Here is a 54,914-nt window from a genome sequence, read left to right as displayed (position 1 = left end):
GAGAGCCGTCACGCCATGTGACGCACCGAAGGAGCAACTGCCGCAAGCCTCTCTTGCAGCACGAATCTCTCAGGTACCAAGGACAGGGGGAGCGGCCATTGAAATACTTTCAAAAGGTCTCCCCATGCGCGTGATCGTTCTCGGCGCCGGCTTGCTCGGCGTCACCTCTGCGTACTACCTCCAACAGCTCGGCCACGAAGTGACCGTGATCGACCGGCAAGCCACACCGGCCGCCGAAACCAGCTTCGCCAACGGCGGCCAGATCTCGGTCAGCCATGCCGAACCCTGGGCCAACCCGAGCGCACCGCTCAAGGTGCTGCAGTGGCTAGGCAAGGAAGATGCGCCACTGCTCTTTCGCATTCGCGCCGACATGCGCCAATGGCTATGGGGACTGGAGTTCCTGCGTGAATGCACGCCGGCGCGCACCCGGCACAACATCGAGCAGATCGTTCGGCTCGGAACCTACAGCCGCAGCATGCTGCAGGCGCTGCGGCGCGACGCCGGCATCGCCTACGACGAGCGCACACAGGGCATCCTGCATTTCTACACCGACGAAAAAGAGTTCGACGGCGCGTTGAAGCCGAGCGAACAGATGCGCGCCCTCGGTTGCGAGCGTCTGGTGATCTCGGCCGACGAGGCCATCAGGATCGAGCCTGCGCTGGCGCATGTGCGGTCACGCCTGGCCGGCGCCACGTACACGGCCGAAGACGAATCGGGCGATGCCAACCGCTTCGCACGCGAACTGGTCAAGCTCTGCGAAGTGGCGGGAGTCAAGTTTCTGATGAGCCACACGGTAACCGCGATCCGCCAAGCCGGCGGCAAGATCGAACATGTCGAAGCGACCGACATCGAAGGCCGGTTCCAGAAGTTGCAGGCCGATTCGTATGTGCTGGCGATGGGCTCGCTCAGCCCAATCTACGCCAAACCGCTCGGCATCCGACTGCCTATCTATCCGGCCAAAGGCTACTCGGTGACGATGCCGGTGAAAGACGCATCGAAGGCGCATCAGGTCTCGTTGACCGACGACGAATTCAAGCTCGTGTTCTCGCGCTACACCGCCGAAGACGGCCGCGGCGACCGCCTTCGCATCGCCGGCACCGCCGAACTCAACGGCTACGACCGCGACCTGAACCGCGTGCGTTGCGAAGCTATCGTGAAGCGCGTCGAAGACCTGTTCCCTGGCGCCGGCGATGCGACGCAAGCGCAGTTCTGGACCGGCTTGCGCCCGGCTACGCCGAGCAACGTGCCGCTGATCGGCAAGACCAAGCTGCCGAACTTTTTCCTGAATACCGGACACGGCACCCTTGGCTGGACGCATGCCTGCGGCTCCGGCAAATCGATCGCTCGCATCGTCAGCGGCCTGACGCCCGAAGTGGACTTCGCCTTTACGAAGGCTTGATGAGCTCCACCACACGGCCGTCGCCGATGAACGACTGACCGACCAGCATCCGGAAGCGCGTGTCTGCGGTGAACAGTGGCAGTGCCACGGATGGCGCCAGGAACTCGACCTGCACTGCGCGCGACTGCCCGCGTCGCAGCACCGCCGCTCCTTGCGGTAGCAGCCAGCGCGCCGAGAAAGCCTGGTTGTCGACGACGAATGCGCAGTGATGCTCGCCCTCGGCGATGGCCTTGTCTTCCGCCGGCACGCTGGCCGGACGCAAGGTAATGTCGACCAGCGCCTGCGGCTTGAACGCACTGCCGGCAACGAAAGTCGGCGGCAGCGTACCGGCAACCGTGGTCTGCGGCTTGCGCTTGATCCTGCCGATGAGCCAGCCGACGATGTTGCCGACGATCGGCACCCAGATCAACATCATCAGAGTGCCGACGTTGCGCAGCGCACCCGGCTCGGCGTAATGTCGGATGAAGGCACCGACGACCGCGGCACCGAGCAGGATGGCGACGATGAGCTGGCGGCGGAACTGGATGGAGGTGGTCATGCGTGCGGCATTTTGTGCCTCGACCGATGGGGACCATCGAGGCTAGAGCGGCGGCAATGGTCGCGACGGCTTGCGCTCGCGACGGGGTCGCTTCCGTGCGCCCTGGCCGTCGGCACTTTCGCCGCCGCTGTCGTTGCCGATCCCGCTGCCTTTGACCCTGGCCGGACGACGCTCGCTGCCGAACGCCAGCGTGCTCCTGACGCCCTCCACGCCGCCCACCGGCACCGCGCCACCCGCTGCCTTCTCCAGTTGCTCGACCATGCGCGCGATGCGGTCGGCCACGCTTTCGTTCGTGAGCTTTTCGCGGAAGCGCTCGATCATCAAAGGGAATGCGAACGGCGTCGGGCGCGCCAGCGTTTGCACGACCAGCTGCTGCGTATTCAAGCGCGCGAGGCTCACGCGCAAGCGGCCGATCTCCAGTTCCTGCGCGAGCAGTTCCTGCTCGGCCTGCAGCAGCAGCCGGTTCTGCGGATCGTATTTACGGAACACCTCCCAGAACAACGACGACGATGCCTGTAGTTGCTTGTTGCTGCGCTTCTCGCCCGGATAGCCCTGGAAGATCAGTCCGGACACGCGCGCGATTTCGCGAAATCGACGCTGTGCCAGCTCGCCCGCATTCAGGCTTTCGAGCACCTCGTGCAACAGCGTCGCCTCGTCCACCGGCGCAAGCACCTGTGGCAGCAGCGCCGGCCAGTCGACATCGGTGGCGCTGAGCAGCTCGAAGCCATAGTCGTTGACCGCGATCGAGAAGGTCCGCGGTGCCTGTTGCGCGACGCGCCAGGCGATCAGGTTCGCGAGCCCGAGATGCACATGCCGCCCCGCGAACGGGTAGAGAAAAAGGTGCGAGCCTTCGCGCGTCTTCAGCACTTCGGCCAGCAGGGTTTGCGGCGTCGGCAGTGCCGACCACTGCTGCTGGATTTCTAGCAGCGGGCGCACGCATTGCAGTTCGGGCGAGTCGTACTTTCCCTCGCCGGCCAGCGCGAGTTGCTGCACGACCGCATCGGCCAGCGTGGTCGACAGCGGCATGCGGCCCCCGTTCCAGCGCGGCACCGCCGGGCGCTTGCCCGAGGCGCGACGCACCCATGCGGTCATTTCGTGGATGCGCACGAGTTCGAGCATGCGACCGCCGAAAAGAAAGCAGTCGCCCGGCTTCATGCGCGCCGCAAAACTCTCCTCGACACTGCCGAGCTTGGCACCGCCGACGAACTGCACCGTCATGCTGGCGTCGCTCACGATGGTGCCGATGTTCATGCGATGGCGGCGCGCCAGCCGCGCATCGGGCACGCGCCACACGCCTTCGGCATCGGGCACGGCGCGCTGGTAGTCCGGGTAAGCAGCGAGCGACGGGCCACCCTGCCGCACGAACGCCAGGCACCAGTCCCAGCTCTCGCGCGACAGCTGGGCGTAGGCAGCGGTGCTGCGCACTTCGTCGTACAGGTCGTCGGGCATGAAGCCACCGCCCAACGCGACGGTGACCAGGTGCTGCACCAGCACGTCGAGCGGTTGCTCCGGCGTGCTGCGCGCCTCGATGTGCCCGGCCGCAATCGCATCGCGCGCCGCAGCGCCCTCCACCATCTCGATGCTGTGCGTCGGCACCAGGGTGATGCGCGACGGCCGCCCGGGCGCATGGCCCGAGCGCCCGGCGCGCTGCAGCAAGCGCGCGACGCCCTTGGGCGAGCCGATCTGCAGCACACGCTCGACCGGCAAAAAATCGACGCCGAGGTCGAGACTTGAGGTGCACACCACTGCGCGCAGCTCGCCGCTCTTGAGCCCCGCCTCGACCCACTCGCGCACCGCGCGGTCGAGCGAGCCGTGGTGCAGCGCGATCAAACCCGCCCACTCCGGCTTGGCTTCGAGCATCGCCTGGTACCAGATTTCCGACTGCGAGCGGGTGTTGGTGAACACCAGCGTCGTCTTGCTCGACGCGATCTCCTCGATCACCTGCGGCAGCATCGTGAGCCCCAGATGCCCGCCCCACGGAAAGCGCTCGGCGCGGCCCGGCAACAGCGAATCGATGACCAGCTTCTTCGGGACCTCTCCTTGCACCATCGTGCCTTGCGCGGCGCCGCTGCCGAGCAGCGTGCGCATCGCCTCGTCCAGATTGCCCAAGGTCGCCGACATGCCCCACACGATGAGTGCCGGATTCCAGCGCTTGAGCCGCGCCAGCGCAAGCTGTACCTGCACCCCGCGCTTGTTGCCGAGAAGCTCGTGCCACTCGTCGACCACCACCATCTTCACGCTGCCCAGCACCTCGCTCGCGTCCGCGCGGGAGAGCAGCACCGACAGGCTCTCGGGCGTGGTGACGAGCACCGTGGGCAAGCGGGCGTTCTGCGCTGCGCGCTCGGCCGAGGCCGTGTCGCCACTGCGTGCGCCGGCGGACCAGTCGGGCGCGAGTGCCTCGAGCGGCTGCTGAAGCGCGCGCAGCGTGTCGGCCGCGAGTGCTCGCATCGGGGTGATCCAGAGCACGGTGAGGGGGGGCGCTGTCTTTCGCTTCGATGCCCGTTCGGGCGAGTCAGGCGTCACGGACTTCTTCGGCTTGGCGGCCTTCGGCGGAACTGCGAACGCGAGCAGTGCGCCGAGCCAGACCGCATACGTCTTGCCCGCGCCCGTGGTCGCGTGAAGCAGGCCGGATTCGCCGGCGGCGATGGCCTTCCAGACTTCGCGCTGGAACTTGAAGGGTTTCCAGCCGCGGGCCTGGAACCATTCGCTCAGCATGCGCGGGCTCAGCACGGGCAGCTTACGGCTTGCGAGCCCTGTACCCTCGACGTTGGCCAAAACCATTCGGCTAGGCAGGGTTCGACCGGAACGTGAGTTCGCAGTTCGGCGGTTGGATACCAAGGGGCGCGTAAAACCCAATGATCAAGAGGACGGGTACGCCGCGAAACGCGATCTCAAGATGTCGAGCCTCTGCGCTGTGAGGCGTGAAGGCGCTGGTCATATGAGCCAAACCTTTATTTGCAGATTGAAAGATCAGGCACAACGCAGCCTCCGCTTCCGTCTCTGGGCCAGGGTAGGCGGCCAAAGCCTGCTCCCTGGTCAGCATTGATAACGCCGAAAACTGCTCCACGCCCAGATCGCCATTCCTACGATTGGGACGGTTCGAGATTCCGGGGCTTGACGAGTTCGTCCCCTGCAAGCCGAGGAACTCCAAGATGGCGCGACAGTGGATGACTGCCGCTTCTATCGCCGCATTCGTAAACCCGGTAGCCTTGCCGTCAACGACCTGCCTCCCATCGAAAAAAATCTCCATGGAAGGGACTTCTTCCCAAGACATGTGATGACGCAAGGCTAGACGGCCGATCGCAATCGCCTCCATGCGGTATGCCAACGATGCCAAAACCTTGGAATCCGGAGCGGTCATTCGAATTGCCTTACCCGTTCGTTACTGATACAAAAAAACAGCGCTGAATCGCGATGCCAGCCACGGGTACTCGTGCGCTCGGCCATCAGGCCGACCCCGGCAGCAACGCCCCCAACGTCTCCAACGTATCTGCCTCCTCCACCGGCTTGTCCTCCCGCCACCGCAGCATCCGCGGGAAGCGCACGGCGATGCCGCTCTTGTGCCGCGTGCTCTTCGCGATGCCCTCGAAGCCGAGCTCGAAGACCAGCGTGGGCTTCACGCTGCGCACCGGGCCGAAGCTTTCGATGGTGGTCTTGCGGATGACGGCGTCGACGCGATTCATCTCCGCATCGGTAAGGCCTGAATAGGCCTTGGCGAAGGGCACGAGCTTGCGGTCTTCCTGCTCCGGCGGACCATCCCACACGGCGAAGGTGTAGTCGCTGTACAGGCTGGCGCGTCGCCCGTGGCCGCGCTGCGCGTAGATCAGCACGGCATCGATGCTGAGCGGGTCGATCTTCCACTTCCACCAAGTGCCGACGTCCTTGGTGCGGCCCACGCCATACGCGGCGTGGCGCTGCTTGAGCATCATCCCTTCCACGCCCATCGACCTGGCGGCTTCGCGCTGGCGCGACAGGTCGGCCCAGCCGTCGCCGGTGAGCGTCGGGCTCGCGATGAGTTGCGGGTGCTGTACCTCGGTCAGGAGCGCGTCCATCGCCATGCGGCGCTGTTCCTGCGGCAGCGCGCGCAGGTCCTTGCCTTGCCATTCGAGCAGGTCGTAGGCGAGCAGCACGACCGGGATTTCGCGCAGCAGCTTGGGGCCGAGCGTCTTGCGGCCGATGCGGCGTTGCAGTTCGGCGAAGGGCTGCACTTTGTCGTCTCGCCACACCACGATCTCGCCATCGAGCAAGGTGCCATCGGGCAGCGCCTCGCCCATGGTCGCGAGCTCGGGGAAGCGGTCGGTCACGAGTTCTTCGCCGCGGGACCACAGCCAGACTTGGCCGGCGCGCTTGACCAGCTGCGCACGGATGCCGTCCCACTTCCACTCGACCAGCCAGTTCGCGGGCGCGCCGAGCAGCGCGTCGAAGCGCTCGACCGGTTCGTTGAAGGGATGCGCGAGAAAGAACGGGTACGGCTGGCCGCTGGTCTGCTGGTTCTGCTCGCCATCGCTTTCGGGCGCGATGAGCGTGGCGTAGTCGCGCGCCGTGGGTTGTCCTGTGATGTGGGTGTAGCCCATCAGCCGCTGTGCCACGCGCTTGGCATCGATGGCGCCGACCGCCGCCAGCGCCTGCGTGACCTGCAGCCTCGACACCCCGACGCGGAAGCTGCCGGTCATGAGCTTGAAGTAGACAAGGCGCTCGTCCGTCGCGAGCTGCCGCCACTGCGCGCGCAGCGCGTCCGCGAGTTCGTCGGCCGCCGTTTTGCGCAGCGGCAGCAAGTGCTGTTCGATCCATACGGAGAGCCCGAGATCGTGCTGCTCGGTCGGCGGCGGCAACAGCAGCGCGATGGTTTCCGCAAGGTCGCCGACTGCTTCATAGCTTTCGTCGAAGAGCCATTCGGGCAAGCCTGCGGCCTCTTGCGCGAGCAGCCGAAGCAGCTTGGTCGGCACCAGTTGGCGTGGCTTGCCGCCCGCGAGAAAGTAGACCGCCCACGCGGCGTCTGCTGGTGCAGCGGCTTGCAGATAACGCTGCAGAGCGGCCTGCTTGGCGAGGCTCGAGGTGGTCGCATCGAGCTCGCGATAGAGCGCAGCGAATGCCTTCACTGCGTTTCTCCTTCCCCCGCTGGGGTAAGGCTGGGATGGGGGCTCTCCGCCTTGTCCGCCACATCCTCATCCCCGTATTCCGTCTTGAACCCCTGCGCTTCCAGCCCGTTGTCGGTGAGCCAGCGCACCAGCACCGCGACACTGCCGTGCGTCACGAACACGCGCTCGGCGCCGGTGCCGGCAATGGCCTTCTGCAATCCCGGCCAGTCGGCGTGATCGCTCATGACGAAGCCGCGGTCGACACCGCGACGGCGGCGCGTGCCGCGCAACTGCATCCAGCCGCTCGCGAACGCATCCGAATAATTGCCGAAGCGGCGCATCCACGGCGTGCCCTGCGCCGACGGCGGCGCCAGCACCAGCGCGCGCTTGAGCATCTGCGGGTTCACTTCGGGGTCGCTCACGCGCAGCGTCGGCGGCAGCGCGACGCCGGCGGCGCGATACACCGCATTCAGCGGCTCGACCGCGCCATGCACCACGATCGGCCCGATTGACGGGTCCGCACCGTGCAGGATGCGCTGCGCCTTGCCGAAGGCATAGCAGAGCAGCACCGAGGCGCGGCCGTCGTCGGCATTGCGACGCCACCAGTCGTTGATGTCGGCACTCAGTTGCGCCTGCGTCGGCCAGCGGTAGATCGGCAGGCCGAAGGTCGACTCGGTGATGAAGGTGTCGCACGGCACCGGCTCGAAGGGCGCACAGGTGCCGTCGGGCTCTGTCTTGTAGTCCCCCGACGCGACCCACACGCGCCCGCCATGTTCGAGGCGGACCTGCGCGGAGCCGAGCACGTGGCCGGCAGGGTGGAGCGAGATGCGCACGCCGTTGTGCTCTATCGCTGCGCCGTAAGGCAGGGTCTGCAAGTTGATGTCGGCACCCAGCCGAGTTCGCAACGTGCCCTCGCTGTCGGTCTGCGCAAGGTAGTGGCCGTGGCCGATGCGCGCGTGGTCGGAGTGCGCATGCGTGATGACGGCACGATCGACCGCGCGCCACGGGTCGATGTAGAAATCGCCCGCCGGGCAGTAGAGGCCCTCAGGACGGGCCACCACCAGATCGTCGGGGCGCGAGGCGAAGCTCATCGGGGTAGCGGGCACGTGCATGTATGCGCAATCGTAGAGGCAGCCCGGCGCTCGCGGGCCGATGCGCGGCCGCGAAGCGCTGTGGGCACCGGACTACGTTCATCGCGCATTCACTACGTCGTCGGTTGAACTTCAGCCGGGTGGTGCAGCAAACGCTGCGCGTGATGAACGTACTGCCCGACCTCGCGGTGGCGTCGCAGGCGCACGGAGCGCCAGTGGCTCAAGACGTCTCAGTCAAGCTTGATATTGGCAGTCTCGACCACTTTGCTCCATTTCGGAATTTCCTTTTGCAACAGCGCAGCGAAGGCCTCAGGCGTGCTGGCGACCACTTCGACGCCCTGGTCTCGGAACAGCTTGACCACCTCGGGGTCACGCAGGATGCGGACGATGTCCTGGTTAGCCCGCGCTACCGATGCCCTGGGCGTCCCGGCCGGCATCTGCATTCCGAACCACACATTGACCTCGTAGCCCGGCACGCCGGCTTCAGCGACGGTCGGCACGTCGGGCAACAACGCAGCGTGCTCGGCACCGGTGACGGCGATCGCCTTCAGCTTGCCGGCCTTGATCTGCTGCATCAGGTTGGGCACGTTGTCGAACAGCACGTCGATCTCGCTGCCGAGCATGCCCATGACCGCGGGCGCGCTGCCCTTGTACGGCACATGCGTCATGCGCGTGCCGGTCATGCTCATGAAAAGCTCCATCGACAGGTGGTTCGACGAGCCCGAACCCGTCGAGCCAAAGTTGAGTTTGCCGGGGTTCTTCTTGGCGTAGTCGATGAGCTCGCGCACGTTGTTCACGCCTAGGTCGTTGCGGACCACCAGCGCGTTCTGCGTGCTGCCGGCCCACACGAGCGGCGTGAAATCCTTGACCGCGTCGTAAGGCAGCTTGCCGCCGTAGAGTGCCGGCAATGCCGAATAGGGCAGCGGCGTGATGAGCATGGTGTAGCCATCGGCCGGCGCCTTGGCCGCCAGGTTGTTACCGAGCACCGTGTTGCCGCCAGGCCGGTTGTCGACGATGACCGACTGCTTCCAGACCTTCGACAGACGATCGCCGACGGTGCGCGCCAGTGTGTCGTTGAAGCCGCCGGGCGTGTACGGCACGATGATGCGCACCGGCTTGCTGGGGTAGTCGTCGGCCGCGGCAGTCGCACCGCCCATCAGCGCAGCCATGACGCCGAGGCACAACGGCGCGAGCACCTTCGATAAGTTTTTAAGCATGGTGTTGTCTCTCGTTTTGTCTTGCGGTTCTTGTTTTTCAGAACTTGACGACGTAGCCCGGCCCGTCCTGCATGGGGTACTTCTCGAAGATCGACTCGTCCACTTCGATGCCGATGCCCGGCGCGCTAGGCGGTTCGACGCAGCCGTCGGCACCGATCGTGAAGGTCGTGCCGAACATGTCGCGAAATGGATTGAACTTGGACACGCAAGCTTCGAAGTAGCCGGCGTTTTCAGTGGCCGCCAAAAAGTGCAGCGTGGCTGCGTGATTGAGGCCGGTCGCCGAGCTGTGCGCATGCACCGGAATGCGAAAGGCCGAGGCCATCGCCGCGATGCGCACGCCTTCGGTGATGCCGCCGCTCTTCGACAGATCGGGCTGCCACACCTGTACCGCGCCCGCGTCGAGCATCTGCCCGAACTCGAAGCGCGTGAAGTGGTTTTCACCGGCCGCGAGCGGCACCAACGGCGTGATCTTGGCGGCCTCGCGGTAGGAAGCGAAGTCGTTGCAGGCGAAGGGCTCTTCGAGCCAGCCCGCATGGATGTCGGCCAGGGCTGGCAGCACGCGGCGCACATCGGCGATGGTGTAGGCCGTGTTGGCGTCGGTCAGGATGTCGATGTCGTCGCCCAGCACCTCGCGCACCTTGCGCACGCGAGCGATGTCGTTCTTGACGTTGTCACCGACGCGCAGCTTGACCGCCTTGTAGCCTTGCTCGACATAGGACTGCGCTTCTTCGGCCATCGACTCGGCCGGCTGATAGCCGAGCGCGATGCCGCCCGCGTACGCCGGTATGCGCCGCTTGCTGCCTCCCAGCAGTTCGTACAGCGGCATGTTGGCGGCCTTCCCGCGAATGTCCCACAGCGCCATGTCGATGCCCGACAGCGCCAGGCAGGTGCCGGCACCGAGACCGTGGCTCGACAGCTGCATGCGGTGCACGCGCTGCCAGGCGCCGACGCAATCGGTCGCCTGCATGCCGAGCAGCAGGGGCTGCAATGTGTTGTGCACCAGGCTGACGATGGCGCCCGGGCTTCGGCCCGGATGGGCCTCGCCGTAGCCTGTGATGCCTTCGGATGTTTCGACGCGGATGATGATGGTGTCGCGCTTGAGCGTGCTGCCGATGCCCATCGTGACCGTCTTGCCTTCGGGCAGGCGATATGACAGCGGAATGGCCGTGATGCGGGTGATCTTCAACATGCTTGTCTCCTGAAATTTGGCCTCTGTGAGCCTTCCAAATTCTGGGACACGCCCGCTGCGAATTACAGCGGGTAACTATCGAAGCGGACTACTTTTTCTTGCCCACCATCTCCAGCACATTCATCTTCATCCCGTTCGACATGATCATGTCGCCAGGCTTCTGGTCGGCCTTGCATGGGCCGACCCACTTGGCATCCATCGCCGCCTTTCCCTCGGTTTTTCCCATGAAGGGCGGCTGGTACGTCGACGTGCTTTCCATGCGGTAGCCGGTGCTCAGGTCGCCCGTGACAACGGCGTGCGTGGTTGCAATGCTCGTACCGACCTTGCACACCGAATCGATGACCGTCGTGCTGCCCGCTTTGCGCATGTCCTGCTTCGAGCAAGCGTCCTTGCCCGTGCCCATGCCTTGCGCCATGTCGCGCATCGCCTGGTCGCTGCTCGCGTCGATGCACTGCTGGATGGTCTGGTCCGCGGCAGCGGCAGTGCCGTCGCCGATCTTCATTTCCCAAAGGCCGGGCTTGCGCGCGGGGTAGTCGATGGCAAACGCAGCTGTCGCGGTGATGCACGACAACAGGCACAGTGCCGCGACGGGCAAACGAATCTTCATGGAGGACTCCGAACGATGGAAGCAATCAGAACTTGTACCGCGCTGCTCGATGCCGCGAAATAGTGCGATCGGCCTAGCTCGGCGCGACAGCCATTGTCACCAAGCCGTCCACTTGGCGTCGCTGGCGGCCGATGCAACAGTGCGCTCGATGAAACGCACGCCGCGTGCGCCGTCTTCCACGCGCGGATAGTCGGCCGTCATCGCGTCGGCGGTCGTGCCCGCGAGTCTGGCGCGTATGTCTGCTGAGATGCCCGCATAGACATTGGCGAAGGCTTCGATGAACCCTTCCGGATGGCCACTCGGCAGCCGGCTCGCGCGCCGTGCCGATTCGCACAACCACGGCGAGCCGCGCGTCAGGATCTGCCTGGGTCCCTCGTGCGGCAGATGCACGAGCTGGCTCGGCTGCTCTTGCCGCCACTCGATCGTGCCGAGCGTCCCCGACACGCGCAGCCGCAAGTCGTTTTCGACGCCCGTATTGACCTGCGACGCGATCAGCACGCCGCGCGCGCCACCGGCAAACCGCAGCAGCAGGCTGCCGTCGTCGTCGAGTGCACGGCCCGGCACCAGTGCCGAGAGATCGGCACAAAGGGCTTCGATTTCGAGACCGGTGACCGTCGCGATCAGGTTCTCCGCATGGGAGCCGATGTCGCCGATGGCGCCCGCTGCGCCGCTCCGCGCCGGGTCAGTGCGCCAGTCGGCCTGTTTGTTGGTTCCGCCGGCTTCGAGCTGCGTCGCGAGCCAGCCTTGGTTGTATTCGACGACCACCTTGCGCACCGTGCCGAGCTGACCCGCGCGCACCATCTCGCGTGCCTGGCGGACCATCGGGTAGCCGGTGTAGTTGTAAGTCACGCCGAACACCGTGCCCTGCCGCTGCACCGCTGCAATCAACGCGTCGGCCTGCGCCCGTGTGTGCACCAGCGGCTTGTCGCACACCACGTGAAAGCCGGCGTCGACGAAGGCCTGCGCCACCGGAAAGTGCACGTGATTGGGCGTGACGATCGAGACGAAATCGATGCGCTCATCGATCGGTCGCGTGAGTTCGTCGGCGAGCAGGCTTTGCCAGTCGCCATGATTGCGATCGTCGGCCAGGAACAGGTCGCGACCCGATGCGTGGGCCTTCTCGGGGCTGGACGACAACGCACCCCCCACGAGGTCCACTTGCCCATCGAGCGCGATGGCCTTGCGGTGCACCGCGCCGATGAAGGCATCGCGGCCACCGCCGACCATCGCGTAGCGCAGCTTGCGAAAATTTTCAGAGATCATGTTCGCGAAGTGCGCAAAGTCTGCATCGGACCAAGATCAGAACGGCGAATCAGGATGGTAGAAATCCTTGGCGTTGTCCTTGGTGATGAGCACCGAAGGAATGATCGTCGTCGCCGGCAGCTTCTCGCCCTTGAGCCGCGCTTCGGCCGTGAGCTTGATCGCGTCATAGATGAACTTGGGCGAGTAGCTCACGTCGGCCTTGATGCGCGGGTCGCTGCCGTCCATGATGGTCTTGACTGCGCCCTTGGCGCCGGCGCCACCGAAGATGATCTTGATATCCGTGCGCTTGGCCTGCGCAATGGCTTTTTCGACGCCCACCGCCATGTCGTCGTCGGCAGCCCAAATGGCGTCGATTTCCTTGAAACGCGTGAGGTAGTCCTGCGTCACCTTGAAGGCATCGTCGCGGTTCCAGTTAGCGTACTTGGCGTCGAGCAGCTTCACGTCCGGACTGCCCTTGAGCACCGCGTTGAAGGCGTCCATGCGTTCGTTGTCGAGCGTGGTCGCGATGCCGCGCAGTGCGACCACGTTGCCCTTGCCGCCGAGCGTCTTCACGATGTACTCAGCCGGGATCTTGCCGAAGGCCGTGTTGTCGCCCGCCACGTAGGCGTCTTGCGCGCTGGTGTCGGTCAGGCCGCGGTCGACCACGGTCACGTAGGCGCCCTTGGCCTTGACCTGCGCGACCGGCTTGGTGAGGGCCGCAGACTCGAATGGGAACACGACCAGCGCGTTGATCTTGGTGACCGTCGACAAGTCCTGCAACTGGTTGGCCTGCTCCGGCGCGTTGGCCGCCGTCTTGATCGTGATCTTCAAGTCCTTGTGTGCCTTTTCCAGATCCTTCTTCGCCTGGTTGGCCCAGTAGTTGATGCCGCCCATGAAGCTGTGCGTCGCTGCCGGAATGGACACGCCGAGGTTGACCTTTTCGTCGGCGAACGCGGGTGTGCTGGCCAGCCCGATGGCGGCTGCGGCCACGGCCGTGAGCGCAATGCGTCGACTGAAATTTTGGCTCATGTGTTGGGTGATGTTTGTCATGCTGGATGTCTCCTTTTGGTTGATGAAACGGGAACGGAAAACGGAAGCGAAATCGAAAATCGAACTAGCGACGACCGCGCTGCAGGAACGCGACGCTGATGATCACGAAACCCTGCACCGCCGCGTTGAGATACACGCTGATGACGCTGGTGAGGTTCAGGATGTTGCTGATGACCGAGAGCAGGATGGCGCCGATGACCGTACCGGTGATGCTGCCCGCGCCGCCTTTCAACGCCGTGCCGCCGACGATCACGGCTGCGATGGCTTCGAGCTCCCACAGCAGGCCGGTGGTCGGCGAAGCGGAGCCGAGACGAGGCACGTACAACAGCGTCGCGATGCCGACGCACACGCCGAGCAGCACGTAAGTCAGGATCTTCACGCGGTCGACATCGACAGCGGCGTAGCGCGCCACTTGTTCGTTCGATCCGATCGCCTGCACGTAGCGGCCATACGCCGTGCGGTTGAGGATGATGCCGCCGATGATGGCGACGATCACGAAGACCCACACCGGGATCGGAATGCTGAAAAGACTGGCGTAGTACACCGGTGCATAGAGGTCCGACAGGTTGTTGTCGAGCGTGAGTGCACCGCCGTCGGCGAAGTAGGTGAGATAGGCGCGAAAGATGCCAAGGGTGCCGAGCGTCACGATGAAAGGTTCGATGCGCCCCTTGGTGATGAGCAGGCCGTGCGCCAGCCCGAACACGGCGCCCAGCACGACCGCCAGCACCGCGCCCATGACCACCGCGAGCAGGGGCGAGCCGAATGCCGGTCCGGCCCAGTTGATGAACATGATCACGCTGCCCGCGATCAGCGCCGCCATCGAACCGACCGACAAGTCGATGCCGCCCGAGATGATGACGAAGCACATGCCCACCGCGATGATGCCGATGAAGGCAGTGCGCGTGAGCACGTTCATCGCGTTGTCGACGGTCGCGAAATCGCTGTTGAGCGCCGTACCCACGATGCAAAGGAGCACGAGTCCGAGCACCGGACCGACGGCGCGCAGTCGCTCCGTCCAGCGCGGCCGGGCCTCGGCGCGATGGGTCGACTCGGTCGATTCAGTCAGCTTGGGCGGTGGCATTTGCGGTTCCGGTGGCATGAGCGATCAGCTCCTCTTCTGTCAGCTGCTCTGCGTCCAGCGTGGCGACGATACGGCCTGCGCGCATCACCGCCACGCGGTGGCACAGGCCGATCAGTTCCATCAGTTCGGACGAGATGACGATCACCGCGAGCCCTTCACGGGCGAGTCGCTGGATCAGGAAATAGATGTCGCGCTTGGCGCCCACGTCGACGCCGCGCGTCGGCTCGTCGAGCACCACGACCTTCGGGTGCGGCTGCAGCACTTTGGCGAGTGCCAGCTTCTGCTGGTTGCCCCCCGACAGCGAGGACGCCTTGACGTCGGGTGAGCCGGTGCGAATGCCAAAGTCCTTTATCGCCTCGGCCAGCGCCGCGCGCTCCACATCAGGCTTTAGCCACGGCTGGGCGTAGCGCTCGAGCGCCATCAGCGTGAGGTTCTGGCGCAGTCCGAAATCGACGTGGAGGCCCTTCCCCTTGCGGTCTTCGCTGAGGTAGGTCAGCCCATGCTTGGCAGCATCGCGCGGGTTGCGCCATCCGGCGGCGCCGGGCACCGGCTTGCCGAGCATCTCCACGCTGCCGCTCGCGGGCCGCAAGCCGAGTAGACCTTCGAAGAGTTCGGTTCGACCAGCGCCGACAAGGCCGGCGAAGCCGAGGATTTCGCCGGGGCGCACTTCGAAGCTCGCGCCCTGCGCCCAACCGGGCACGCTGAAATTGCGCACCGTCATCGCGGGCGCATCGGCCGTCACGACCACGTCGCGCGGAGGGTATAGGTCCGACAGTTCGCGGCCGACCATGAGGTTCGCCATTTGATGGCGTGTGATGTCGGCCGTCAGCGAGCGCGCGACGAATCGGCCGTCGCGCATCACGATCACTTCGTCGGTCACGCGCTCGACTTCATCGAGCTTGTGCGAGATGTAGACGATGGTCACGCCATCGGCGCGGAGCTGCGCGATGAGCTTGAAGAGGCGCTCGGTTTCGCCGGGCGTGAGCGTGGCGGTTGGCTCGTCCATGATGAGCAGGCGGGCGCGACGCGCGACGGCCTTGGCGATCTCGACCAGTTGCTTCTCGGCGACGATGAGGCGGCGCACCTTGGTCGTCGGGTCGACCCGCAGTCCGACCTGCGCGAGTGCAGCGGCAGCGTCTCGCTCCATCGAGGCGTCGTCGAGCAGCCAGCCTCTTTTTTTCTCGTGCCCCAGGAAGATGTTTTGCGCGACGCTCAAATCTTCAGCGAGGTTGAACTCCTGGTGGATCAGCACGATGCCGAGCGCCTCGGCGTCTCTCGAGCTTGCGAATACCTGCTGCGTGCCGTTGACGCGCAATGCGCCGCCGGTCAACGGCTCGTAGCCGGCCAGGATCTTCATCAACGTCGACTTGCCGGCGCCGTTTTCGCCGAGCAAGCCGTAGACGCGACCAGGTGCCAGGGCGAAGCTCACGCCGTGCAGCACCTGCACCGCGCCGAACGCCTTGACAACGTTGTCGAACTCGACGGACACGCCAGAACCACTGATCATGGCGCCACTCCACGCACCCTGAGCGTCTCTTGCATGGCCAGCACGCCCGCGCCGATCAAACCGCCCTGGGTGCCCAGCGGCGTGTACTGAATTTCGAGGTGGCGCGTCGAGAGCGCCAGCGACCGCTGGTAAACGCTCTGACGGACCGACGCCAGAAAGAGCGGGCCGATGCGCGTGATGCCGCCGCCGATGAACACGTGCGATGGATTGAAGAAGTTGACGACCGACGCCAGCATCTGGCCTATCAAACTTCCGGCGCGCTGGATGATGGCGTTGGCCGCAGCGTCGCCTTCGCGGCTGGCGTGGCCGACGTCGAGCGCTTCGATCGTTCCGTGGGCACGCAGGCATTCGGCCAGCGCGGTGCTCTGGCCCGCTTCCGCCGCCGCCACGGCCATGCGCGTGATCGCCGGGCCCGCCGCCATCACTTCGACACACCCGAGGTTGCCGCAATGACAGCGCGGCCCTTCCTGGTCGACGCAGATGTGGCCGACGTCGCCCGCTGCACCGGCAGCACCGCGGTACACCTCGCCGTGGCACACGATGCCGCAGCCGATGCCGGTGCCGACCTTGATTACGAGAAAGTTGGAGAGCGAGCGTTGCAGGCGCCAGAGTTCGCCGAGCGCCATCAGGTTGACGTCGTTGTCGACGAAGACGGGTGCGGCATAGTCTTCGCGCAGGTAGTCGCGGATCGAGAAGCTGTCCCATGCCGGCATCAACGGCGGGTTGACCAGTTGACCGTTCTCGAAGTTGACCGGACCAGGCACACCGATGCCGATGCCAATCACCTCTTTGGCGCTGCTGCCGCAACGCGTGAGCAGCTCGCGCATCAAGGTGCGCACGCGGGCCAGTAAGACGCCGGGGCCGTCGCGCACATCGGCCGGCTCAGAGTGGTGCGCCAGCACAGCGAGGTCGGGTCCCAGCACGGCGACGTCGATGCTGGTCGCGCCGATGTCGATGCCGATGAGCACGCCGAGCGCGACGTTCAGTTGAAGGTTCTCTGCGCGGCGGCCGCCGGAGGATTTTTGCAGTCCCGACTCGGCGAGCAGCCCTTGATCGACCAGCCCGGCGATCAGCGCATTGGCTTTGCTTTTGGAAAAACCAAGGCGCTCCGCCATGCCATGACGCGAACCGCCGGTCGACCAAAAGGTCGTCTCCAGCAGTTGCATCTCGTCGGCGGTGAGTGCGCTCCAACGTGCCAAGCGTTGTGTCTCCATGTCTCGTTGCGCCGGTCTTGATGCCGGGCGAACGCGAATATTAGAGGCGTGGCTTCAGCCAGACAAGGCTGAACTTCGGATATGTTTAGTTCGAAGTGTTGCGGTAGGACCCGATTTGGGGCGGCCACGAAAAAGCCGCCCGCAGGCGGCCTGATCTCAAGTATGCGTGACGATCACTTCTTGTCGCGGTATTTGCGCAGTGCCGCGAGTTGTGCCGCCATGACCGCAAGCTCCGACTGCGCCATCGCGATGTCGATGTCAGTCTTGGCGTTCTTGAGCGCTTCTTCGGCAGCTGCCTTGGCGACGTTGGCCTTCTCGTCATCCAGGTCCTTGCCGCGGATGGCGGTGTCGGAAAGCACGGTAACCGAGTGCGGCTGCACTTCGAGAATGCCCCCCGCCACGAAGACGAACTCTTCGCCGCCGTCGGCCATCTCGATTCGCACGGCCCCAGGGCGGATGCGCGTGATCAGCGGCGTGTGGCGCGGAAAGATGCCGAGCTCGCCGGCTTCACCGGGCAGCGCGACGAACTTGGCTTCGCCCGAGAAGATCGATTCTTCCGCGCTGACCACGTCCACATGAATAGTGCCTGCCATGGTGATTCCTTGTTAAGCGACCTTCTTGGCCTTTTCGAACGCCTCGTCGATACCGCCCACCATGTAGAACGCTTGTTCCGGCAGGTGGTCGGCTTCGCCGTTGACGATCATCTTGAAACCACGGATGGTCTCGGCCAGTGGCACGTATTTGCCCGGTGTTCCGGTGAACACTTCTGCCACGTGGAACGGTTGCGAGAAAAAGCGCTGGATCTTGCGGGCGCGGGCCACGGCGAGCTTGTCGTCCGGTGCGAGTTCGTCCATGCCCAGAATCGCGATGATGTCGCGCAGTTCCTTGTAACGCTGCAGCATGCCCTGCACGGCGCGGGCCGTGTTGTAGTGCTCTTCGCCGACCACGTTGGGGTCGAGCTGGCGTGAGGTCGAATCGAGCGGGTCCACAGCGGGGTAGATGCCGAGCGAAGCGATGTCACGCGACAGCGCGACGGTCGAATCCAGGTGGGCGAAGGTGGTGGCAGGCGACGGATCGGTGTAATCGTCGGCTGGCACGTAGACGGCCTGGATCGAAGTGATCGAGCCGACCTTGGTCGACGTGATCCGCTCTTGCAGGCGGCCCATTTCTTCAGCCAGCGTGGGCTGGTAGCCCACGGCGGAAGGCATACGGCCCAGCAGTGCCGACACTTCGGTACCGGCCAGCGTGTAGCGGTAGATGTTGTCGACGAAGAAGAGCACGTCACGGCCTTCGTCGCGGAACGATTCTGCGATGGTCAGACCGGTCAGCGCCACGCGCAGACGGTTGCCCGGAGGCTCGTTCATCTGGCCGTAGACCATGGCCACTTTCGACTCCTCGAGGTTCTCGAGGTTCACGACGCCGGAGTCGGCCATCTCATGATAGAAGTCGTTGCCCTCACGGGTCCGCTCGCCCACACCTGCGAACACAGACACGCCCGAGTGGGCCTTGGCGATGTTGTTGATGAGTTCCATCATGTTCACGGTCTTGCCCACACCGGCGCCACCGAACAGGCCCACCTTGCCGCCCTTGGCGAAAGGGCAGATCAGGTCGATCACCTTGATGCCGGTTTCCAGCAGGTCCTGCGACGGCGAAAGCTCGTCGTAGGCAGGCGCCTTGCGGTGGATCGATGCGGTAAGTTCCTGGCTGACCGGGCCGCGTTCGTCGATGGGCGCGCCGAGCACGTCCATGATGCGACCGAGCGTGGCCTTGCCGACCGGCACCGTGATGGGCGCGTTCGTGTTGGTCACGATCAGGCCGCGGCGCAGGCCGTCGGACGAACCGAGCGCAATGGTGCGCACGATGCCGTCGCCGAGCTGCTGCTGGACTTCGAGCGTCAGCGCGCTGCCGGCGAACTTGAGCGCGTCGTAAATCTTCGGCATCTGGTCACGCGGGAATTCCACGTCGACCACGGCGCCGATGCATTGAACGATCTTGCCTTCTGCGATTGCTTGAGCCATGTGTGCTCCGATAAAAGTTGTTTGTTTGAGAACGTCGACTGAAGCGCTGAGACTTAAACGCCGGCGGCGGCTGCCGCACCTGCGACGATCTCGGACAGTTCTTTGGTAATGCCGGCCTGACGCGTCTTGTTGTAGATCAGCTTCAGCTCGCCGATCACATTGCCCGCGTTGTCGGTTGCTGCCTTCATCGCGACCATGCGCGCCGAATGCTCCGACGCCATGTTCTCGGCAACCGCCTGATAGACCAGCGATTCGACATAGCGAACCAGCAACTCGTCGATGACGCTCTGCGCATCGGGCTCGTAGATGTAGTCCCACGAATGTGCGCCCGGCTCGGTTTGAAGCGAATCGACGGCCAACGGCAGCAACTGTTCCACCAGCGGTTCTTGCTTGATGGTGTTGATGAACTTCGTGTAGCAGAGGTACACCGCCGAGATCTTGCCTTCGGCGTAAGCGTCGAGCAGCGTCTTGACCGGGCCGATCAGCTTGTCGAGGTGCGGCACGTCACCCAGATGGGTCACATGCGCCACGACGCGCGCGCCGATGCGATTCAAGAAGCCGAGCCCCTTGCTGCCGATCGCGACTGATTCGATGGCGATGCCGGCGTTTTGCGCCTCGCGCAGCTTCACGGTCACTGCACGCAGCAGGTTGGTGTTCAACCCGCCACACAGGCCCTTGTCGCTCGTCACGATGATGAAACCGACCGCCTTGGCCTCGTTCGTCTTCATGAACGCATGCGTGTATTCCGGGTTCGCCTTGCCGAGATTGGCCGCGATGTTGCGGATTTTTTCGCTGTAGGGGCGAGCGGCACGCATGCGTTCCTGCGCCTTGCGCATCTTGGAAACCGAGACCATTTCCATGGCCTTGGTGATCTTCTTGGTGTTCTCCACCGATTTGATCTTGCCGCGGATTTCCTTACCTGCTGCCATGTCAGTTCCTTGTCGTCAGGTCGATCGGGGCGATCAGGCGAACGACTTCTTGAAAGCGGTGACGGCGGCCGTCAATTCGGCTTCCGCATCCTTGTCGAGCGCCTTGGCTTTTTCGATCTTGTCGAGGAGCGGTGCGTAACTCGACTTCAGGAATTGATGCAGACCATGTTCGAACGGCAGCACCTTCTTGATCTCGAGATCGTCCATGAAGCCCTTGTTCACCGCGAACAGCGTCGCACCCATCAGCGAGACGGGCAGCGGGCTGTATTGCGCCTGCTTGAGCAGTTCGGTCACACGGGCACCACGGTCGAGTTGCTTGCGGGTGGCTTCGTCGAGGTCGGACGCGAACTGCGCGAACGCGGCCAGTTCACGGTACTGCGCCAAGTCTGTACGAATACCGCCTGACAGACTTTTGATGATCTTTGTCTGCGCAGCCGAACCGACGCGCGACACCGAGATGCCCGCATTGATGGCAGGACGGATACCGGCGTTGAAAAGATTGGTCTCCAGAAAAATCTGGCCATCGGTAATCGAGATCACGTTGGTCGGCACGAACGCGGACACGTCGCCGGCTTGTGTCTCGATGATTGGCAGCGCCGTCAGTGAACCGGTCTTGCCCTTGACTGCACCCTTGGTGAAGTCTTCGACGTATTTTTCGTTCACGCGGGCGGCGCGCTCGAGCAGGCGGCTGTGGAGATAGAACACGTCGCCTGGGTAGGCTTCGCGACCTGGTGGCCGACGCAGCAGCAGCGACACCTGGCGGTAGGCCACGGCCTGCTTGGAAAGGTCGTCGTACACGATCAGCGCGTCTTCTCCGCGGTCGCGGAAATACTCGCCCATGGTGCAGCCCGAGTAGGCCGACACGTACTGCATGGCGGCCGATTCCGATGCGGAAGCAGCGACCACGATGGTGTAGTCCATAGCGCCCGCTTGCTCGAGCGCACGCACCACGTTCTTGATCGAGGAAGCCTTCTGGCCAATCGCGACGTAGACGCAAGTGACGTTCTGACCCTTCTGGTTGATGATCGCGTCGATCGCGACGGCGGTCTTACCGGTCTGGCGGTCACCGATGATCAGCTCGCGCTGACCGCGGCCGATCGGCACCATCGAATCGATCGACTTGAGACCGGTTTGCAGCGGCTGGTCGACAGACTTGCGGGCGATCACGCCCGGAGCGACCTTTTCGATCACGTCGGTCATCTTGGCGTTGATCGGGCCCTTGCCGTCGATCGGCTGACCCAGTGCATTCACCACGCGGCCGATCAGTTCCGGGCCCACGGGCACCTCGAGAATGCGGCCCGTGCACTTCACGGTATCGCCTTCGGAGATGTGCTCGTACTCGCCCAGAATCACGGAACCGACGGAGTCACGCTCGAGATTCAGTGCCAGCCCGTAAGTCGGAGTGCCGTCGGCTGTCGGCGGGAACTCGAGCATTTCGCCCTGCATCGCATCGGACAGACCATGCACGCGCACGATGCCGTCGGTAACGGACACCACGGTGCCTTCATTGCGAATGTTCGCGCTGACGCCGAGGCCTTCGATACGGCTCTTGATCAGCTCGGAAATTTCTGCGGAATTGAGTTGCATGACTCTTTCCTTCTTTCTTTGTAAAGGGCTGGGGGCCGTCAGGCCGCCAGCGCAACTTTCATTTGTTCGAGGCGCGCTTTGACGGAGGTGTCGAGCACCTCGTCGCCGACCACCACACGAATGCCGCCGATGAGCGCCGGCTCTTGCTGAACCGTCACCTGGAGCTTGCGGTCGAAGCGCTTTTCGAGAGCAGCCGACACGCCGACCAGGTCTGCGTCGTCGATTGGGAAAGCGCTGTACACGATGGCGTCCGAAGAACCGCTTCGGGCATTCGCGAGTGCCCGGAACTGCTTCGCAATTTCCGGCAGCACCGCAAAACGGCCGTTGTCGAGCAACGCGCCCAGAAAGTTCTGCGCAGGTGCCGTCAGCGCTGCACCGTTGGCACTCGCAACGATGCCGAGCATTTGCTCGGTGGTCGTGCGCGGGCCGCTGGCGAACTGCAGCAAGGCAGGGTCGGTCGAGATCACGGCCAGCTTGTCGAGCCAGGCGCTGGTGGCGCCGAGGTTCGACGACGACGCTTTGAACAGCGCCTCGGCATAAGGACGTGCGATGGTGGCGAGTTCAGCCATGGTGCATCAAAGCTCGGTCTGCAGACGGGCCAGCAAATCGGCGTGGACGGCCGGATTCACTTCCTTGCGCAGGATCTGCTCAGCGCCCTTGACGGCCAGCGCAGCGACTTGCTCACGCAATGCCTCGCGTGCCTTCAGCGCTTGCTGGTCGGCTTCGACGCGAGCGGCGGCAACGATCTTGTTGCCCTCTTCGGTCGCACGCGACTTGGCTTCTTCGATGATGGCCTGTGCGCGACGCTCGGCATCGGCCACGCGTTGCGCGGACTCGTTGCGCGCCTGACCGAGTTCGACTTCTACGCGCTTGTTGGCGGCGGTCAGTTCGGACTTGGCTTTGTCGGCAGCAGCGAGGCCTTCGGCGATCTTTGCAGCGCGTTCGTCTAACGCCTTCGTGATCGGCGGCCACACGAACTTCATCGTGAACCCGACCAGGATCAGGAACACGATCATCTGAACGATCAGGGTACCGGTAATGCTCACTTTTTACCCTCTCTATGGGATTGAAACCGAGGCCATCTCGCCAGTAAAAAACAGGGAAACGACATCGAAGGTCCTACGAGAAAGACTTACTTGGGCAGGTTGGCGATTTGCGCCAGGAACGGGTTGGCCGTAGCGAACCACAGCGCGATACCGGTACCAATAATGAAGGCAGCGTCGATCAGACCGGCCAGCAGGAACATCTTGGTTTGCAGTTCGCCCATGAGCTCAGGTTGGCGTGCGGCCGATTCGAGGTACTTGCTGCCCATGATGCCGATACCGATGCATGCGCCCACAGCGCCCAAACCGATGATGAGGCCGGCGGCCAGTGCAACAAAGCTAATAACTTCCATGATGACTCCTAGAGGACTTTGGTTGACGAGAAACAGAAAACAGAGAAAACAGAAAACGAAACAGGATCGATCCGAAGATCAAAGAGGGCCGATGTCGGTCAGTGGTGGTCGTGGGCCTGACCCACATAGACCAGCGCCAGCATCATGAACACGAAGGCCTGCAGCGTGATGATCAGGATGTGGAAGATGGCCCATGCCGTGCCTGCCACGATCTGGCCCAGTGCCAGCAGAATACCGGTCGCCGACAGCGACCACGCGCCACCCATCAGGGCGATCAGCAAAAAGATCAGTTCGCCGGCGTACATGTTGCCGAACAGCCGCATGCCGTGCGAAACCGTTTTGGCGACGAACTCGATGATCTGCATCGCGAAGTTGAACGGGTACAACGCCCAATGATTGCCGAACGGCGCAGTGAAAAGCTCGTGAACCCAACCGCCGAGACCCTTGATCTTGATGTTGTAGTAAAGGCAAATCAGCAACACCGCCACCGACATGCCCATGCTGATCGACAAGTCAGCCGTCGGAACCACGCGCAAGTAGGCGTGATGCGGATCACCACCGGCAGCGCCGTAGATTTTTTCCCAAATGAACGGAAACAGATCGACCGGGAACAAGTCCATGGCGTTGAGCATGAAAATCCACACGAAGATCGTCAGCGCGAGTGGCGCGACGAACTTGCGGCTCTTGGCGTTGTGCACGATGCCCTTGGCTTGCTGATCGACCATTTCGACCAGCAGCTCGACGAAGGCCTGGAAGCGGCCCGGCACACCCGAGGTTGCCTTGCGCGCTGCAAGCCAAAGAACGAAACAACCGAGCGCGCCGAGCGCGATCGCAAAAAACAGCGAATCGAAATTGAAGACCGAAAGATCGGCCACGCCACTCGGCTTGGAGCTTTGCAGATGCGTCAAGTGGTGAACGATGTATTCACCAGCCGTTAGACCGTGTTCCGCAGCGTTTTCAGCAGCCATTCCGTTATTCGTCTCGTTGTTGCTGGCGCCGGGGCGTTAACACCACCGCCAGCCAGGCCGCCTTCATTGTCACCACCAAACCAACCAGCATTGCAGGCCAGCTCAGCGCCGTAATCAGCCTTGGCGCCGCGATCAGCATCGCGAGCGACAAGGCCATCTTGACCATTTCCCACAAAAAGAATCCAAACACCGCGGTGCCCGGATTCAGGGAAGAAAACTTGCCGGTCAGCCCCCGCGCGAACACCGCAGCGGGAATGACCACTGCCAGCGCGCCGTACCCAGCCGACCAACCTAGATTTTGCCTCCCGGTCAGGCCCCAGGCGGCCAAAGCCACCAGCACCCCGACCACCCACTGGCCCGCGATCACCCGCCAAAGGGAAACCGACGGGCTCTTAGCCCTCAACGCCTGCGCCTCTTCGGCCGTGAGCGGCTTGAAGTCAGCTTCCTGGTCGTTTACTTGCGTATCAAAAGTATCCACGTGGTCCCGGGCAATTTTTTTCATTGGAGTGAAGCCCGGGGACAGCGCGGAGCGATCAGGAATTTCTACAAAGCCGTTGATTATAAGTAAATCCCATGCCTTTCCAGGCACGACCGCACGCCGATGCGCAAAACGTGCAGCGACATCGGAACCTTCGCCTTGACGACAACACGCCAAGACGTGCCCACCATAATTCCTCATGCACCCAATTGCGAACGCCTTGCCCGACTCGCTCTGCTATCTCGACGGCGACTACACCCCGCTGCGCGACGCCAAGGTAAGCGTGCTCGACCGCGGCTTCATCTTCGGCGATGGTGTTTACGAAGTCGTCCCCGTCTATGGCGGAACGCCTTTCTGCTTCGATGAACACATGGCGCGACTCGGGCGCTCGCTGGCAGAACTGTGCATCGACAATCCGTTGACGCTCGATCAATGGCGCGAGATCACGATGAAGCTTGCAAAGCCCGGCGCCATGTCGCCGGAAGCCGCGCCCCAGGCCGTTTATTACCAAGTGACGCGCGGCGTGGCGATGCGTGATCACGCGATGCCGAAAGGCCTAATGCCGACCGTGTTCGCGATGGTCAACCCTATGAAGCCGGTGCCCGATGCGGTGCGCGCTGCGGGTGTTAGTTGCGTCACCGCCGCCGACTTTCGCTGGCAAAAAGCGCACATCAAGGCCACGAGCCTGCTGGGCGCGGTGCTGGCGCGGCAGATCAGCGTCGACGCTGGCGCCACCGAGACCGTGATGTTCCGCGGCGAGTTCCTGAGCGAAGCGTCGTCCAGCAACGTATGGGTCGTCAAAGACGGCCGCATGAGCGGATCACCCAAAGATGAACTCGTTCTCGCAGGCATTCGCTACGGCTTGCTCGAGCGCTTGTGCGCCGACTGCAGCATCCCCTTCGAATTGCAGCGCATCACGCGGGACGAAGTGTTCGGCGCTGACGAGTTGCTGCTGTCGTCCGCCACCAAGGAAGTATTGCCAGTCGTGACGCTCGACGGGCACCCCATTGGCAACGGCCAACCCGGCCCCATTTACCAGGTGCTGTACGCGGCCTACCAGGACGCGAAGCAGCGCAATCGCTAACCGAAACACTTACGGAGCCCGCCATGAGCACGCCCGATCCCACCCGACAGGAATCGCTGATCGAATACCCGTCCCAGTTCCCGATCAAGGTGATGGGCGTCAAGGCCGACGGCTTCGTGCACGCCATCACCCAGATCGCAGAACAGTTCGACCCGACCTTCGACGCGACCACGGTCGAGCTGCGCGACAGCAAGGCCGGCAACTACCTGGGCGTGACGATCACCGTCACCGCTACCAGTCGTGAACAGCTCGATGAGCTGTATCGGGCGCTGTCGTCGCACCCTTCAGTCAAGGTCGTTCTTTGAGGCTTTCGCGTTCGCTGGAGCGCCGAAGACAACTTCGCTGCGCGCCGTGCGTTTTTAGTCTGGCGATCTGCGCGCTGCACGCAGGGCCGGAGGCGAAATGACCGCTCCGACGACTTCGCAACACATCGACGCACCGCAACAGCCGATGCCGATCGAAGTGCAGTGGCTTGGCCCTGCCGACTACGCAGCGACCTTCGCCGAGATGAAAAATTTCACGCAGGGACGCACCGCAGAAACACCCGACATGCTCTGGCTGTGCGAACACGACGCGGTTTTCACGCAGGGTCTCGCGGGCAAGCGGGGCCATATCATCGACGCCGGCGACATCCCGATCGTGCAATCCGACCGCGGCGGTCAGGTGACTTATCACGGGCCGGGTCAGGTCGTCGCCTACCCGTTGCTCGATCTGCCCCGCGCTGGCTACTACGTCAAAGAGTACGTCTATCGCATTGAAGAATCGGTGCTCCGCACGTTGGCGCATTTCGGCGTGACAGGGCATCGCATCGTTGGCGCGCCGGGTATTTATGTCCGGCTGGACGATCCGTTTTCGCATGCGCGGCTGGCCTCATCGGCAATGCCTGCATCGATGGGAGCGTTAGCCAGCACATCCGCGGGTGCACTGCCGATCGACACCTTCGCCGGCCTCGGCAAGATCGCCGCGCTCGGCATCAAAGTCAGCCGCCATTGCACGTACCACGGTGTTGCGCTCAACGTCGCGATGGACCTCGAACCCTTCTCGCGCATCAACCCTTGCGGCTACGCGGGGCTGAAAACAGTCGACCTTTCTATAATTGGCGTCCAAACCACTTGGGACGACGCTGCCCGGGTTTTGAGCCAGAAGCTCATCACCGCCCTCGCACCCTGATCCCGCCCTAGCAGTCCGATATGAGCACCACCGAAGTCGTCCGCGATATCCAGAGCCAGGAAACCTACAACCCTCTTGCCAAGCAGAAGGCCGCGGCCAAGCTGTCGCGCATTCCGGTGAAGGTAATCCAGGGCGAGGTGCTGAAAAAGCCGGAGTGGATTCGGGTGCGCGCCGGTTCGCCGACAACGCGCTTCTACGATATCAAGCAGATCCTGCGGGAAAGCAACCTGCACACGGTGTGCGAAGAAGCGTCGTGCCCGAACATCGGCGAATGCTTCGGCAACGGCACCGCGACCTTCATGATCATGGGCGACAAGTGCACGCGGCGCTGCCCGTTCTGCGATGTCGGCCACGGCCGACCCGACCCCCTCGACAAGGACGAGCCGCTGAATTTGGCGAAGACCATCGCCAGGCTGAAGTTGAAGTACGTGGTGATCACCAGCGTCGACAGGGACGATTTGCGCGATGGTGGCAGCCAGCACTTCGTCGACTGCATCCGCAACATCCGCGAACTCTCGCCGATGACGCAGATCGAAATTCTGGTGCCCGACTTCCGCGGCCGCGACGACCGCGCGCTGGAGATTTTGAAGCTCGCGCCGCCAGATGTGATGAACCACAACCTGGAAACCGCGCCGCGCCTGTACAAAGAAGCGCGTCCCGGCAGCGACTACCAGTTCAGCTTGAACCTGCTGAAGAAGTTCAAGGCGTTGCATCCGAAAGTACCGACCAAGAGCGGCATCATGGTGGGCTTGGGCGAGACCGACGAAGAAATTTTGCAAGTGATGCGCGACATGCGCGAAAACGAGATCGACATGCTGACCATTGGCCAGTACCTGTCGCCATCGACCTCACACCTGCCGGTGCGCCGCTATGTGCACCCGGACACCTTCAAGATGTTCGAGGAAGAGGCCTACAAGATGGGTTTCAGCCATGCCGCAGTGGGTGCGATGGTGCGCAGCAGCTACCACGCCGACCAGCAGGCGCACGCAGCGGGCGTTTAACGCCGTTGACGGGCTGAAAAGCCTGCAGCCGGACTTCTCAGCGCCAGCCGCGATGCCAGCCATATTGCGGGTGGTGCCAGCCGTAACCGTAGCGAGGGTGCTGCATCCATATGAAGCCGACGCCCGGGCTCACATAGGTCGGCGTTACCGAAATGATCGGCGGCTCGACATACACCGGCCCCGGCGCGCCGTATGGGCCAGGGGCCACGACGCAACCTGCAGTCGCGAGCAAAAGTCCGAGTACCACCGCGGCGCTTGCGCATCGGGCGATCTTGTTTTCAGTCATGAATGCTCAGCTAGAGCTGGACCGACGGGGCTGCGGCTGTCGCGTTGGCGGGCCTGAACGCTTGTCGTCTGCGCGGACCACATTGATCATAAGGATCGTATTGAAAGTATTCGTCATGTGCAGACAACGCCCTGCCCGTGGACCGGGTTGACGGCTCCCGCCTCCCGGTAATCCCTGATACATAGCTTTGACTGAGCTTTACTCTCGCCCCACCACCTCTTTTCAGCCAGATCAAACTCTGATGGACACCTTCCAGACCGCCATCGATCGCGTTTTCGGCGCGATTTCCGACCTCATCGCGCTCCACGCACGGCAAAACCCCGAGCGCCCCGCTCTGCGCGATGCCGGCACCACGCTGAACTACGCCGAACTCGACGCGCTGATGGACCGCATCGCGGCGAGCCTGCAGCGCGACGGTCTGGGCGCCGGTGACGCTATCGCAATTTGCGCAGCGGCTTCGGTGCCGTACGCAGCCGTGTTTCTGGGCGCGTTGCGTGCCGGAGTCGCCGTAGCACCGCTGGCGCCCGGATCGACGTCCGCCAGCCTGGCCCGAATGATGGAAGACGCCGAAGCGCGCCTGCTGTTCATCGATGCATCGACTGCCGCCGGCACCGGCAACGCACCCACGCCGACCCGCATCACGCTTGACGGCTCGAACGCCGGCCGCACATTCGATGACTGGTTGTTGCCCGTCGGCGCCCAGCCCGCCGCGGTCGAGGTGCAGCCGTCGTGGCCTTTCAACATCATCTATTCATCGGGCACCACCGGCGAGCCCAAAGGCATCGTGCAAGGTCACGGCATGCGCTGGGCGCACGTTCAGCGTGGCGCCAAATACGGCTACGGCCGCGACACCGTCACGCTGCTCTCGACACCGCTGTACTCCAACACCACGCTGGTCGTCTTTTTTCCGACGCTGGCGTTCGGCGGCTGCGTGATCCTGATGCCGAAGTTCGATGCGGTCGGCTACCTGACACTCGCCGAGCAACATCGCGTCACGCACACGATGCTCGTGCCGGTTCAGTACCAGCGCCTGATGGCGAATTTGGCCTTCGGCGACCACGACCTGTCATCGTTTCGTGCCAAGTTCAGCACCAGCGCACCGTTCGGTGCCGCTCTCAAGGCCGACGTGCTCGCGCGCTGGCCCGGCGGGCTGATCGAGTTCTATGGCATGACCGAAGGCGGTGGCACCTGCATCCTCGAGGCACACCTGCACCCGACCAAACTGCACACTGTCGGGCGGGCGGCCGAAGGCAGCGACATTCGGCTTATCGATGAAGACGGTCGCGAGGTCGCACCGGGCGCCGATGGCGAGGTCGTCGGCAGTTCGGCCGGCATGATGACCGGCTACCACCGCCAGCCCGAAAAAACGCGCGAGGCCGAATGGTTCGATGCAACAGGCAAACGGTTCATCCGCACCGGCGATGTCGGTCGCTTCGATGCCGACGGCTTTCTCACGCTGTTCGACCGGAAGAAGGACTTGGTCATCAGCGGCGGCTTCAACATCTACCCGAGTGATCTCGAGGCCGTGGTGCGCGCGCATCCGGCCGTCGCGGATGTTGCCGTGGTCGGTGTTCCGTCCGAACAATGGGGCGAAACGCCGGTGGCGTTCGTGGTGCGCCGCGCCGGCGACGACACGCCGGAGGACACGCTCTTGCAATGGACCAATGCGCAGCTCGGCAAGACGCAGCGACTGTCGGCCTTGCATTGGATTGACGAGCTGCCGCGCAGTGCGATCGGCAAGGTGTTGAAGCGCGAGTTGCGCGAGCGGGTGCGTTAACTCTTCCGCGCATATCGATGCGCGACTGAGGCCCGCGCATCGACGCCCGCGACACGTGCTCTAAGCTCGCGCGCCATGTCTTCGACTCTCTACGCTCTCACCGCCATCGCCATCTGGGCCACGCTCGCTTCGCTCGGCAGCGCGCTGTCGCACGTTCCGCCTTTTCTCCTGACGGGACTCGCGCTCATCATCGGAAGCATGCCGAGCTGGCCACTGGTGCTGCGCGACCGCGAGGCCTGGAAGGTGCCGAAGACGACGCTCGCGCTCGGCATCTACGGCCTCTTCGGCTTTCACTTTCTGCTGTTCATCGCACTGCGTCACGCGCCACCGATCGAGGCCAATCTGGTGAACTACCTGTGGCCGTTGTTCATGGTGGTGTTGGCACCGTTGCTGCTGCCGGGCGTGTCGTTGCGGCCGTTGCACATCGTCGCTGCACTGCTCGGCTTCGTGGGTGCCGCCGTTGCCATCCTCGGCGCACGCAGCGGCACGGCATCGTCTGCAGTGACCGAGTACTGGGGCTTCGTTCCGGCGCTCGGTTCGGCCTTTATCTGGGCCAGCTATTCGCTGTGGACCAAGCGGGTCGCGGCCTTTCCGACGTCGGCCATCGGCCTGTTCGGCCTCGTGTCGGGCGCGCTTGCTCTGGTGTGCCATGCGCTGCTGGAACCATCGGCAACGCTCGTCGGCAAGGACTGGATGCTGATCGTGCTGTGCGGCCTAGGCCCACTCGGCGCGGCTTTCTTCGTCTGGGACATGGCGCTCAAGCGTGGCGACGCGCGGCAGATCGGCATCCTGAGTTACCTCACACCGCTGGCCTCGACGGCTCTGCTCCTGCTGGTGACGGGTCGCCCGCTCACATGGTCGATCGCGTTGGCGGCCGCGCTGATCATCGCCGCGGCGGTCATGGGCTCGCGCGCAAGCGGTCGCGCGGGTCGCGCGCCAGCCGCATAGGCTCTGCTCGCTATCGATTCAGTGGCATTCGGCTCGCCAAGGCAGTATCTTCATCCAAGGCACAACCCCAATTGACCCCAAGGAGATCCTCATGCCCCTCGTTCGCATCGACCTCGCACGCGGCAAATCTGTCGCGCAGCGCCAGACCATCGGCGACGTCATCTACAACGCGATGATCGCGACCATCAACGTGCCGAAGGACGATCGATTCCAGATCATCACCGAGCACGCGCCGGACGACCTCATCGTCGACAAGACCTACATGGGCATCCAGCGCACCGCCGACTGCGTGCTGATCCAGATCACGCTGAACGAAGGGCGCACGGTCGAGCAGAAGCAAACCTTCTACAAGGCCATCGTCGATGGGCTGCACGAACGACTGGGCATGCGACGCGAGGACGTCTTCATCAATCTTGTCGAGGTGCGCAAGGAGAACTGGTCGTTCGGCAATGGCGAGGCGCAGTATGTGACCTGACTTGATTCGAGGTGCTCAGCGGTGAGCAAGCGTCAAAGTTCGAGTACCAGCCGATCGCCGCACGCACGCGAGCAGCAGGTCATCATCTTCACACCGGCCTCGCGCTCGGCGCGCGTGAGCACCACGTCGCGATGATCCACCTTGCCTGACAGCACGCGCACTTCGCACGAGCCGCACAGGCCTTCTTCGCAATCGCTCTGCACGTCGATGTTGGCGGCGCGCAGGGCCGACAGCACGGTCTGGTCCGCGGCCACATGCACGACGATGCCGGAGTCTTTCAACTCGACATCGAAGGCACGCTCGCGTGACGGGTCGAGCGTGCGCAAGGTCGATACGAAATGCTCGATGTGCAGCGTGTCTTCGGGCCACGCGGCGCAATGCGCTTCGAGCGCTTGCAGCATCCGCAGCGGACCGCACGCGTAGACCTGGGTGCCCATTTCGGGTGTGGCGAGCAGCGCCGCCAAGTCGTTGCGCCCGCCTTCGTCCTGCGCATAGACCTTCAACCGGTCTCCATGCAACGTGCGCAACGCATCCAGAAATGCCATCGTGGCGCGGCGTCGACCGCTGTAGTGCAGCTCGTAGTCGATGCCGAGTTCCTTGGCGCGTCGCGCCATCGCACTGATAGGCGTGATACCGATGCCGCCCGCGATGAAGATGAGCTTGCGCGCGGACTCGTCGAGATGAAAGTGATTGCGCGGCCCACGGATCTTGAGCTTGTCGCCGACCTGAATCGACGTATGGACCCAGCTCGATCCACCGCGGCTCTCCGGGTCGCGCAGCACCGCGATCTCGAACGCGCTCGTATCTGCAGGATTACCGCACAGCGAGTACTGGCGCGACACATCGGGATGTCCGCATTCGATGTCGATGTGCGAGCCCGGCGCCCAACGCGGCATCGGTCGTCCATCGGGTGCGACCACGCGCAGCTTGACGATGCCTTCGGCCACCGGCGTGACGCTCTCGACCACCACCGGCCGAGTGATCGCACCCTTCGACGGTTCACCTAGCCGTAATGGCTCGACGCCTTGCGGACGACGCAACGCGGGATGTGCGCGCTCGGGGTTGTGCACCGGGTCCCACTCGACCCACAAATGCTCGGGCCCGCGAAACGACGTGTTGGGCACATAGCTGAACTGTTGCGGCGCGAGACGCATGTGCGGCAGGCGCCGACTGAACTCCTCCAGAAAAATCTGCATCTCCATGCGCGCCAGGTTCTTGCCCATGCACTGGTGCGAGCCATAGCCGAAGGTGAGATGGTCGCTCGCGTTGTCGCGCCGGATGTCGAACAGATCGCCATCGGGAAAGTGCGCCTCGTCGTGGTTGGCCGACGAGGTCACGATGAGCAGCTTGGAGCCCGCCGGCAGATCGACACCGTCGATGCACGAATCTTTCGTGACCATGCGGCGCCAGGCCGCGACCGAGCCGTTATGGCGCAGGCACTCTTCGACCGCGTTAGGAATCAGGCTCGCGTCTTCACACATTTCGCGCCACGCGTCCGGATGCTGCAGCAGCAGCTTCATCGCATTGGCAGACGCATTGGCTGTGGTTTCGTGCGCGGCCACGATGCCGGCCATCATCATCGAGTGCAGGTACGAATCGGTGACGACATCGGGCAGCTCGCGTTGCTTGCGCAAACCGTATTGCATCCATCCGCCACTTTCCGTGCCACCGGGGCCATCGAGATCCTGGCGCATCTTGTCGAGCACCTTGCCAGCGAACTGCCAGAAGTTGCCGACCGCGTGGGCCACCGCCACCTGCTCTTCGGGCTTGGGCCGGCCCCAAGTGTTGACGGTGTGCGCGATCGAGTACTTGCGCAGCGTGTCCATGTCTTCTTCGGGTACGCCGAGGAAGTGCAGCGCTACCGTCAGCGGGATTTCCCACAGCATCTGGTCGACCAGGTCGGCCTTGCCGTCGTCGATGAAACGGTCGACGTACTCGCGCGCAAGTTGCCGCACCATCGGCTCGTGGTGCTTCAGTTCTTCAGGTGTGAACGAGTGCATCAGCGCGCGGCGCCGTGGCATGTGCGCGGGCTCGTCTTCGTTGACCAGCGTGCGGTTCAGCGCGAAGCCGTAAGACGCCAGCACCGCATTGGCTTCGTCGCCGGTCGGGGTGATCTTTTCGAGCGCGATCGACGGGCTGAAAGTGATGTTGTCCCGAAAGATCGCCTTGATGTCGTCGTAGCGCGTGACGACCCAGTAGCCGAGCTTGGGGCTCCAGAAGATCGGCTCTTGCTCACGCGCCCAGCGCACGTACTCCGGCGGGTCTTGCTGGTAGCCGTCTTCGAACGGATCGAAGTCGGCCGCGCGCCGACTCACCGGGCAACCGGTGGGCGTGCGCTCCGCGGACAACGGCCCGTGCGCCACCGGGCAGCCCGCACCGCGGACCGGGGGTTCGAGCGTGCTCATCAATCCAGCGTTATTTTCAGGTCGCGGATCAGCTTTTGCCAGCGCACGGCTTCCGTTCTGAGCAGCTCGGCGAACTGTGCCGGCGTGTTGCCGACCGGCTCCACGCCGAAGTCTTCGAGCCGCTTGTGCACTGCGGGGTCGTTAATGGCCGCGACCACCTGCTTGTTGAGCGCAGCGATCACCTCGGGCGGTGTCGCGGCGGGCACCACCATCCCGACCAGCGCAGCGGCCTCGACGTTCTTGTAGCCCAGCTCGGCGAAGGTCGGCACGTCAGGCAACTGCGGCAGGCGCGTTGCGTTGGCCACCGCCAACGCCTTGACCTTGCCGCCCTTGATGAAGCCGGCACCGGCCGCCAAGTCGACCATCATCGCCGGCACCTGTCCACCGGCCACATCGGCAAGCGCTGGCGCGGCACCGCGGTACGGCGCGTGGACCATGAAAAGGCCGGCTTCCGACTTGAGCAATTCCATCGCCAGATGGTGCGGACTGCCGGCGCCGGCCGATGCGTAGTTGAGCCCGCCGGGCTTGGCCTTGGCCTGCGCGATGAAGTCCTTGGCGTCTTTGACCGAGATGCCCGGACCGACCACCAGGATCATCGGGAAGCGACCCATCAACGTGACCGGCGCCAGGTCTTTGGTCGGGCTGTAGCTCAGCGTCTTGTAGAGCACCGGGTTGTAGACCAGCGTGCCGTTGTCGGCCGACAGCACCGTGTAGCCGTCGGGCGCCGCGCGTGCCACTTCCGAAGCGCCGATCGCTGTGTTGCCACCCGGCTTGTTGTCGACCAGGATCGACTGACCGATCTGCGTCGACATCACCTGGCTGATGGAGCGCGCCAGAAAGTCGGAGCCGCCGCCTGCCGCGTAAGGCACGACCCAGCGGATCGGCTTGGAGGGAAAGGTTTGCGCCTGCGCCATGGCGCCCGACGCGGCGAGCAAAGGCAGTGCCAGCAGGCAGATCGCCGAAATTTTCTTCATGCATGTCTCCAAACAGTGATCGATAAAAAGCCCGGCTTAGTGTCCTCTGCCGGGCCCGATTCTTCATGGGTGTTTACCGTGACGACACGGCACAAATTGCCTCGATCGGACAGCCTCAGTCGGTCGCGACTTCGAGCACCAGCTTGCCGAAGTTCTCGCCGGCAAAAAGCTTGTTGAGCGACTCGGGGAAAGTCTCGATGCCCTTGACCACGTCTTCCTTGCTCTTCATGCGACCGTCTTTCAGGTAGCCGGCCAATTCCTTGATCGCGATCGGGTAACGGTCGGCGTAGTCGAACACCACGATGCCTTCCATGCGCGCGCGATTCACCAGCAGGCTCAGGTAGTTGCGCGGGCCAGCAGCCGGCATGCTGTTGGCGTTGTTGTACTGGCTGATGGCGCCGCAAATGATGACGCGCGCTTTGCGTGCGAGCTTGGCCAATACCGCGTCGAGGATGTCACCACCGACGTTGTCGAAGTAGATGTCCACGCCCTTGGGGCAATGCTCTTTCAGGCCCGCGCGCACCGCGCCCTCGCCAGCTTTGTAGTCGATGCAGGCGTCGAAGCCCAGCTCTTGGACCACCCACTTGCACTTGGCCTCGCCGCCGGCGATACCAACCACGCGGCAACCCTTGATCTTCGCGAGCTGGCCGACGGTCTGTCCGACCGCGCCTGCTGCGCCCGACACCACGACGGTCTCGCCCTCCTTCGGCTGGCCGACATCCATCAGGCCGAAGTAGCCGGTCATGCCCGGCATGCCGAGCACGTTGAGCCACTGCCCGATGCTGCCAGCGCGGAGGTCGATCTTGACCAAGCCATTGCGCTTCAACTCGTCTTGCGCAATCACGATGTACTCCTGCACGCCGAGCGTGCCGTACACCGTGTCGCCGACCGCGAAGGCCGGATTCTTCGAAGCGATGATCCTGCCGATACCGCCGGCCCGCATCACCTCGCCGATGGCGACCGGTGGGATGTAGCTCCTGGCGTCGTTGAGCCAGCCGCGCATTGCGGGGTCGAGCGACAGCGACAAGGTCTTGACCAGCACGCCGCCGTCGGCCGGCTCGCCGACAGCCTCGTCGGTAAAGCTCCAATGCTCACGCGTGGCAGCGGCGTCGGGGCGTTTGGCAAGGCGAACCTGGTGGTTGACGAGAGCGGTCATGGTGTTGTCTCCTTCGTTGTGATGAGCCGGAATGCTAGTCGCGCGTCGGGGCCGCGCCGGTAGCGCAGGCGACAAAGCCGTCAACGCAAACGCTCCACAACGCGGTTGGCACTGAATTCGCTTGCTCCTCGGGACTACAACAGTAAGAGGTGACCGCATGGCGAAGATCCCACCGGGCGTCGGCCCGCGCTTTCCACAGGTGGTGGTACTGGTCGGCGCCACCGGCGACCTGGCGCGACGCAAGTTGCTGCCCGGCCTCTTTCATCTCTGCACCTCGGGCTTCATTCCGTCGTGCCGGATCATCGGCTGCTCGCTGGACGAGATGGACATCGAGGCCTTCCGGGCCAGCGCGCGATCGGCGCTCGACGAGTTCGGCAGCCGCAAGTTCACGACCGCCGAGTGGGACGCCTTCTCAGCCACGCTCGACTACGTGCCGCTGTCGGCCGGCGCGCCCGCGCTGAAGGCGGCGGTCGAGAAGGCCGAGGCTTCTTTCGGCGGTGCGGAATGCCGAAGGTTGCACTACCTGAGCGTGCCACCCAGCGCGGCGCTGACGGTGGTGCGCACGCTCGGCGAGGCCGGCCTGGTCGAGCGCGCCCGGATCGTGATGGAAAAACCCTTCGGCACCAACCTTGCGAGCGCCGTCACACTGAACTCCAAGCTGCACGAAGTCTTCGCGGAAGAGCAGATCTTTCGCATCGATCACTTTCTGGGCAAGGAGCCGGCGCAGAACATCCTGGCCTTCCGCTTCGCCAACGGCCTGTTCGAGCCGATCTGGAACCGAAATTTCATCGACCACGTACAGATCGACGTGCCCGAGACGCTGGGCCTCGGCAAGCGCGCCGGCTTCTACGAGCAGACCGGCGCCTACCGCGACATGGTGGTCACGCACCTGTTCCAGATCCTGGCCTTCATGGCGATGGAGCCTCCGACCGCGCTGGAACCAGCACCCATCGGCGAGGAAAAGAACAAGGTGTTTCGCAGCATGCTGCCGATCGTCCCGGCGGACGTGGTGCGCGGACAGTACGCTGGCTATCGCGCCGAAGAGGGCGTCGATCCGGACTCGGACACCGAAACCTTCATCGCGCTCAAGTGCCACATCGACAACTGGCGATGGGCCGGCGTGCCTTTTTATCTGCGCACAGGAAAGCGGTTGGCCGAAGGGCAGCGCATCATCTCCATCGCCTTTCGCGAGCCGCCCAAGAGCATGTTTCCGCCCGGCTCGGGCGTCGGGGCACAAGGGCCCGATCACCTGACCTTCGACCTGGCCGACGCCTCGAAGATGTCGCTGTCGTTCTACGGCAAGCGCCCCGGCCCCGGCATGCGGCTCGACAAACTGAGCCTGCAGTTCGCCATGCACGACACCGGCCTGGCCGGTGACGTGCTCGAAGCCTATGAGCGGCTGATCCTCGACGCCATGCGCGGCGACCGCACGCTGTTCACCACGGCCGAAGGCATCGAGCGACTCTGGCAGGTGTCGACCGGCCTGCTGGAATCACCGCCGCCGGTACGCTTGTATGCGCAGGGATCGTGGGGACCGAAGGCGGTGCACCAGTTGATCGCGCCGCACGCGTGGCGGCTGCCTTTCGAGCGGGCCTGGCGCGACCCGAACAAGGTCGGCAGCTGAGCGTGCGCACGCGCTGCCGCTGATGGCAATCGATCAATCGAGCAGCACGTCGACTTGCAAGCCCGGCGAAGCGTTGCGCACGCTCAGGCTGCCGCCATGCGCTTCAGCCACGAGCCGGCACAAGTACATGCCGAGCCCGACGCCGCCAGTCGTTCGCTGCCGAGCGCTGTCAGTGCGATAGAACGGTTCCGTCAGATGCGCCAGTTGCGCATCGTCCACACCGGGGCCGAAGTCGCGCACCTGCAACGCGACCCCGCCACCTTCGCCGGATGACTGCAACGACACGCGCGGAGGCTCTGCAGCGTCAGCGCCGTGGCGCAGCGCGTTGTCGAGCAGGTTGCGCAGCAGCAAGCGGACGCGGGTGCGGTCGAGCTGGCATGGCGCGAGGTCCGTCGCCAGGTCGAGTTCGACCGCGGCGGCGTGCGGCATCTCTGCCACGGTTTCGCGCACCAGCGCCGCAAGGTCGACCGGCTCGCGTTGCAATGCGGCATGAGGACTTGCGAGCCGTTCGCTTTCGAGCAGATCGCTGATGAGGTCACGCATCTCGTTCAGGTCGCGCAGCAGCGCATCGCGCTCGGGCAGCCCTTCGATCGTCGCCGGCAGCAACTCGGCGTTCAGCCGCGCACGGGTCAACGGCGAGCGCAGCTCGTGGCTCAGCGCCAGCAGCAGCGCACGCTTGGCATCGAGCATGCCGCGGATATCGTGCGCCATCGTGTTGATGCGCCGCGCCAGCTCGCCCAGCTCGTCCTTGCGACGCAGCGGAATCGGCTTGTCGAAGTCGCCGGCACCGAAGCGTTCGGCGCCGGCACGGATGTCGTCGAGCGGGCGCAGCAGTCGGCGCACGTAGGCGTAGGCAAAGACGATCAGCGCCAGCAGCAGGGCCAGCGTGACCCAACCGAAACGATGCGGCCCGCGTTGCCACGGCAAGGTGCCTATGCCGAAGCTGATGCGGTGACCGTCGGCGGTGGTGCGGCCGAGCATCTCGCCGGCGCGTGAATCGAAGCCGCGGCGCTCGGTGCGATCGGGATGCGATTCCCAGTTGACCGTCGGCCCCTGAATGCGGATCGCGAGCGGCAGCCGTGCGGCCAATGCCTCGGCGCGCGACACATCGGGCGGCGAGCCGATCTCGGCCGCCAGCCGGTTCGCGTAGTCGGACACCAGGGGCACGCCGGCTTCGCGCCAGCCGCTGGCGAAGGTGCTCTGCATGCCGACGATGAAGACGGCCGTCATCGCGAAGGCGAGCAACAAAAAGACGGTGAGCAGACGGGCACGCAACGAATGGCGCCAGCGATGTCGCCAGCGTCGGCGCTCGATATGCCTCGTGCGATTCATCGCCCGACGGCCAGCGCGTAGCCGGCATTGCGCAGGGTCTTGATGCAGTCGAGCGGCTCCAGCTTCTTGCGCAGGCGACTCACCACGATGTCGACCGCGCGCGTGAAGAGCTCGGCCTCGTGGCCTCGCAGCCTGTTGAGGATGTCGTCGCGGCTGAAGACCTTGCCGGGCTCGGAAGCCAGCAACGCGAGCAGATCGAATTCGGTGCCCGTCAGTTCGACGGCGTGGCCTTGTCGCAGCACTTCGCGCTTGTCGAGATCGATGGCGAGGCCTTCAAAGACGAGGCGCGGTACATGCGTTGTCGGCATGGGCGCTGCTGCGCGTTGACGCCGCAGGATGGTTTGCACGCGCGCGACCAGCTCACGCGGCTCGAACGGTTTGGGCACGTAGTCGTCGGCGCCGAGCTCGAGTCCGACCACGCGGTCCATCACCTCGCCGCGCGCCGTCAGCATGACGATCGGGATGTCGCTTTCCTTGCGGATTTCGCGACACAGCGCGAAGCCGTCCATCTCGGGCAGCATGACATCGAGGATGGCGGCGGCGTAGTGCGTCGCGCGCAGCTTGGCTAGGCCTTCGCTCGGCCGCGTGGCGCTGTCGAGCGTGAAGTCGAAGCGCGCGAAGTAACTCGCGAGCGGCGCGCCCAGGTGCTCGTCGTCGTCGATCAGAAGGATGCGCGGCATGGTCGGATTGTGGATGAGTGCCCCGGCGCCAAGCGAAGCCGGGGCGCAGGTCTCAACTTCTCCAGCGGCGGCCGCCGCGTTGCATGAACTCACGCACCTTGGCTTGCTGGGCGGGGTTCAGGTTGTCGAAGAAATCGGCAGCGGCCAAGATGATGTCCGGGCTGCCAGTGCGTACCGCCGCCGTCTTTTCGTCGACCATCTTTGATGCAGCGGACTGGTCGAGCTTGTTGCCCGCGAAGAGCGACTGGAACTGGGTACGCATGCCACCGGCACCGCCCGCGTCGCGCATGGCGGCGCGTTGTGCGCCCAGCTTGTCGGCGAGCGTGGCGAGCTTCTGCTTTTGCACGGTATCGAGGTCGAGCTTGCCGCCGATGCGCTCGACCATCTTGGCGCGGAACTCCGCAGGGTCGCCACCGCCCCAGCGATGCGCGGCACAGCCGCCGAGACTTCCCGCCACGATGGCGGCACCGGCCAAGCCGAAGAGTGAACGTTTGATCCAGGGTTTCATGAGACTTCCTTGTGTGGGAAAAAGGGGAAGTCCGATGGTGCTTTTGGCGCGCCCCGAAGTCCTTTCGCGGCGGTATCGGCGTGTTTCGTTTTATGTCGACCGATGCCTCAGGCGCTGCTCAGCAAAGCTGCGGCACCATGACCATCGACATGTCCACACACCAACAACACCTCCTCGCCGTCGCGCTTGCCGACCTTCACCCCACCCAGATTACCGTCGGCGCTGCGGAGGTCGCCGTCAAGCGGGAGCAGTGGGCCGGCCTCAAGCGGAAGGCGCGCAAGCACACGCTCGACGCGCACTGGTTCCCAGCGGTGAAGGGTCCCGAAGGGCGCTACTACATCGTCGACCACCACCATCTGGGCATGGCGCTGCACCAGGAAGATGTCGGCACCGTGTGGGTCATGCAACTGGACGACCTGTCGGCCATCCGTGGCGAGGCTTTTTGGCGTCTCATGGAATTCCACCGCTGGGCGCATCCGTACGACGAAAAAGGCAAGCGACAGGACTACGAGGCCATTCCGTCTCAGATCTCGAAGCTGCATGACGACCCCTATCGCAGCCTTGCGGGCTTCGTTCGGTCCGCCGGCGGCTATGCCAAGGACGCGGCGCCGTTTGCCGAATTTCTCTGGGCTGACTTCTTTCGGCCACTGATTCCCCGCCGGGCGCTGGAAAAGTCCCGTACCCAGGCGCTGCCGGTCGAGGCACTGCAGCAGGCGGTCGCGCTGGCGCGGGGCCCGGGCGCGCGCTACCTGCCAGGCTGGACCGGCGTCAGCGCGAGCTTGTCGGCGGTCAGCAGCGGTCTGGGTGGCACTGCCCCGGTGTCGGCGGAGTGATCGCCCGGCGCGGCCTGCCGGCTGTCGCCGACCTGGTGGCAGGGCTTTCGATCGCAGGTCTGCTGCTGCCCGAGGCCGTGGCCTATTCCAGCATCGCGGGGCTGCCGCCCCAGAGCGGCGTCCTCGCGCTGTTCGCGGGCCTGCTGGTGTATGGGCTCCTCGGCAACAGCCGTTTTGCCATCGTTTCGGCAACCTCCTCGTCGGCGGCGGTGCTGCTGGCCGCGACCGGATCGCTCGCCGGCACGGATGCGGCGCTGCGCGTGGCGCTGGGCGCCGGCATCGTGCTGCTGACAGGCGTGTTCTTCATCATCGCGGGGCTGGCGCGGCTGGGGGCGGTGTCCAGCCTGATCGCCAAGCCGGTTCTGCGTGGCTTTGCCCTGGGGCTGGCGATCACCATCGTGGTCAAGCAGATGCCCAAGGTGCTCGGCGCGCATCCGATGCACACCGACTTTCTGCGCTTCGGCTGGGAGCTTCTGGCGGGCTGGTCGCACTGGAACTGGGCAGGTGGCGCCATGGCGCTGGTCGCGCTGGTGCTGCTACGCGGGCTGGGGCGCTGGCGTGCGGTACCCGCGGCACTGCTGGTGATCGCCATCGGCATTGCGCTCGATGTCGGCGGCTATTGCAAGGCTTGGAACGTGGCACCGGTCGGGACGTTCACGCTGGACTTTTCCAGCCCCGGGATGCCGCAGCTCGCGCGCGCCGACTGGCTGCGGCTGGGCGAGCTGGCCTTCGCGATGGCCTTGATCCTCTATGCCGAATCGTACGGGTCGATTCGCACGTTCGCGCTGCGTCACGGCGACAACGTCTCGGCCAATCGAGATCTGTTCGCGCTCGGCCTCGCCAACATCGCTTCCGCGCTGTTTCACGGCATGCCTGTAGGCGCGGGCTACTCGGCCACCTCGGCCAACGAAGCGGCCGGCGCACAGAGCCGGGCCGCCGGGCTGGTGGCCGGCGCCGTGGTGCTGATCGCGGTCCTGACCCTGCTGCCATGGATTGCCCACACGCCCGAACCTCTGCTGGCTGCGATCGTGATCAATGCTGTCAGTCACTCGCTCAACCCGGCGGCGCTGCGACCCCTGTTCGTCTGGCGACGCGACCGGTTGATCGCGCTGGTGGCGGTGGCCGCGGTGCTGCTGCTGGGCGTGCTGGACGGCCTGCTGGCCGCGATCGGGCTCAGTCTGCTGATGCTCTTGCGCGGCATGTCGCGCGCCGGCGTCAGCTGGCTCGGCCGGCTGGACGGCGGGCACGACTATGTCGATACGGCGCGCCACCCCGAGGCCGTGGTGCCGCCCGGCGTGCTCATCGCCCGACCCGAGGTGCCGCTGTTTTTCGGCAACGCCGACGGCGTGTTCGCCACTCTTCGCACGCGCGTGGAAGCCACGCCGATGCTCCAACGCATGGTGCTCAGCCTGGAAGAGTCGCCCGATCTCGATGCCACCAGCATCGAGGCACTTTGCGACTTCGCGCAATGGACGCGGCAGCGTGGTTCTCAGCTGGTATTGGCGCGGGTCAAGGACACGGTGCGGGACTTGCTGGGACAAGTGAGGTCGGCCGATTTGCCTGCGGCAGCCTATGCGCCGTGGAGCGTGGACGACGCGATGCAGCTTCCGCTGCTGCCGCCGAAGAAATCCGACAGGTTCTAGATCGGCAACGTCATCGCCAGGGCGGGGTCGTCGGCCTCCAGCACGCGCTGCGCCCACGGCTCGAGCTTGCCGGCGTCGGCGCGCAACACCTCCTGCTTGACGGCGAGAATCTGCGATGGATGCATCGAGAAGCTGCGCAGACCGAGGCCGATCAGCAGCCGGGTGAACGTGACGTCGCCGGCCATTTCGCCGCACACGCTGACGCCCTTGCCCTGGCGGCGGCATTCCGCGATGGTGTCTGCGACGAGCTTGAGCACGGCCGGGTGCGCGGGGTCGTACAGATGGGCTACGGCCTCGTCGGCGCGGTCGATGGCGAGCGTGTACTGGATCAGGTCGTTGGTGCCGATCGATAGGAAGTCGAAGTGCTTCAGGAACAGCTTCAACGTGAGCGCTGCTGCCGGGATTTCGATCATCGCGCCGAGCTTCACCGCGCCGTACACCATGCCCTTGTTGTCGAGTTCGGCCCGCGCGAAATCGATCAACGACAAGGTCTGGCGAATCTCGCTCGCGTGCGCCAGCATCGGAATCAACAGGTGGATTGCGCCATGCGCCGCCGCCCGCAGGATGGCGCGCAGTTGGGTCAGGAACATGGCGGGGTCGGCCAGGCTCCAGCGGATCGCGCGCAGGCCGAGCGCCGGATTCAAGTGCTCCTGCTTGCTGGCCTTGCTGTCGAGCGGCTTGTCGGCGCCGATGTCGATGGTGCGGATCGTCACCGGCATGCCCTGCATGCCCTCGACTGCACGTTTGTAGGCCTGGTATTGCTCTTCTTCGTTGGGCAGTCGCGTCTGGCGTTGCGACTCCCGGCCCATGAAGAGGAATTCGCTGCGAAACAGCCCGACGCCGACGGCGCCGGCCTTGACCGCGCCGGCCGTGTCTTCGGGCATCTCGATGTTGGCGAGCAGATCGACACGCTGGCCGTCGAGCGTGACCGCCGGCTTGTGCCGCAGCCGTGCCAGCCGGCCGCGCTCCAGGTCACCCTGACGCTGCTTGAAACCGTACTCGGCCAGGATGATCGGCGACGGGTCGACGATGACCACACCCGCATCGCCATCGATGATGACCCAGTCGTCCTGCCGCACCAGTTGGCTGGCGGTGCGTGCGCCGACGACCGCCGGAATGTCCATGCTGCGCGCCACGATCGCTGTGTGCGAAGTGCGGCCGCCGACATCGGTGACGAAGCCCGCGAACACGCTCTTCTTGAACTGCAGCATGTCGGCCGGCGACAGGTCGTGCGCGATGAGCACCAGTGGCACATCGATGGTGTCGTTGACGGTGAGATCGTCGTCTTCGGCTTCGGCAGGGCGCTTGCGGCGCGGCGGTGTCGGTGCGAGCACCGCGGCGGTTCCCTTCATGCGATGCAGCATGCGTTCGACCACCTGCTCGAGGTCTGCCTTGCGCTCTCGCAGGTACTCGTCCTCCATCTCGTCGAACTGCCGCGCAATGACTTCGAGCTGCGTGGTCAGTGCCCATTCGGCGTTATAGAGCCGCTCGGTGATCCAGTGCTTGACGCCGTTGGTGAGGGCCTCGTCCTGCAACAGCATTTGGTGCACTTCGAGCAACGCCACCAGTTCGTGCGGCGCGTCGTTAGGGCCCATCAGCGCGACGCTGGCCTGCAGCTTGGTGAGCTCTTCGGACACCGCGTTGCGCGCCGTGCGCACCCGCTCGATCTCGGCCTCGATCTCAGCCGGCTTGATGAAGTAGTGGGCCACGTCGATGCGGCTCGACACCACCAGCACCGCGCGCCCGATGGCGATGCCACGGGCAACCGGCAGACCGTGAACCGCGAATGTCATGGCAAGGGTCTCACTCGCCTTCGCCGAACTTGTCGTTCATCAACGCCACCAGAGCATCCATGGCCTCCTGCTCGCGCTCACCGTCGGTTTCGAGATCAATCGACACGCCGATTCCGGCCGCCAGCATCATCACGCCCATGATGCTTTTGGCATTGACGCGGCGGTCGCCACGCGCGAGCCAAACCTCGCACGGATAGCTGCCGGCGAGCTTGGTGAGCTTGGCCGACGCGCGTGCGTGCAAGCCCAGCTTATTGCTGATGGTCACGGATGTCTTGATCACTTGGTTTTCTTCTCGCCTGGTTTTGGGGGGCCGACACAGCGACTTGCATGACGCCGGCGGTGCCGCCTGTGATTGCGCGCTGAACCAGCGCATCGAGCGTTTCGTGCCGGTAGGTAACGGCGCGCAACAACATCGGCAAATTGACGCCGGCCACGAGCCGCGCTCGCACGCCGTCGACAAGCTTTTGGGCCACGTTGCACGGCGTCGCGCCGAACACATCTGCCAGCACGAGCACCTGCGAGCGCGGCGGATTCAACATCTGGGCCAGTGTGATGCGCCCAGCGGCAAGTGTTTCTTCCGGTGATACGTTGGGCAACACGTCGAGTGCAACGATGACGTTCTCGCAATCGGGAAACACATGCAGCGCGCACTGCCGCAGCGCCTGTGCGAGCGGGGAGTGGGCGATGATGAAAATACTGTTCATGGATGGAGGCGAAGCAGGTCGACAATTATGCGGGGCTGCGACGTGCCGAGAGGCGCACGCCCTCGAAGAACGTGGAAGTCGCATCGACGGCCGATGGCTTACCGAGAACTATGGCTTGATAGACCGTCACATGAGTGCCATCGACCGCATTTGTGAACCAGACGATTTCGGCACTTCCGGATTGCACTGAAGCCTTTCGGGCGGCTTCTTCCGCCGCCCGTGTGATGGTGAAGCGGGATGCCGATGCCTCGTCGGCGCCAGCGACCGTGGCGACTGTTTCCGTGAGCTGCGCATCCGGCCACTGTGCGCGCGTCGAGGCCTTCCATGCGGCGAGCCACATTGCCGCCTGCTCGGCGCTACCGGCTTCGGCTTGCGCAATGGCAAAAGTTGCATCGCCCGCCGGGCAGCCGGTCATGCTGATCGAAATGCGTTCGATGCCCGGGACTTCGAGGTTTCGCGTCGCACGGTCGGGCTTGCACGGGAGGAGCGCGAGGAGGTTGTCGGTCACGGTCACGTCGCGCCAGTTGAAAACAGGGCTGCAGCCGGGCAGGAGCAACAAAAACAGCAGGCCGGGGAACCATCGCCGAGCCGAACCAACAACATACATAGTCATTGAACCGAGCTTATCGCGCCAAATCGAACAGACGGCCGCCGTCGATGTACCGCGGGAGCTTCTGGCGACCCGGCTGCGCGGGCATCGTGAGCAGGTTTTCGCGTCTCGGAACTAAAATCTCACCGTCCTTCTTCCTCGGGTTGCCCATGAAAAAAGTCGTCTATGCCGCCGCGGTGGCTATTGCATTGGCCGTCGGCGCGGGTGCTTACCTGAACACTGGGACCGAAGCAGCGCCTGCATCTACGTTTGTTCTGCTCGACGGCAGCAAGCAAAGCGCGGCTGATTTCAAAGGCAAGGTCACTCTGGTCAATTTTTGGGCGACGAGCTGCGTGACGTGCGTCGCCGAAATGCCAAAGGTGATCGCGACCTACGAGAAATACAAGGCGCAGGGATATGACACCGTGGCGGTGGCCATGAGCTACGACCCGCCGGCCTATGTCGTGAACTATGCCGAGACGCGTAAGTTGCCGTTCAAGGTGGCCATCGACAACACCGGCGCTGTCGCCAGAGCATGGGGCGACATCGCGCTCACGCCGACGACTTTCGTCGTGAACAAACGTGGTGAGGTCGTCAAGCGCTACGTCGGCGAGCCTGACTTCGCAGCGCTGCATAAGCTGATCGAGAAGTTGCTTGCCGACGCTTGAGTTGCTAATCTGTCAGTCTTGCCAACCGACATATTTTTTCGCCCGATGACCGCGCCCCTCCGGCTCAGCGCATGAGCTTTTCGGTATCTCGCCCGTTGCCGCTGACCGACACGCCATCGGTGGTGCTGGTCACGCCCGACGAGGCGCTGGAATTCGATGCTGCACGGTCCCTGTTTCGCGAATATGCAGCGGCACTCGGTATCGATCTTCGCTTCCAGAATTTTGATGAAGAGCTGGTCGCGCTTCCGGGGGACTATGCGGAGCCCCGGGGTGCGTTGTTGCTGGCTCTGGTCGACGTCAACCCATCACACCCGAGGCCGCAAACGCCGACTCTGCAGCGTGCAAATGGCATGCGCGCGCATGTGGCGGGGTGCTGCGCTCTGCGGCCGCTTGATTCGACCGATTACGCCAACGCGGCGGAGATGAAACGATTGTTCGTACGGCCAGGCTTTCGCGGACTGGGGCTAGGCCGACAGTTGGCCGAAGCGATGCTCGACGCCGCACGCAGTGCAGGCTACGGATGCGTGCTGCTCGACACGCTAGACGACATGGAGTCAGCGCGCGCGCTCTACGAAGAGCTCGGATTTGTCGAGGTGCCGCCCTATCATCACAATCCGATTTCGGGGGCTCACTACCTCAAAGCCGATCTTTATTGATCGAATTTGAGGTTTGGATCGGATGTCGAGCCGGCTGCCATGGCAGCGAAAGTGGCGGCTCGGCTTGATTTTGGGTCAGCCGCGGGCTTGCGCCAACAGCGTGCCGGCATCACTCACCTCGAACTTGCCGGGCGCTTCGACGTTGAGCGTTGCGACTTTCCCGTCTTTGATGAGCGCCGAATAGCGATTGCTGCGCACGCCCATGCCACGGCCTGTGAGGTCGAGCGTCAGTCCTGTGGCCTTGGCAAAGTCACCACTTCCGTCTGCCAGCATACGCACCTTCGTCCCCGTGTTCTGGTCACGCGCCCACGCACCCATCACGAATGCGTCGTTGACGCTCACGCACCAGATCTCATCGACACCGGCGGCCTTGAAGTCGGCGGCATGTGCGACGTAGCCCGGCACGTGCTTTGCCGAGCAGGTTGGGGTGAAGGCACCCGGCAGCGCGAACAGCGCAATGGTCTTGCCAGCGGTGGCCTTGGCAACCTCGACCGGATTCGGTCCAATGCTGCAACCCTCGCCCTCCACTTCGGAGAATTCCATCAGGGTGGTCGCGGGAAGGGTGTCACCGACTTTGATCATGCAAGCTACTCCAGAAAATGAAAACGGCCCACATTGTGGGCCGTTTCTGATTGCGCCGTAGCGCGTGCCATCGAAGTCGGGGTCAGATTGCCGCGGCCTTCTCGACCAAGCGGGTAACGACCCAGTTCTTGGTCTTCGAAATCGGCCGGCTTTCGGTGATTTCGATGGTATCGCCCAGCTTGTACTGGCCCGTTTCGTCGTGTGCGTGGTACTTGCTGGTCTTGGCAACGATCTTGCCGTAGAGCTCGTGCTTCACGCGGCGCTCGACCAGCACCGTCACTGTCTTCTCACGCTTGTCGCTGACCACCTTGCCGATCAAGGTGCGCTTGAGGGATTTTTTAACTTCCGTCATGTTCACTCCTTACTTCGCGGCTGATGTTTCTTGCTGCTTTTGCGCAAGGATGGTTTTGGCACGCGCAATATCGCGACGTGTTACGCGCAGCGTCGACAAGTTCGTCAGCTGCTGTGTGGCTTTTTGCATGCGCAGACCGAAATGGGCCTTTTGCAAATCCTTGACTTCGGTCTTCAGGCCGGCGACATCCTTGTCGCGCAGCGTAGCGGCCTTCGACACCTTGACCGGCTTGGCCGCGGCGTCTTTCTTTTTACGTGTTGCCATCAGTGTTCTCCTCAGGCGCCGAGTTGGCGAGCGACGAAGGTCGTGCGCAGCGGCAGCTTGGCGGCGGCCAGGCGGAACGCTTCACGTGCGAGTTCTTCGGGAACACCGACGATCTCGTAGATCACCTTGCCGGGCTGAATTTCAGCGACGTAGTACTCGGGGTTGCCCTTACCGTTACCCATCCGCACTTCTGCGGGCTTGTGGGAGATCGGCTTGTCAGGGAACACACGAATCCAGATACGGCCGCCGCGCTTCACATGACGTGAAATAGCGCGACGGGCGGCTTCGATCTGGCGGGCCGTCAGGCGGCCGCGGTCGATCGACTTCAGACCGAAATCACCGAACGAGACAGCGTTGCCGCGTGTCGCGATGCCGGTGTTGCGGCCCTTTTGTTCCTTGCGGAACTTTCTGCGTGCAGGTTGCAGCATGTTTTCTTACTCCGTGGGGACTGCCCCAGACGCATTCGCGTCCAGGAAAGACCGATTACTCGGTCTTGGCACCGTCAGCTGCTGCAGCTGGCGCGGCTTTGCGGACGCGCTTAACGGCGGGTTTCGAGTCTGCACCCGGTGCTGCAGGAGCACCACCGGTCGCTTCTGCGGGCTTGTCGCTGCCATCGGCCGGTGCGGTGTTACCACCGATCGGGCCGCGGGCACCGGCGCGTGGGCCAGAGCTCGGGCCACGACGATCCGAACCTGGACGATCACCACCCGGGCGGCCATCGCGCCGCGGACCACGCGGACGACGTTCGTCGTCCGGGCGCGGAGTCTCAACGGCCGGCAGGTCGTTGCGACCCAGCGTGTCGCCCTTGTAAACCCAGACCTTGACGCCAATGACGCCGTACGTAGTCTTGGCTTCCGAGGTGCCGTAGTCGATGTCGGCGCGCAAGGTATGAAGCGGCACGCGGCCTTCGCGGTACCACTCGCAACGTGCGATTTCGATGCCGTTGAGGCGTCCCGACGACATGATCTTGATGCCCTGGGCACCGAGACGCATCGCGTTTTGCATTGCACGCTTCATGGCGCGGCGGAACATGATCCGCTTTTCCAGCTGTTGCGTGATGCTGTCGGCGATCAGCTTAGCATCGATTTCAGGCTTGCGCACTTCTTCGATGTTCACTGCCACTGGCACGCCGAGTTGACGGCTTAGCTCGCGCTTCAAGTTCTCGATGTCTTCGCCTTTCTTGCCGATCACCACGCCCGGACGAGCCGAGTAGATGGTGATGCGTGCATTCTTGGCGGGACGCTCGATCATCACGCGCGAGACGGATGCGTTCTTGAGCTTCTTCTTCAGGTACTCGCGCACCTTGATGTCTTCGGCCAGCATGCCGGCGAAATCTTTGTTGCTGGCGTACCAGCGGCTGGACCAGTTCCGGGTGACCGCAAGGCGGAAACCGGTGGGGTGAATCTTCTGTCCCATAGTTCTTCCAGGCCTTCTTAATTGCCAACCGTCACGTACACATGGCACGTGGGCTTGCTGATGCGGTTACCGCGACCCTTGGCCCGCGCCGTGAAGCGCTTGAGCGTGGCGCCCTGTTCAACGTAGATGGTCGTGATTCGCAACTCGTCGATGTCGGCACCGTCGTTGTGCTCGGCGTTGGCAATCGCCGACTCGAGCACTTTTTTGATGATCACAGCGGCCTTTTTCTGCGTGAATTGCAGAACGTTGAGCGCTTGATCAACCTTCTTGCCGCGGATCAGGTCAGCGACCAGACGGCCCTTGTCGACCGAGAGGCGGACGCCGCGGAGGACTGCACGTGTTTCAGACATGGTCGTTCCTTATTTCTTCTGGACTTTTTTGTCCGCGGGGTGCCCCTTGAACGTGCGGGTAAGCGCAAATTCGCCAAGCTTGTGACCGACCATCTGGTCAGTGATGTACACGGGTACGTGCTGCTTGCCGTTGTGCACGGCAATGGTCAGACCGATGAACTCGGGCAGAACCATCGAGCGACGTGACCAGGTCTTGATCGGCTTTTTGTCCTTGGTCGTCACCGCCTTGTCGGCCTTGGCCACCAGGTGATGGTCAACGAACGGACCTTTTTTGAGTGAGCGAGTCATTTGCTAACCCTTACTTCTTGCGACGCGACACGATGAAGACTTGCGTGCGCTTGTTGTTACGGGTGCGATAGCCCTTGGTCAGATTGCCCCATGGGTCGACTGGATGGCGGCCTTCGCCGGTCTTACCTTCGCCACCACCGTGCGGATGGTCGACCGGGTTCATGACCACACCGCGAACGGTCGGACGGATACCCATGTGACGCTTCGCACCGGCCTTGCCGAGACGGCGCAGGCTGTGTTCTTCGTTGGCGACTTCACCGATGGTTGCGCGGCATTCGACGTGCACGCGGCGGACTTCGCCGGAGCGCATGCGCACCTGGGCGTAGACACCTTCACGTGCCAGCAGCGTTGCCGACGTACCAGCCGAACGCGCGATTTGCGCACCCTTGCCTGGCTGCAATTCGATGCAGTGGATTGTCGATCCGACCGGGATGTTACGAATCGGCAGCGTGTTACCAGCGCGGATCGGCGCTTCGGCACCGCTCAGCAAGGTTGCACCGGCTTCAAGACCGCGCGGGGCGATGATGTAACGGCGCTCGCCATCGGCGTAGCACACCAACGCGATGTGGGCTGTGCGGTTCGGGTCGTACTCGATGCGTTCGACCTTGGCCGGGATGCCGTCCTTGTTGCGCACGAAGTCCACCACACGGTAGTGATGCTTGTGGCCACCACCCTTGTGACGGGTGGTGATGTGACCGTTGTTGTTCCGGCCGGCCTTCTGGAATTGCGGCTCCAGCAGCGCAGCGTGGGGGGCACCCTTGAACAGGTGATCCCGCGAAATCTTCACCGCGCCGCGTTGGCCCGGCGAAGTGGGTTTCATCTTGATGACGGCCATGATTAAGCGCCTTCCCCGACTAGGTTGAGCTCTTGCCCAGCCTTCAGTGTCACGTAAGCCTTGCGAATGTTGTCGCGACGACCCATCGACTTACCGAAGCGCTTGGCCTTACCCTTGGTGTTGAGCACCGACACACCCTGAACTTCGACCTTGAACATGAGTTCAACAGCGGCCTTGATTTCGGGCTTGGTGGCGTCCTGCAACACCTTGAAAGTGACTGCATTTGACTTCTCGCCGACCATCGTTGCCTTTTCAGACACGATCGGTGCGACCAGCACAGCCATCAGACGGCCTTCGGCGAACTGGCCCCGAAAGGCCGGCGTAGGATTCATGCGGCTCATGCGAACATCTCCTTGAGCTTTTCGACGGCGCCCTTGGTGACGAGCACCTTCTTGTAGTGCACCAACGACACCGGATCGGCGTAACGTGGCTCGACGACAAGCACGTTGACCAAGTTGCGCGATGCGAGGTACAGGTTTTCATCGACTTCTTCAGCGATCACCAGCACCGACTGAAGGTTCATCGCCTTGAAGCGCGCAGCCAGCGGCTGGGTCTTGGGCGAATCGACAGTGATCGAATCGATCACAGCCAGACGACCTTCACGCGCAAGCTGCGAGAAGATGGACGCCATCCCGGCGCGGTACATCTTCTTATTGATCTTTTGCGAGAAGTTTTCGTCGGGCATGTTCGGGAAGATCCGGCCGCCGCCGCGCCACAACGGCGAGGAGGTCATACCGGCGCGGGCGCGGCCCGTTCCCTTTTGCTTAAATGGCTTCTTGGTCGAATGCTTGACCTGCTCGCGGTCCTTCTGGGCGCGCGTGCCTTGGCGGGCATTGGCCTGGAATGCGACGACGATCTGGTGAACCAGGTCTTCGTTGTAGTCACGACCGAAAACAGTCTCAGGTGCGTCGAATTTCGAGGAGGCCTGGCCTTGTTCGTTCAGGAGTTCGAGTTGCATTACTTCGCTCCTTCGGCTTGCGGCTTGGTCTTGATGGCGTGACGAACGGTGACGAAGCCACCCTTCGAACCCGGGATCGCACCCCTGATAAGAAGCAACTGGCGCGCTTCGTCGATGCGATAGACATCGAGATTTTGCGTCGTGCAGGTGACGTCGCCGAGGTGGCCCGTCATGCGCTTGCCTGGAAAAACACGACCCGGATCTTGCGCCATGCCGATGGAGCCCGGAACGTTGTGCGAACGGCTGTTGCCGTGCGAAGCACGTTGCGACTTCATGTTGTGACGCTTGATGGTGCCAGCGAAGCCCTTACCGATCGAGGTGCCCTGCACATCCACCTTTTGACCCACAGCGAACACGCTGCTGGCGGCAATTACGCCGCCAGCCTTGTGCTGACCGGCCGTATCGGCAGTTACACGGAATTCCTGGATGATTTCACCCGCTTCGACACCGGCCTTAGCCAGATGCCCAGCCAGGGGCTTGGTCACGCGAGATGCCTTGCGGGAACCGAAAGTCACCTGAAGCGCGACGTATCCGTCGGTCTCTTCGGACTTGATCTGGGTCACACGGTTGTTGGACACATCCACCACCGTGACGGGAACTGCATCCCCGTCATCGGTGAAGAGACGCATCATCCCCACCTTGCGGCCCAGCAACCCGAGGGAGTTACTTAGACTCATTTTGTTTTCTCCAAAAATGGAAATCCTCTTTCGCCTCTGCCACTTCAATTGGCGACAGCGTTTGGCCTAATCTGGAAATCCAGACTCGACCCACGAAAGAAGGTTGATAAATCTCTGCAACGACGATGCATGCCGGAGACGGCGCGCAAAAAATGCGGCAGAGCCCGTGATTATAGCCCGCCGATGCTGTTAGTGCAATGTCACGCGACGCGACCGGCTACTTAGCGCACGGGTATCGAGATGATTTTTTCGCCGGCCGCTGACGGCTTGGCTTCACCCATGGCGTCGAGCTTTGGCTTTCCGCTGCCTGCTGCGATGGGGATCGATATTGCGCTGGTAGCGCCGTTTTGGGTTGTGAAGACGTTCAGGTAGAACAACCCGTCTGCCTCGGGCACGACCTGGATGTCGAGTTCACTGGAACCCATCGGCAAAGGCACCAATGCTTGCGACGCGAGCATTTTTAAGCCTGCATCGGACGTAAAGCGCACGTTCGCGGCGGCGTCAGTCACTGCACTGAAAGTCAGGCTCACCGTGGCCGAAAGTCCTGCGCTTGAAAGCGGAACGACCTTGTATCGAACAACCACCTTGGAACTGTTCGACTTCTGTATGGCTGTGACATACCCAGCGGAGGAAATCGGCTGCGCTGGAATTGCGACCAACCCCGTGAGCGCCGCAGCGCACGAAATTGAGGCTGAAGCCGCCACGCAAGCGCCAAAGACTCGCGCAGCAAGGTAGTCAAGTCTGAAAAGATTTGTCATGACGCGATCCTCAATTGGCCGAAACCGTGAAGCATGTCGACGACGCCTTGTTTTGATAGTCAGTGACTGCCAGCACGTACTCGCCGGGTGTGAGCGCAACGCGTGCACTTTCGGAGCCGGGTGCGACGGCTTCGGCCTTCGCGACGACGCCGCTCGCGTTATAGACACGAAAGTCGGGATCGGTTGCGGGTCCGCCACCCGCCACGGAGATCTGGTACGCCTTAGCCACCAGCACGCTCAGACGCACATATGCGTAGTTACCGAGTTTGTTGTCGCCGACCTCCGAACCCAACGCGTTCGACACACAGACGCTCGGCAATGCCGCACCGGAAGTCAGCGTGCGATACATCGGGAGGGCTACGGCAGAACCGCCGCTGTTACTCTCAGTCGAGCCCCAGGCGTCGGAGTTCGGATCGATGGATTCGGACGTCAGCAGAGAAGCAATGCTGGCACTTGCCGAAGTTGAAGCCGTCTTGAGTGCTGCGTTGAATGAATGAATGGAGGTCACCGCCGCGCTTGCTTTGAGCGGCCCGGTCATCGCCGCATGAATGGGCCTGAAACCCGCAACCTGATTCAGCGTCCAGAGCACGTACTGGATCGAGTCTTCGTTGAACCATCCCTTCGCCACGACAGCGCCGACTGCCAAATTAGCATTCAAACCGATGCTCTGTCCTGGGCCGGCAGAGTCGGTGTAGTTCGCGCGATTCAACGCAATGCCTGACCAGGCATTGCCCCAGCCTTCAGAGAAGGCGACTCGCCGGTCGAGCAAGTCATTCGACCCATGCTCGCCGCCAGGCGAATCATCTCTGCTGAAAACCGACTGATAGTAATGACCCCATTCATGTGCAATCACCGACGCGTCGTACTCGTCTGTGTCGACGTCCGCCTTGCCAAGCACATAGATAGCCGCACCGGTGGTTGACGCTGTAAAGAATGTGGTGCCGATTTGCCCCAGCGAAGGGTTGCCCGAGGCAGGCAGGTTGTTAACGCTCCAGAGCACCTTCAGAGGTGGAAATGTTGTCGATGGTGCGACCGACAGCACCTTTTGCTGCGTCATATATATCGTGTCCAAAATCGCAAACGGAGCCGCCGCGCGCAACGTTCCGTACGAGCTGCCACTCCAGCCAGATGGTGCGTTGACATCTTTTTGCATGGCCGCGCCCGCGGCAACCACCAAGCCCGACTCCAGCGCGTACACGCCCTCGCCTTGGGTGTTGTCTCGCACCGTGACATCCCAAGACGACGCCCCGGTGTTCAGCAAGGCCGCGCGCACGCGCACGAAGAACGTCGAGCCTTGCGCGACGGACGCGGAGTAGTTGCCCGAAGCGTCTGTCGTGGTCGTAGCCAATACGGCCTGTGTTGTGCTCACCAATTGGACCGTCGCGCCTCGAACGGGCTTTTGGATCGTAGCGGCGTAGGCCAGCGATCCGGTGGTGTTGGGCACGGAGTCGAAAGTGACAAGGCCGTTGACCATCACGGCCGCTGTAGCAGGCGGAGGGGTGGGCGGAGCCGAAGGGGTTTGCGGCGTCGGTGCAACGG

The 54,914-nt window shown here is 63.5% G+C and carries 59 protein-coding genes and 1 riboswitch (1 of these 60 running past the window's edge); of the genes, 13 read left to right on the top strand and 46 right to left on the bottom strand.

Annotation, left to right across the window (positions count from 1 at the left end):
- Positions 1-96, top strand: a riboswitch (glycine riboswitch); it begins 13 nt to the left of the window's first position.
- 28 nt (positions 97-124) lie between these two features.
- The gene (locus QN397_RS13860; RefSeq protein WP_323498750.1) at positions 125-1,399 is read left to right on the top strand and encodes a D-amino acid dehydrogenase; all 1,275 of its coding nucleotides are present in this window, start codon (positions 125-127) and stop codon (positions 1,397-1,399) included.
- Here QN397_RS13860 and QN397_RS13855 read toward each other — a convergent pair.
- The 22 genes from QN397_RS13855 to QN397_RS13750 form a co-directional block, all read right to left on the bottom strand.
- Positions 1,386-1,937 carry a hypothetical protein gene (locus QN397_RS13855; protein WP_323501156.1) on the bottom strand — a complete coding sequence of 184 codons (552 nt, stop codon included), beginning with the start codon at positions 1,935-1,937 and terminating at the stop codon, positions 1,386-1,388. The genes QN397_RS13860 and QN397_RS13855 overlap by 14 nt on opposite strands.
- A 42-nt stretch (positions 1,938-1,979) precedes the next feature.
- Positions 1,980-4,652, bottom strand: coding sequence for a ligase-associated DNA damage response DEXH box helicase (locus QN397_RS13850; RefSeq protein ID WP_323501190.1), 2,673 nt, complete (start codon positions 4,650-4,652; stop codon positions 1,980-1,982).
- 70 nt (positions 4,653-4,722) lie between these two features.
- Positions 4,723-5,298: a hypothetical protein gene (locus QN397_RS13845; protein ID WP_323501155.1), complete on the bottom strand. Its 576-nt coding sequence runs from the start codon at positions 5,296-5,298 to the stop codon at positions 4,723-4,725.
- Between the two features lie 85 nt (positions 5,299-5,383).
- On the bottom strand, positions 5,384-7,036 hold the full coding sequence (locus QN397_RS13840; RefSeq protein ID WP_323501154.1) for an ATP-dependent DNA ligase: 1,653 nt from the start codon (positions 7,034-7,036) through the stop codon (positions 5,384-5,386).
- Positions 7,033-8,106 carry a ligase-associated DNA damage response exonuclease gene (locus QN397_RS13835; RefSeq protein WP_323501153.1) on the bottom strand — a complete coding sequence of 358 codons (1,074 nt, stop codon included), beginning with the start codon at positions 8,104-8,106 and terminating at the stop codon, positions 7,033-7,035. Before QN397_RS13835 ends, QN397_RS13840 begins: the two co-directional genes overlap by 4 nt.
- A gap of 230 nt (positions 8,107-8,336) precedes the next feature.
- On the bottom strand, positions 8,337-9,323 hold the full coding sequence (locus tag QN397_RS13830) for a tripartite tricarboxylate transporter substrate binding protein (RefSeq protein WP_323501152.1): 987 nt from the start codon (positions 9,321-9,323) through the stop codon (positions 8,337-8,339).
- A 37-nt stretch (positions 9,324-9,360) separates the two neighbouring features.
- Positions 9,361-10,509, bottom strand: a complete 1,149-nt coding sequence (locus QN397_RS13825) for a mandelate racemase/muconate lactonizing enzyme family protein (protein ID WP_323501189.1) — start codon at positions 10,507-10,509, stop codon at positions 9,361-9,363.
- Between the two features lie 91 nt (positions 10,510-10,600).
- Positions 10,601-11,119: a DUF3617 domain-containing protein gene (locus QN397_RS13820; protein ID WP_323501151.1), complete on the bottom strand. Its 519-nt coding sequence runs from the start codon at positions 11,117-11,119 to the stop codon at positions 10,601-10,603.
- 96 nt (positions 11,120-11,215) lie between these two features.
- On the bottom strand, positions 11,216-12,382 hold the full coding sequence (locus tag QN397_RS13815) for a Gfo/Idh/MocA family oxidoreductase (protein WP_323501150.1): 1,167 nt from the start codon (positions 12,380-12,382) through the stop codon (positions 11,216-11,218).
- A 36-nt stretch (positions 12,383-12,418) separates the two neighbouring features.
- Positions 12,419-13,390 (bottom strand): substrate-binding domain-containing protein, encoded by a 972-nt coding sequence (locus tag QN397_RS13810; protein ID WP_323498790.1) that lies wholly within the window; start codon positions 13,388-13,390, stop codon positions 12,419-12,421.
- An 85-nt stretch (positions 13,391-13,475) separates the two neighbouring features.
- Positions 13,476-14,492, bottom strand: coding sequence for an ABC transporter permease (locus QN397_RS13805; RefSeq protein WP_323501149.1), 1,017 nt, complete (start codon positions 14,490-14,492; stop codon positions 13,476-13,478).
- Positions 14,470-15,999 carry a sugar ABC transporter ATP-binding protein gene (locus QN397_RS13800; protein ID WP_323501148.1) on the bottom strand — a complete coding sequence of 510 codons (1,530 nt, stop codon included), beginning with the start codon at positions 15,997-15,999 and terminating at the stop codon, positions 14,470-14,472. The genes QN397_RS13805 and QN397_RS13800 overlap by 23 nt, the downstream gene beginning before the upstream one ends.
- On the bottom strand, positions 15,996-17,165 hold the full coding sequence (locus tag QN397_RS13795; RefSeq protein ID WP_323501188.1) for an ROK family protein: 1,170 nt from the start codon (positions 17,163-17,165) through the stop codon (positions 15,996-15,998). The genes QN397_RS13800 and QN397_RS13795 overlap by 4 nt, the downstream gene beginning before the upstream one ends.
- Before the next feature lie 221 nt (positions 17,166-17,386).
- Positions 17,387-17,806 carry a F0F1 ATP synthase subunit epsilon gene (locus QN397_RS13790; protein ID WP_187054010.1) on the bottom strand — a complete coding sequence of 140 codons (420 nt, stop codon included), beginning with the start codon at positions 17,804-17,806 and terminating at the stop codon, positions 17,387-17,389.
- A 12-nt stretch (positions 17,807-17,818) separates the two neighbouring features.
- Positions 17,819-19,231, bottom strand: coding sequence for a F0F1 ATP synthase subunit beta (gene atpD / locus QN397_RS13785; protein ID WP_187054009.1), 1,413 nt, complete (start codon positions 19,229-19,231; stop codon positions 17,819-17,821).
- A 53-nt stretch (positions 19,232-19,284) separates the two neighbouring features.
- Positions 19,285-20,160 carry a F0F1 ATP synthase subunit gamma gene (gene atpG / locus QN397_RS13780; protein ID WP_187054008.1) on the bottom strand — a complete coding sequence of 292 codons (876 nt, stop codon included), beginning with the start codon at positions 20,158-20,160 and terminating at the stop codon, positions 19,285-19,287.
- A gap of 33 nt (positions 20,161-20,193) precedes the next feature.
- Positions 20,194-21,747, bottom strand: coding sequence for a F0F1 ATP synthase subunit alpha (gene atpA, locus QN397_RS13775; protein ID WP_187054007.1), 1,554 nt, complete (start codon positions 21,745-21,747; stop codon positions 20,194-20,196).
- A gap of 38 nt (positions 21,748-21,785) precedes the next feature.
- The gene (locus QN397_RS13770) at positions 21,786-22,316 is read right to left on the bottom strand and encodes a F0F1 ATP synthase subunit delta (protein ID WP_323501147.1); all 531 of its coding nucleotides are present in this window, start codon (positions 22,314-22,316) and stop codon (positions 21,786-21,788) included.
- A 6-nt stretch (positions 22,317-22,322) separates the two neighbouring features.
- Entirely contained in the window at positions 22,323-22,793 is a 471-nt protein-coding gene (locus tag QN397_RS13765) for a F0F1 ATP synthase subunit B (protein ID WP_323501146.1), read from the bottom strand.
- An 86-nt stretch (positions 22,794-22,879) separates the two neighbouring features.
- Positions 22,880-23,143, bottom strand: a complete 264-nt coding sequence (gene atpE, locus QN397_RS13760; RefSeq protein WP_007830191.1) for a F0F1 ATP synthase subunit C — start codon at positions 23,141-23,143, stop codon at positions 22,880-22,882.
- Positions 23,144-23,241: 98 nt separating this feature from the next.
- Positions 23,242-24,111 (bottom strand): F0F1 ATP synthase subunit A, encoded by an 870-nt coding sequence (gene atpB, locus QN397_RS13755; RefSeq protein WP_323501145.1) that lies wholly within the window; start codon positions 24,109-24,111, stop codon positions 23,242-23,244.
- Positions 24,112-24,115: 4 nt separating this feature from the next.
- Positions 24,116-24,613 (bottom strand): ATP synthase subunit I, encoded by a 498-nt coding sequence (locus QN397_RS13750; RefSeq protein ID WP_323501144.1) that lies wholly within the window; start codon positions 24,611-24,613, stop codon positions 24,116-24,118.
- 175 nt (positions 24,614-24,788) lie between these two features.
- On the opposite strand from QN397_RS13750, the gene QN397_RS13745 reads away from it, so the two are divergent.
- The 4 genes from QN397_RS13745 (at position 24,789) to lipA (ending at position 27,844) form a co-directional block, all read left to right on the top strand.
- Positions 24,789-25,673 (top strand): D-amino acid aminotransferase, encoded by an 885-nt coding sequence (locus tag QN397_RS13745; protein WP_323501143.1) that lies wholly within the window; start codon positions 24,789-24,791, stop codon positions 25,671-25,673.
- A 23-nt stretch (positions 25,674-25,696) separates the two neighbouring features.
- Positions 25,697-25,978, top strand: coding sequence for a YbeD family protein (locus QN397_RS13740; protein ID WP_323501142.1), 282 nt, complete (start codon positions 25,697-25,699; stop codon positions 25,976-25,978).
- Positions 25,979-26,123: 145 nt separating this feature from the next.
- Complete coding sequence (gene lipB / locus QN397_RS13735) at positions 26,124-26,843, top strand: lipoyl(octanoyl) transferase LipB (RefSeq protein WP_323501187.1); 720 nt, start codon at positions 26,124-26,126, stop codon at positions 26,841-26,843.
- Between the two features lie 20 nt (positions 26,844-26,863).
- Positions 26,864-27,844: a lipoyl synthase gene (lipA, locus tag QN397_RS13730; RefSeq protein ID WP_323501141.1), complete on the top strand. Its 981-nt coding sequence runs from the start codon at positions 26,864-26,866 to the stop codon at positions 27,842-27,844.
- 37 nt (positions 27,845-27,881) lie between these two features.
- Here the strand turns inward: lipA and QN397_RS13725 are convergent, their stop codons facing one another.
- The gene (locus tag QN397_RS13725; RefSeq protein WP_323501140.1) at positions 27,882-28,130 is read right to left on the bottom strand and encodes a hypothetical protein; all 249 of its coding nucleotides are present in this window, start codon (positions 28,128-28,130) and stop codon (positions 27,882-27,884) included.
- Between the two features lie 241 nt (positions 28,131-28,371).
- Here QN397_RS13725 and QN397_RS13720 point away from each other — a divergent pair, with 241 nt between their 5' ends.
- The 3 genes from QN397_RS13720 to QN397_RS13710 all read left to right on the top strand — a co-directional run bounded on the left by QN397_RS13720 (position 28,372) and on the right by QN397_RS13710 (position 31,330).
- A complete protein-coding gene (locus QN397_RS13720; RefSeq protein WP_323501139.1) occupies positions 28,372-29,907 on the top strand; it encodes a class I adenylate-forming enzyme family protein in 1,536 nt (511 codons plus the stop codon).
- A 75-nt stretch (positions 29,908-29,982) separates the two neighbouring features.
- Positions 29,983-30,855 (top strand): DMT family transporter, encoded by an 873-nt coding sequence (locus QN397_RS13715; RefSeq protein WP_323501138.1) that lies wholly within the window; start codon positions 29,983-29,985, stop codon positions 30,853-30,855.
- A 91-nt stretch (positions 30,856-30,946) separates the two neighbouring features.
- Positions 30,947-31,330 (top strand): tautomerase family protein, encoded by a 384-nt coding sequence (locus QN397_RS13710; RefSeq protein WP_323501137.1) that lies wholly within the window; start codon positions 30,947-30,949, stop codon positions 31,328-31,330.
- 32 nt (positions 31,331-31,362) lie between these two features.
- Here the strand turns inward: QN397_RS13710 and QN397_RS13705 are convergent, their stop codons facing one another.
- The 3 genes from QN397_RS13705 to QN397_RS13695 form a co-directional block, all read right to left on the bottom strand.
- The gene (locus QN397_RS13705) at positions 31,363-33,735 is read right to left on the bottom strand and encodes a cytochrome P450/oxidoreductase (RefSeq protein ID WP_323501136.1); all 2,373 of its coding nucleotides are present in this window, start codon (positions 33,733-33,735) and stop codon (positions 31,363-31,365) included.
- The gene (locus tag QN397_RS13700) at positions 33,735-34,709 is read right to left on the bottom strand and encodes a Bug family tripartite tricarboxylate transporter substrate binding protein (RefSeq protein ID WP_416352328.1); all 975 of its coding nucleotides are present in this window, start codon (positions 34,707-34,709) and stop codon (positions 33,735-33,737) included. Before QN397_RS13700 ends, QN397_RS13705 begins: the two co-directional genes overlap by 1 nt.
- 115 nt (positions 34,710-34,824) lie before the next feature.
- Entirely contained in the window at positions 34,825-35,865 is a 1,041-nt protein-coding gene (locus tag QN397_RS13695; RefSeq protein ID WP_323501135.1) for an NADP-dependent oxidoreductase, read from the bottom strand.
- A gap of 157 nt (positions 35,866-36,022) precedes the next feature.
- Here QN397_RS13695 and zwf point away from each other — a divergent pair, with 157 nt between their 5' ends.
- Positions 36,023-37,489, top strand: coding sequence for a glucose-6-phosphate dehydrogenase (gene zwf, locus QN397_RS13690; protein WP_323501134.1), 1,467 nt, complete (start codon positions 36,023-36,025; stop codon positions 37,487-37,489).
- 33 nt (positions 37,490-37,522) lie between these two features.
- Here zwf and QN397_RS13685 read toward each other — a convergent pair whose 3' ends face one another.
- Genes QN397_RS13685 through QN397_RS13675 form a run of 3 tightly spaced genes read right to left on the bottom strand, consistent with a single transcriptional unit; the run spans position 37,523 to position 40,009 of the window.
- On the bottom strand, positions 37,523-38,821 hold the full coding sequence (locus tag QN397_RS13685) for an ATP-binding protein (protein WP_323501133.1): 1,299 nt from the start codon (positions 38,819-38,821) through the stop codon (positions 37,523-37,525).
- The gene (locus tag QN397_RS13680) at positions 38,818-39,501 is read right to left on the bottom strand and encodes a response regulator transcription factor (protein WP_323501132.1); all 684 of its coding nucleotides are present in this window, start codon (positions 39,499-39,501) and stop codon (positions 38,818-38,820) included. Before QN397_RS13680 ends, QN397_RS13685 begins: the two co-directional genes overlap by 4 nt.
- Before the next feature lie 52 nt (positions 39,502-39,553).
- Positions 39,554-40,009 (bottom strand): hypothetical protein, encoded by a 456-nt coding sequence (locus QN397_RS13675; protein WP_323501131.1) that lies wholly within the window; start codon positions 40,007-40,009, stop codon positions 39,554-39,556.
- Between the two features lie 137 nt (positions 40,010-40,146).
- Between QN397_RS13675 and QN397_RS13670 the strand changes: the two genes are divergently transcribed.
- Both QN397_RS13670 and QN397_RS13665 read left to right on the top strand, forming a co-directional pair.
- Positions 40,147-40,842, top strand: a complete 696-nt coding sequence (locus QN397_RS13670) for a ParB-like protein (protein ID WP_416352327.1) — start codon at positions 40,147-40,149, stop codon at positions 40,840-40,842.
- A complete protein-coding gene (locus QN397_RS13665; protein ID WP_323501184.1) occupies positions 40,842-42,485 on the top strand; it encodes a SulP family inorganic anion transporter in 1,644 nt (547 codons plus the stop codon). The genes QN397_RS13670 and QN397_RS13665 overlap by 1 nt, the downstream gene beginning before the upstream one ends.
- Here the strand turns inward: QN397_RS13665 and ptsP are convergent.
- The 4 genes from ptsP to QN397_RS13645 are packed head-to-tail and all read right to left on the bottom strand — an operon-like array spanning position 42,482 to position 45,595.
- Positions 42,482-44,278 carry a phosphoenolpyruvate--protein phosphotransferase gene (gene ptsP, locus QN397_RS13660; protein ID WP_323501130.1) on the bottom strand — a complete coding sequence of 599 codons (1,797 nt, stop codon included), beginning with the start codon at positions 44,276-44,278 and terminating at the stop codon, positions 42,482-42,484. The genes QN397_RS13665 and ptsP overlap by 4 nt on opposite strands.
- A 10-nt stretch (positions 44,279-44,288) precedes the next feature.
- Positions 44,289-44,558, bottom strand: a complete 270-nt coding sequence (locus QN397_RS13655) for an HPr family phosphocarrier protein (protein ID WP_323501129.1) — start codon at positions 44,556-44,558, stop codon at positions 44,289-44,291.
- Entirely contained in the window at positions 44,527-44,982 is a 456-nt protein-coding gene (locus QN397_RS13650; RefSeq protein WP_323501128.1) for a PTS fructose transporter subunit IIA, read from the bottom strand. The genes QN397_RS13655 and QN397_RS13650 overlap by 32 nt, the downstream gene beginning before the upstream one ends.
- 25 nt (positions 44,983-45,007) lie before the next feature.
- Positions 45,008-45,595 (bottom strand): hypothetical protein, encoded by a 588-nt coding sequence (locus QN397_RS13645; RefSeq protein ID WP_323501127.1) that lies wholly within the window; start codon positions 45,593-45,595, stop codon positions 45,008-45,010.
- Between the two features lie 146 nt (positions 45,596-45,741).
- On the opposite strand from QN397_RS13645, the gene QN397_RS13640 reads away from it, so the two are divergent.
- Positions 45,742-46,239: a TlpA disulfide reductase family protein gene (locus QN397_RS13640; RefSeq protein WP_323501126.1), complete on the top strand. Its 498-nt coding sequence runs from the start codon at positions 45,742-45,744 to the stop codon at positions 46,237-46,239.
- A gap of 71 nt (positions 46,240-46,310) precedes the next feature.
- A complete protein-coding gene (locus QN397_RS13635) occupies positions 46,311-46,895 on the top strand; it encodes a GNAT family N-acetyltransferase (protein ID WP_323501125.1) in 585 nt (194 codons plus the stop codon).
- 75 nt (positions 46,896-46,970) lie between these two features.
- On the opposite strand, the gene QN397_RS13630 is transcribed toward QN397_RS13635, so the two are convergent.
- From QN397_RS13630 to QN397_RS13570, 13 genes are all read right to left on the bottom strand, one after another.
- On the bottom strand, positions 46,971-47,477 hold the full coding sequence (locus QN397_RS13630; RefSeq protein WP_323501124.1) for a peroxiredoxin: 507 nt from the start codon (positions 47,475-47,477) through the stop codon (positions 46,971-46,973).
- A gap of 82 nt (positions 47,478-47,559) precedes the next feature.
- Positions 47,560-47,829 (bottom strand): 30S ribosomal protein S17, encoded by a 270-nt coding sequence (gene rpsQ / locus QN397_RS13625; protein ID WP_187053983.1) that lies wholly within the window; start codon positions 47,827-47,829, stop codon positions 47,560-47,562.
- A gap of 9 nt (positions 47,830-47,838) precedes the next feature.
- Positions 47,839-48,048, bottom strand: a complete 210-nt coding sequence (rpmC, locus tag QN397_RS13620) for a 50S ribosomal protein L29 (protein ID WP_187054836.1) — start codon at positions 48,046-48,048, stop codon at positions 47,839-47,841.
- A gap of 56 nt (positions 48,049-48,104) precedes the next feature.
- A complete protein-coding gene (gene rplP, locus QN397_RS13615) occupies positions 48,105-48,521 on the bottom strand; it encodes a 50S ribosomal protein L16 (RefSeq protein WP_028250943.1) in 417 nt (138 codons plus the stop codon).
- A 55-nt stretch (positions 48,522-48,576) separates the two neighbouring features.
- A complete protein-coding gene (gene rpsC / locus QN397_RS13610) occupies positions 48,577-49,509 on the bottom strand; it encodes a 30S ribosomal protein S3 (RefSeq protein ID WP_323498787.1) in 933 nt (310 codons plus the stop codon).
- Between the two features lie 17 nt (positions 49,510-49,526).
- The gene (gene rplV / locus QN397_RS13605) at positions 49,527-49,859 is read right to left on the bottom strand and encodes a 50S ribosomal protein L22 (protein WP_187053981.1); all 333 of its coding nucleotides are present in this window, start codon (positions 49,857-49,859) and stop codon (positions 49,527-49,529) included.
- A 9-nt stretch (positions 49,860-49,868) separates the two neighbouring features.
- Entirely contained in the window at positions 49,869-50,147 is a 279-nt protein-coding gene (gene rpsS, locus QN397_RS13600) for a 30S ribosomal protein S19 (RefSeq protein ID WP_007838132.1), read from the bottom strand.
- Between the two features lie 10 nt (positions 50,148-50,157).
- Positions 50,158-50,982 carry a 50S ribosomal protein L2 gene (gene rplB / locus QN397_RS13595; RefSeq protein ID WP_187053980.1) on the bottom strand — a complete coding sequence of 275 codons (825 nt, stop codon included), beginning with the start codon at positions 50,980-50,982 and terminating at the stop codon, positions 50,158-50,160.
- A 2-nt stretch (positions 50,983-50,984) separates the two neighbouring features.
- A complete protein-coding gene (rplW, locus tag QN397_RS13590; protein ID WP_187053979.1) occupies positions 50,985-51,323 on the bottom strand; it encodes a 50S ribosomal protein L23 in 339 nt (112 codons plus the stop codon).
- Positions 51,320-51,940, bottom strand: a complete 621-nt coding sequence (gene rplD / locus QN397_RS13585; protein ID WP_187053978.1) for a 50S ribosomal protein L4 — start codon at positions 51,938-51,940, stop codon at positions 51,320-51,322. Before rplD ends, rplW begins: the two co-directional genes overlap by 4 nt.
- The gene (gene rplC / locus QN397_RS13580; protein ID WP_187054835.1) at positions 51,940-52,617 is read right to left on the bottom strand and encodes a 50S ribosomal protein L3; all 678 of its coding nucleotides are present in this window, start codon (positions 52,615-52,617) and stop codon (positions 51,940-51,942) included. Before rplC ends, rplD begins: the two co-directional genes overlap by 1 nt.
- 221 nt (positions 52,618-52,838) lie before the next feature.
- Entirely contained in the window at positions 52,839-53,126 is a 288-nt protein-coding gene (locus QN397_RS13575) for a hypothetical protein (RefSeq protein WP_323498788.1), read from the bottom strand.
- 259 nt (positions 53,127-53,385) lie between these two features.
- Complete coding sequence (locus QN397_RS13570; protein ID WP_323501123.1) at positions 53,386-54,654, bottom strand: hypothetical protein; 1,269 nt, start codon at positions 54,652-54,654, stop codon at positions 53,386-53,388.
- Positions 54,655-54,914 lie beyond the last annotated feature (260 nt).

Source organism: Variovorax sp. RTB1 (assembly GCF_035018765.1).
Classification (GTDB): Bacteria; Pseudomonadota; Gammaproteobacteria; order Burkholderiales; family Burkholderiaceae_C; genus Variovorax.
The sequence above is the reverse complement of the archived record's forward strand: the minus strand, read 5'-3'. Positions and strand labels throughout refer to the sequence as shown.

Excerpts from the sequence above, each read along its gene's own strand:
- QN397_RS13750 (WP_323501144.1), bottom strand. The coding sequence starts at position 24,613 with ATGAAAAAAATTGCCCGGGACCACGTGGATACTTTTGATACGCAAGTA.
- rplB (WP_187053980.1), bottom strand. The coding sequence starts at position 50,982 with ATGGCCGTCATCAAGATGAAACCCACTTCGCCGGGCCAACGCGGCGCG.
- QN397_RS13720 (WP_323501139.1), top strand. The coding sequence starts at position 28,372 with ATGGACACCTTCCAGACCGCCATCGATCGCGTTTTCGGCGCGATTTCC.
- QN397_RS13805 (WP_323501149.1), bottom strand. The coding sequence starts at position 14,492 with ATGCCACCGCCCAAGCTGACTGAATCGACCGAGTCGACCCATCGCGCC.
- lipB (WP_323501187.1), top strand. The coding sequence starts at position 26,124 with ATGCCGATCGAAGTGCAGTGGCTTGGCCCTGCCGACTACGCAGCGACC.
- QN397_RS13715 (WP_323501138.1), top strand. The coding sequence starts at position 29,983 with ATGTCTTCGACTCTCTACGCTCTCACCGCCATCGCCATCTGGGCCACG.
- QN397_RS13745 (WP_323501143.1), top strand. The coding sequence starts at position 24,789 with ATGCACCCAATTGCGAACGCCTTGCCCGACTCGCTCTGCTATCTCGAC.
- atpA (WP_187054007.1), bottom strand. The coding sequence starts at position 21,747 with ATGCAACTCAATTCCGCAGAAATTTCCGAGCTGATCAAGAGCCGTATC.
- QN397_RS13635 (WP_323501125.1), top strand. The coding sequence starts at position 46,311 with ATGAGCTTTTCGGTATCTCGCCCGTTGCCGCTGACCGACACGCCATCG.
- rpsC (WP_323498787.1), bottom strand. The coding sequence starts at position 49,509 with ATGGGACAGAAGATTCACCCCACCGGTTTCCGCCTTGCGGTCACCCGG.
- QN397_RS13850 (WP_323501190.1), bottom strand. The coding sequence starts at position 4,652 with ATGCTGAGCGAATGGTTCCAGGCCCGCGGCTGGAAACCCTTCAAGTTC.
- atpG (WP_187054008.1), bottom strand. The coding sequence starts at position 20,160 with ATGGCAGCAGGTAAGGAAATCCGCGGCAAGATCAAATCGGTGGAGAAC.
- rplP (WP_028250943.1), bottom strand. The coding sequence starts at position 48,521 with ATGCTGCAACCTGCACGCAGAAAGTTCCGCAAGGAACAAAAGGGCCGC.
- QN397_RS13795 (WP_323501188.1), bottom strand. The coding sequence starts at position 17,165 with ATGCAACTGCTGGAGACGACCTTTTGGTCGACCGGCGGTTCGCGTCAT.
- QN397_RS13725 (WP_323501140.1), bottom strand. The coding sequence starts at position 28,130 with ATGACTGAAAACAAGATCGCCCGATGCGCAAGCGCCGCGGTGGTACTC.
- QN397_RS13670 (WP_416352327.1), top strand. The coding sequence starts at position 40,147 with ATGACCATCGACATGTCCACACACCAACAACACCTCCTCGCCGTCGCG.
- zwf (WP_323501134.1), top strand. The coding sequence starts at position 36,023 with ATGGCGAAGATCCCACCGGGCGTCGGCCCGCGCTTTCCACAGGTGGTG.
- QN397_RS13855 (WP_323501156.1), bottom strand. The coding sequence starts at position 1,937 with ATGACCACCTCCATCCAGTTCCGCCGCCAGCTCATCGTCGCCATCCTG.
- QN397_RS13640 (WP_323501126.1), top strand. The coding sequence starts at position 45,742 with ATGAAAAAAGTCGTCTATGCCGCCGCGGTGGCTATTGCATTGGCCGTC.
- QN397_RS13680 (WP_323501132.1), bottom strand. The coding sequence starts at position 39,501 with ATGCCGCGCATCCTTCTGATCGACGACGACGAGCACCTGGGCGCGCCG.
- ptsP (WP_323501130.1), bottom strand. The coding sequence starts at position 44,278 with ATGACATTCGCGGTTCACGGTCTGCCGGTTGCCCGTGGCATCGCCATC.
- QN397_RS13705 (WP_323501136.1), bottom strand. The coding sequence starts at position 33,735 with ATGAGCACGCTCGAACCCCCGGTCCGCGGTGCGGGCTGCCCGGTGGCG.
- QN397_RS13770 (WP_323501147.1), bottom strand. The coding sequence starts at position 22,316 with ATGGCTGAACTCGCCACCATCGCACGTCCTTATGCCGAGGCGCTGTTC.
- rplC (WP_187054835.1), bottom strand. The coding sequence starts at position 52,617 with ATGAGTCTAAGTAACTCCCTCGGGTTGCTGGGCCGCAAGGTGGGGATG.
- rpsQ (WP_187053983.1), bottom strand. The coding sequence starts at position 47,829 with ATGACGGAAGTTAAAAAATCCCTCAAGCGCACCTTGATCGGCAAGGTG.
- QN397_RS13675 (WP_323501131.1), bottom strand. The coding sequence starts at position 40,009 with ATGAAACCCTGGATCAAACGTTCACTCTTCGGCTTGGCCGGTGCCGCC.
- QN397_RS13820 (WP_323501151.1), bottom strand. The coding sequence starts at position 11,119 with ATGAAGATTCGTTTGCCCGTCGCGGCACTGTGCCTGTTGTCGTGCATC.
- QN397_RS13700 (WP_416352328.1), bottom strand. The coding sequence starts at position 34,709 with ATGAAGAAAATTTCGGCGATCTGCCTGCTGGCACTGCCTTTGCTCGCC.
- QN397_RS13830 (WP_323501152.1), bottom strand. The coding sequence starts at position 9,323 with ATGCTTAAAAACTTATCGAAGGTGCTCGCGCCGTTGTGCCTCGGCGTC.
- rplW (WP_187053979.1), bottom strand. The coding sequence starts at position 51,323 with ATGAGCCGCATGAATCCTACGCCGGCCTTTCGGGGCCAGTTCGCCGAA.
- QN397_RS13835 (WP_323501153.1), bottom strand. The coding sequence starts at position 8,106 with ATGAGCTTCGCCTCGCGCCCCGACGATCTGGTGGTGGCCCGTCCTGAG.
- QN397_RS13650 (WP_323501128.1), bottom strand. The coding sequence starts at position 44,982 with ATGAACAGTATTTTCATCATCGCCCACTCCCCGCTCGCACAGGCGCTG.
- rplD (WP_187053978.1), bottom strand. The coding sequence starts at position 51,940 with ATGCAACTCGAACTCCTGAACGAACAAGGCCAGGCCTCCTCGAAATTC.
- QN397_RS13860 (WP_323498750.1), top strand. The coding sequence starts at position 125 with ATGCGCGTGATCGTTCTCGGCGCCGGCTTGCTCGGCGTCACCTCTGCG.
- QN397_RS13630 (WP_323501124.1), bottom strand. The coding sequence starts at position 47,477 with ATGATCAAAGTCGGTGACACCCTTCCCGCGACCACCCTGATGGAATTC.
- QN397_RS13790 (WP_187054010.1), bottom strand. The coding sequence starts at position 17,806 with ATGGCAGGCACTATTCATGTGGACGTGGTCAGCGCGGAAGAATCGATC.
- QN397_RS13810 (WP_323498790.1), bottom strand. The coding sequence starts at position 13,390 with ATGAGCCAAAATTTCAGTCGACGCATTGCGCTCACGGCCGTGGCCGCA.
- lipA (WP_323501141.1), top strand. The coding sequence starts at position 26,864 with ATGAGCACCACCGAAGTCGTCCGCGATATCCAGAGCCAGGAAACCTAC.
- atpE (WP_007830191.1), bottom strand. The coding sequence starts at position 23,143 with ATGGAAGTTATTAGCTTTGTTGCACTGGCCGCCGGCCTCATCATCGGT.
- QN397_RS13740 (WP_323501142.1), top strand. The coding sequence starts at position 25,697 with ATGAGCACGCCCGATCCCACCCGACAGGAATCGCTGATCGAATACCCG.
- QN397_RS13710 (WP_323501137.1), top strand. The coding sequence starts at position 30,947 with ATGCCCCTCGTTCGCATCGACCTCGCACGCGGCAAATCTGTCGCGCAG.
- atpB (WP_323501145.1), bottom strand. The coding sequence starts at position 24,111 with ATGGCTGCTGAAAACGCTGCGGAACACGGTCTAACGGCTGGTGAATAC.
- QN397_RS13845 (WP_323501155.1), bottom strand. The coding sequence starts at position 5,298 with ATGACCGCTCCGGATTCCAAGGTTTTGGCATCGTTGGCATACCGCATG.
- QN397_RS13800 (WP_323501148.1), bottom strand. The coding sequence starts at position 15,999 with ATGATCAGTGGTTCTGGCGTGTCCGTCGAGTTCGACAACGTTGTCAAG.
- QN397_RS13685 (WP_323501133.1), bottom strand. The coding sequence starts at position 38,821 with ATGAATCGCACGAGGCATATCGAGCGCCGACGCTGGCGACATCGCTGG.
- rpsS (WP_007838132.1), bottom strand. The coding sequence starts at position 50,147 with ATGACTCGCTCACTCAAAAAAGGTCCGTTCGTTGACCATCACCTGGTG.
- QN397_RS13645 (WP_323501127.1), bottom strand. The coding sequence starts at position 45,595 with ATGACTATGTATGTTGTTGGTTCGGCTCGGCGATGGTTCCCCGGCCTG.
- atpD (WP_187054009.1), bottom strand. The coding sequence starts at position 19,231 with ATGGCTCAAGCAATCGCAGAAGGCAAGATCGTTCAATGCATCGGCGCC.
- QN397_RS13695 (WP_323501135.1), bottom strand. The coding sequence starts at position 35,865 with ATGACCGCTCTCGTCAACCACCAGGTTCGCCTTGCCAAACGCCCCGAC.
- rplV (WP_187053981.1), bottom strand. The coding sequence starts at position 49,859 with ATGTCTGAAACACGTGCAGTCCTCCGCGGCGTCCGCCTCTCGGTCGAC.
- QN397_RS13815 (WP_323501150.1), bottom strand. The coding sequence starts at position 12,382 with ATGATCTCTGAAAATTTTCGCAAGCTGCGCTACGCGATGGTCGGCGGT.